Annotated in this window: 54 protein-coding genes, 1 tRNA gene and 1 pseudogene (1 of these 56 only partly in view); 18 read left to right on the forward strand and 38 right to left on the reverse strand. The window is 70.8% G+C overall.

What is annotated here, in order from left to right; all coding sequences use genetic code 11:
* Positions 1-154 precede the first annotated feature (154 nt).
* Together LX16_RS05800 and LX16_RS05805 are read right to left on the reverse strand one after the other, a co-directional pair.
* Positions 155-1,708 carry an MFS transporter gene (locus tag LX16_RS05800; protein WP_147134201.1) on the reverse strand — a complete coding sequence of 518 codons (1,554 nt, stop codon included), beginning with the start codon at positions 1,706-1,708 and terminating at the stop codon, positions 155-157.
* Positions 1,705-2,340, reverse strand: coding sequence for an NADPH-dependent FMN reductase (locus tag LX16_RS05805; RefSeq protein ID WP_147134204.1), 636 nt, complete (start codon positions 2,338-2,340; stop codon positions 1,705-1,707). The genes LX16_RS05800 and LX16_RS05805 overlap by 4 nt, the downstream gene beginning before the upstream one ends.
* A 109-nt stretch (positions 2,341-2,449) precedes the next feature.
* Here LX16_RS05805 and LX16_RS05810 point away from each other — a divergent pair, with 109 nt between their 5' ends.
* Positions 2,450-3,121: a TetR/AcrR family transcriptional regulator gene (locus LX16_RS05810; RefSeq protein WP_147134207.1), complete on the forward strand. Its 672-nt coding sequence runs from the start codon at positions 2,450-2,452 to the stop codon at positions 3,119-3,121.
* 16 nt (positions 3,122-3,137) lie between these two features.
* On the opposite strand, the gene LX16_RS05815 is transcribed toward LX16_RS05810, so the two are convergent.
* The 3 genes from LX16_RS05815 to LX16_RS05825 all read right to left on the reverse strand — a co-directional run bounded on the left by LX16_RS05815 (position 3,138) and on the right by LX16_RS05825 (position 7,061).
* Entirely contained in the window at positions 3,138-3,623 is a 486-nt protein-coding gene (locus LX16_RS05815; protein WP_147134210.1) for a hypothetical protein, read from the reverse strand.
* Between the two features lie 60 nt (positions 3,624-3,683).
* Positions 3,684-6,665, reverse strand: coding sequence for an AfsR/SARP family transcriptional regulator (locus tag LX16_RS05820; protein ID WP_158645497.1), 2,982 nt, complete (start codon positions 6,663-6,665; stop codon positions 3,684-3,686).
* A gap of 186 nt (positions 6,666-6,851) precedes the next feature.
* A complete protein-coding gene (locus tag LX16_RS05825; protein ID WP_147134216.1) occupies positions 6,852-7,061 on the reverse strand; it encodes a hypothetical protein in 210 nt (69 codons plus the stop codon).
* 102 nt (positions 7,062-7,163) lie between these two features.
* Here LX16_RS05825 and LX16_RS05830 point away from each other — a divergent pair, with 102 nt between their 5' ends.
* Positions 7,164-7,754 carry a TetR/AcrR family transcriptional regulator gene (locus LX16_RS05830; protein ID WP_158645498.1) on the forward strand — a complete coding sequence of 197 codons (591 nt, stop codon included), beginning with the start codon at positions 7,164-7,166 and terminating at the stop codon, positions 7,752-7,754.
* 272 nt (positions 7,755-8,026) lie between these two features.
* On the opposite strand, the gene LX16_RS05835 is transcribed toward LX16_RS05830, so the two are convergent.
* The gene (locus LX16_RS05835) at positions 8,027-9,565 is read right to left on the reverse strand and encodes an FAD-dependent monooxygenase (protein ID WP_147134222.1); all 1,539 of its coding nucleotides are present in this window, start codon (positions 9,563-9,565) and stop codon (positions 8,027-8,029) included.
* Between the two features lie 107 nt (positions 9,566-9,672).
* Between LX16_RS05835 and LX16_RS05840 the strand changes: the two genes are divergently transcribed.
* The gene (locus LX16_RS05840; RefSeq protein ID WP_147134225.1) at positions 9,673-10,248 is read left to right on the forward strand and encodes a TetR/AcrR family transcriptional regulator; all 576 of its coding nucleotides are present in this window, start codon (positions 9,673-9,675) and stop codon (positions 10,246-10,248) included.
* A gap of 83 nt (positions 10,249-10,331) precedes the next feature.
* Positions 10,332-13,469, forward strand: a complete 3,138-nt coding sequence (locus LX16_RS05845; RefSeq protein ID WP_147134227.1) for an ATP-binding protein — start codon at positions 10,332-10,334, stop codon at positions 13,467-13,469.
* Here the strand turns inward: LX16_RS05845 and LX16_RS05850 are convergent.
* From LX16_RS05850 to LX16_RS05875, 6 genes are all read right to left on the reverse strand, one after another.
* Complete coding sequence (locus tag LX16_RS05850) at positions 13,453-14,193, reverse strand: ABC transporter permease (RefSeq protein ID WP_147134230.1); 741 nt, start codon at positions 14,191-14,193, stop codon at positions 13,453-13,455. The genes LX16_RS05845 and LX16_RS05850 overlap by 17 nt on opposite strands.
* Positions 14,190-15,125 (reverse strand): ATP-binding cassette domain-containing protein, encoded by a 936-nt coding sequence (locus LX16_RS05855; protein WP_147134232.1) that lies wholly within the window; start codon positions 15,123-15,125, stop codon positions 14,190-14,192. The genes LX16_RS05850 and LX16_RS05855 overlap by 4 nt, the downstream gene beginning before the upstream one ends.
* A 216-nt stretch (positions 15,126-15,341) precedes the next feature.
* Positions 15,342-15,695, reverse strand: a complete 354-nt coding sequence (locus LX16_RS05860) for a hypothetical protein (protein WP_147134235.1) — start codon at positions 15,693-15,695, stop codon at positions 15,342-15,344.
* Between the two features lie 246 nt (positions 15,696-15,941).
* Positions 15,942-16,448 carry a carboxymuconolactone decarboxylase family protein gene (locus tag LX16_RS05865; protein ID WP_147134238.1) on the reverse strand — a complete coding sequence of 169 codons (507 nt, stop codon included), beginning with the start codon at positions 16,446-16,448 and terminating at the stop codon, positions 15,942-15,944.
* A 97-nt stretch (positions 16,449-16,545) separates the two neighbouring features.
* Positions 16,546-17,958 (reverse strand): MFS transporter, encoded by a 1,413-nt coding sequence (locus LX16_RS05870; RefSeq protein WP_211354303.1) that lies wholly within the window; start codon positions 17,956-17,958, stop codon positions 16,546-16,548.
* Positions 17,959-17,967: 9 nt separating this feature from the next.
* Positions 17,968-19,116 (reverse strand): serine hydrolase domain-containing protein, encoded by a 1,149-nt coding sequence (locus LX16_RS05875; RefSeq protein ID WP_147134240.1) that lies wholly within the window; start codon positions 19,114-19,116, stop codon positions 17,968-17,970.
* Positions 19,117-19,252: 136 nt separating this feature from the next.
* Between LX16_RS05875 and LX16_RS05880 the strand changes: the two genes are divergently transcribed.
* Positions 19,253-20,125, forward strand: a complete 873-nt coding sequence (locus LX16_RS05880; RefSeq protein ID WP_147137094.1) for a sigma-70 family RNA polymerase sigma factor — start codon at positions 19,253-19,255, stop codon at positions 20,123-20,125.
* A 295-nt stretch (positions 20,126-20,420) separates the two neighbouring features.
* Here LX16_RS05880 and LX16_RS05885 read toward each other — a convergent pair whose 3' ends face one another.
* On the reverse strand, positions 20,421-21,068 hold the full coding sequence (locus LX16_RS05885) for a hypothetical protein (protein WP_147134243.1): 648 nt from the start codon (positions 21,066-21,068) through the stop codon (positions 20,421-20,423).
* 132 nt (positions 21,069-21,200) lie between these two features.
* Here LX16_RS05885 and LX16_RS05890 point away from each other — a divergent pair, with 132 nt between their 5' ends.
* Positions 21,201-21,857: a maleylpyruvate isomerase N-terminal domain-containing protein gene (locus LX16_RS05890; RefSeq protein ID WP_147134246.1), complete on the forward strand. Its 657-nt coding sequence runs from the start codon at positions 21,201-21,203 to the stop codon at positions 21,855-21,857.
* A gap of 55 nt (positions 21,858-21,912) precedes the next feature.
* Here LX16_RS05890 and LX16_RS05895 read toward each other — a convergent pair whose 3' ends face one another.
* On the reverse strand, positions 21,913-23,184 hold the full coding sequence (locus LX16_RS05895; protein ID WP_147134249.1) for an MFS transporter: 1,272 nt from the start codon (positions 23,182-23,184) through the stop codon (positions 21,913-21,915).
* A gap of 79 nt (positions 23,185-23,263) precedes the next feature.
* Positions 23,264-23,671 (reverse strand): VOC family protein, encoded by a 408-nt coding sequence (locus tag LX16_RS05900; RefSeq protein ID WP_147134252.1) that lies wholly within the window; start codon positions 23,669-23,671, stop codon positions 23,264-23,266.
* A 242-nt stretch (positions 23,672-23,913) separates the two neighbouring features.
* Here LX16_RS05900 and LX16_RS27875 point away from each other — a divergent pair, with 242 nt between their 5' ends.
* The gene (locus LX16_RS27875; RefSeq protein WP_147134255.1) at positions 23,914-24,873 is read left to right on the forward strand and encodes a helix-turn-helix domain-containing protein; all 960 of its coding nucleotides are present in this window, start codon (positions 23,914-23,916) and stop codon (positions 24,871-24,873) included.
* Between the two features lie 132 nt (positions 24,874-25,005).
* Complete coding sequence (locus tag LX16_RS05910) at positions 25,006-28,758, forward strand: S8 family serine peptidase (protein WP_147134258.1); 3,753 nt, start codon at positions 25,006-25,008, stop codon at positions 28,756-28,758.
* A 103-nt stretch (positions 28,759-28,861) separates the two neighbouring features.
* Here the strand turns inward: LX16_RS05910 and LX16_RS05915 are convergent, their stop codons facing one another.
* From LX16_RS05915 to LX16_RS05925, 3 genes are all read right to left on the reverse strand, one after another.
* Positions 28,862-29,704 carry a hypothetical protein gene (locus LX16_RS05915; RefSeq protein WP_147134261.1) on the reverse strand — a complete coding sequence of 281 codons (843 nt, stop codon included), beginning with the start codon at positions 29,702-29,704 and terminating at the stop codon, positions 28,862-28,864.
* Positions 29,705-29,778: 74 nt separating this feature from the next.
* A complete protein-coding gene (locus LX16_RS05920) occupies positions 29,779-30,246 on the reverse strand; it encodes an SRPBCC family protein (RefSeq protein WP_147134263.1) in 468 nt (155 codons plus the stop codon).
* Positions 30,243-30,605, reverse strand: coding sequence for an ArsR/SmtB family transcription factor (locus LX16_RS05925; protein ID WP_170283846.1), 363 nt, complete (start codon positions 30,603-30,605; stop codon positions 30,243-30,245). Before LX16_RS05925 ends, LX16_RS05920 begins: the two co-directional genes overlap by 4 nt.
* 272 nt (positions 30,606-30,877) lie before the next feature.
* Between LX16_RS05925 and LX16_RS05930 the strand changes: the two genes are divergently transcribed.
* A complete protein-coding gene (locus tag LX16_RS05930; protein ID WP_147134266.1) occupies positions 30,878-31,879 on the forward strand; it encodes a TerC/Alx family metal homeostasis membrane protein in 1,002 nt (333 codons plus the stop codon).
* Positions 31,880-31,998: 119 nt separating this feature from the next.
* On the opposite strand, the gene LX16_RS05935 is transcribed toward LX16_RS05930, so the two are convergent.
* From LX16_RS05935 to LX16_RS05945, 3 genes are all read right to left on the reverse strand, one after another.
* On the reverse strand, positions 31,999-32,769 hold the full coding sequence (locus LX16_RS05935) for a carbon-nitrogen family hydrolase (RefSeq protein ID WP_147134269.1): 771 nt from the start codon (positions 32,767-32,769) through the stop codon (positions 31,999-32,001).
* A gap of 248 nt (positions 32,770-33,017) precedes the next feature.
* Positions 33,018-33,440 (reverse strand): hypothetical protein, encoded by a 423-nt coding sequence (locus LX16_RS05940; RefSeq protein ID WP_211354304.1) that lies wholly within the window; start codon positions 33,438-33,440, stop codon positions 33,018-33,020.
* A gap of 210 nt (positions 33,441-33,650) precedes the next feature.
* Complete coding sequence (locus LX16_RS05945; protein WP_147134272.1) at positions 33,651-34,208, reverse strand: YceI family protein; 558 nt, start codon at positions 34,206-34,208, stop codon at positions 33,651-33,653.
* Positions 34,209-34,302: 94 nt separating this feature from the next.
* On the opposite strand from LX16_RS05945, the gene LX16_RS05950 reads away from it, so the two are divergent.
* The 3 genes from LX16_RS05950 to LX16_RS27390 all read left to right on the forward strand — a co-directional run bounded on the left by LX16_RS05950 (position 34,303) and on the right by LX16_RS27390 (position 36,490).
* Positions 34,303-34,773, forward strand: a complete 471-nt coding sequence (locus tag LX16_RS05950; protein ID WP_147134275.1) for a MarR family winged helix-turn-helix transcriptional regulator — start codon at positions 34,303-34,305, stop codon at positions 34,771-34,773.
* 417 nt (positions 34,774-35,190) lie between these two features.
* Positions 35,191-36,150, forward strand: a complete 960-nt coding sequence (locus LX16_RS05955) for an NAD-dependent epimerase/dehydratase family protein (RefSeq protein ID WP_147134278.1) — start codon at positions 35,191-35,193, stop codon at positions 36,148-36,150.
* Between the two features lie 70 nt (positions 36,151-36,220).
* Positions 36,221-36,490 (forward strand): hypothetical protein, encoded by a 270-nt coding sequence (locus tag LX16_RS27390; RefSeq protein WP_244615690.1) that lies wholly within the window; start codon positions 36,221-36,223, stop codon positions 36,488-36,490.
* On the opposite strand, the pseudogene LX16_RS27395 reads toward LX16_RS27390, so the two are convergent.
* From LX16_RS27395 to LX16_RS05990, 7 genes and pseudogenes are all read right to left on the reverse strand, one after another.
* Positions 36,388-36,774, reverse strand: a pseudogene (locus LX16_RS27395) (GNAT family N-acetyltransferase); the annotation flags it as partial. The gene LX16_RS27390 and the pseudogene LX16_RS27395 overlap by 103 nt on opposite strands.
* Before the next feature lie 115 nt (positions 36,775-36,889).
* Positions 36,890-36,963: transfer RNA gene (locus LX16_RS05965), tRNA-Gly, on the reverse strand.
* 65 nt (positions 36,964-37,028) lie between these two features.
* Positions 37,029-37,553, reverse strand: a complete 525-nt coding sequence (pyrE, locus tag LX16_RS05970; protein ID WP_147134281.1) for an orotate phosphoribosyltransferase — start codon at positions 37,551-37,553, stop codon at positions 37,029-37,031.
* A 94-nt stretch (positions 37,554-37,647) separates the two neighbouring features.
* Positions 37,648-38,496, reverse strand: a complete 849-nt coding sequence (locus LX16_RS05975; RefSeq protein ID WP_147134284.1) for a phytanoyl-CoA dioxygenase family protein — start codon at positions 38,494-38,496, stop codon at positions 37,648-37,650.
* A gap of 149 nt (positions 38,497-38,645) precedes the next feature.
* Positions 38,646-40,235, reverse strand: coding sequence for a serine/threonine protein kinase (locus LX16_RS05980; RefSeq protein WP_147134287.1), 1,590 nt, complete (start codon positions 40,233-40,235; stop codon positions 38,646-38,648).
* A gap of 148 nt (positions 40,236-40,383) precedes the next feature.
* Positions 40,384-40,854 carry a ribose-5-phosphate isomerase gene (locus tag LX16_RS05985; protein ID WP_147134290.1) on the reverse strand — a complete coding sequence of 157 codons (471 nt, stop codon included), beginning with the start codon at positions 40,852-40,854 and terminating at the stop codon, positions 40,384-40,386.
* A gap of 8 nt (positions 40,855-40,862) precedes the next feature.
* Positions 40,863-42,059 carry a DUF1015 family protein gene (locus LX16_RS05990; protein WP_147134294.1) on the reverse strand — a complete coding sequence of 399 codons (1,197 nt, stop codon included), beginning with the start codon at positions 42,057-42,059 and terminating at the stop codon, positions 40,863-40,865.
* Between the two features lie 109 nt (positions 42,060-42,168).
* Between LX16_RS05990 and pepN the strand changes: the two genes are divergently transcribed.
* Positions 42,169-44,706: an aminopeptidase N gene (pepN, locus tag LX16_RS05995; RefSeq protein WP_147134296.1), complete on the forward strand. Its 2,538-nt coding sequence runs from the start codon at positions 42,169-42,171 to the stop codon at positions 44,704-44,706.
* 63 nt (positions 44,707-44,769) lie between these two features.
* Here the strand turns inward: pepN and LX16_RS06000 are convergent, their stop codons facing one another.
* Positions 44,770-46,035, reverse strand: coding sequence for an ATP-binding protein (locus tag LX16_RS06000; protein WP_147134299.1), 1,266 nt, complete (start codon positions 46,033-46,035; stop codon positions 44,770-44,772).
* Positions 46,036-46,349: 314 nt separating this feature from the next.
* Here LX16_RS06000 and LX16_RS06005 point away from each other — a divergent pair, with 314 nt between their 5' ends.
* Positions 46,350-46,892 carry a DUF1697 domain-containing protein gene (locus LX16_RS06005; protein WP_147134302.1) on the forward strand — a complete coding sequence of 181 codons (543 nt, stop codon included), beginning with the start codon at positions 46,350-46,352 and terminating at the stop codon, positions 46,890-46,892.
* 83 nt (positions 46,893-46,975) lie between these two features.
* Positions 46,976-47,431 carry an SUKH-4 family immunity protein gene (locus tag LX16_RS06010; RefSeq protein ID WP_147134305.1) on the forward strand — a complete coding sequence of 152 codons (456 nt, stop codon included), beginning with the start codon at positions 46,976-46,978 and terminating at the stop codon, positions 47,429-47,431.
* A 62-nt stretch (positions 47,432-47,493) separates the two neighbouring features.
* Here LX16_RS06010 and LX16_RS06015 read toward each other — a convergent pair whose 3' ends face one another.
* The 3 genes from LX16_RS06015 to hrcA form a co-directional block, all read right to left on the reverse strand.
* Positions 47,494-47,856: a histidine triad nucleotide-binding protein gene (locus LX16_RS06015; RefSeq protein ID WP_345740677.1), complete on the reverse strand. Its 363-nt coding sequence runs from the start codon at positions 47,854-47,856 to the stop codon at positions 47,494-47,496.
* 82 nt (positions 47,857-47,938) lie between these two features.
* Positions 47,939-49,078 (reverse strand): molecular chaperone DnaJ, encoded by a 1,140-nt coding sequence (gene dnaJ, locus LX16_RS06020; RefSeq protein ID WP_345740713.1) that lies wholly within the window; start codon positions 49,076-49,078, stop codon positions 47,939-47,941.
* Positions 49,079-49,123: 45 nt separating this feature from the next.
* The gene (gene hrcA / locus LX16_RS06025; RefSeq protein WP_147137104.1) at positions 49,124-50,146 is read right to left on the reverse strand and encodes a heat-inducible transcriptional repressor HrcA; all 1,023 of its coding nucleotides are present in this window, start codon (positions 50,144-50,146) and stop codon (positions 49,124-49,126) included.
* A 138-nt stretch (positions 50,147-50,284) separates the two neighbouring features.
* Between hrcA and LX16_RS06030 the strand changes: the two genes are divergently transcribed.
* Positions 50,285-50,836 carry a DUF4870 domain-containing protein gene (locus LX16_RS06030; RefSeq protein WP_158645499.1) on the forward strand — a complete coding sequence of 184 codons (552 nt, stop codon included), beginning with the start codon at positions 50,285-50,287 and terminating at the stop codon, positions 50,834-50,836.
* Between the two features lie 67 nt (positions 50,837-50,903).
* Here the strand turns inward: LX16_RS06030 and LX16_RS06035 are convergent, their stop codons facing one another.
* Positions 50,904-52,061, reverse strand: a complete 1,158-nt coding sequence (locus LX16_RS06035; RefSeq protein WP_147134317.1) for a CapA family protein — start codon at positions 52,059-52,061, stop codon at positions 50,904-50,906.
* 43 nt (positions 52,062-52,104) lie between these two features.
* Positions 52,105-53,325, reverse strand: a complete 1,221-nt coding sequence (hemW, locus tag LX16_RS06040) for a radical SAM family heme chaperone HemW (RefSeq protein ID WP_211354305.1) — start codon at positions 53,323-53,325, stop codon at positions 52,105-52,107.
* A 19-nt stretch (positions 53,326-53,344) separates the two neighbouring features.
* On the opposite strand from hemW, the gene LX16_RS06045 reads away from it, so the two are divergent.
* Both LX16_RS06045 and LX16_RS06050 read left to right on the forward strand, forming a co-directional pair.
* Positions 53,345-54,124, forward strand: a complete 780-nt coding sequence (locus LX16_RS06045; RefSeq protein WP_147134323.1) for an enoyl-CoA hydratase-related protein — start codon at positions 53,345-53,347, stop codon at positions 54,122-54,124.
* Between the two features lie 141 nt (positions 54,125-54,265).
* Complete coding sequence (locus tag LX16_RS06050; protein WP_147134326.1) at positions 54,266-55,099, forward strand: hypothetical protein; 834 nt, start codon at positions 54,266-54,268, stop codon at positions 55,097-55,099.
* Here LX16_RS06050 and LX16_RS06055 read toward each other — a convergent pair whose 3' ends face one another.
* From LX16_RS06055 to LX16_RS06065, 4 genes are all read right to left on the reverse strand, one after another.
* Positions 55,100-56,068 carry a phosphotransferase gene (locus LX16_RS06055; RefSeq protein ID WP_147134328.1) on the reverse strand — a complete coding sequence of 323 codons (969 nt, stop codon included), beginning with the start codon at positions 56,066-56,068 and terminating at the stop codon, positions 55,100-55,102.
* 72 nt (positions 56,069-56,140) lie between these two features.
* Positions 56,141-56,593 (reverse strand): DUF6346 domain-containing protein, encoded by a 453-nt coding sequence (locus LX16_RS06060; RefSeq protein ID WP_147134331.1) that lies wholly within the window; start codon positions 56,591-56,593, stop codon positions 56,141-56,143.
* A 25-nt stretch (positions 56,594-56,618) separates the two neighbouring features.
* A complete protein-coding gene (locus LX16_RS26505; protein WP_158645500.1) occupies positions 56,619-56,762 on the reverse strand; it encodes a hypothetical protein in 144 nt (47 codons plus the stop codon).
* Between the two features lie 19 nt (positions 56,763-56,781).
* Positions 56,782-57,001, reverse strand: the 3' portion of a protein-coding gene (locus LX16_RS06065; RefSeq protein ID WP_147134335.1) for a winged helix DNA-binding domain-containing protein. 878 nt of this gene lie beyond the right edge of the window; only the last 220 of its 1,098 coding nucleotides appear in the window; the start codon falls outside the window, past its right edge; the stop codon is at positions 56,782-56,784.

The following is a 57,001-nucleotide window of genomic DNA, read 5'->3' on the forward strand; positions in this document are numbered from 1 at the left end:
ACCGGAACCCCGACGAACCCCCCGAGCGGCCACACCGTGCCGGACCTCCGAACCGGCACCGCGGGGACGTGAGCCCCGGCCGCCGCCGGGGATGGGCGGCCGACGCGGCGGGTTCCACGTCGACCGCCTGAGAGGCCGAGAACGGCACCCGTTCTCACCCGGTCCCTTCGGACCCTCTCACCAGCACCGCCGCCACCGCTCCGGCGGCCAGGACCAGCAGGACCGCACCGATCCCGGCGTAGGTGCCCAGACCGTGCCCGACGGCTCCGTGCACGGCGTCCAGCAGCGCCGGAGCGTCCCGGTCGAGGGCGTCTGCGGCGGTCACTCCCTCATGGACACTGGATCGCGCGGCGGCGGTCACCGGCTCGGGGAGGTCCGCGGGCATGGTGTCCGCCAACGCCTCCCGGTACGCCACGACGCCGACCGCGCCGCCGACGGCGATGCCCGCGGCGGTACCCAGTTCGCCGCCGACCTCCTGGGCGGCGGCGGCCGAACCGGTCTTGTCGGCCGGCGCGTGGGAGATGATGAGGTCACTCATGAGTCCCACCGCGGCGCCCTGCCCCAACCCGATGACCGATATCGCCGCCACCAGTAGCCACAACGCGACTCCGTCACCCGACAACACGGCGAAGCCCGCCGCGCCCACCGCCGCGACCGCCAGGCCGGCGACCATCACGATCGCGGGCCGGATCCGGGCGCTCACCGGCGGGGCGACCATGGCGCCCAGGATGTTGAGGCCGATGTAGGGCAGGGTCCACAGTCCGGCCTCCAGCGGGGACAGGGCCGCCACCCACTGGAGGTACTGGGTGAACAGGTAGAAGATGCCCGCGACACCGATTCCGGTGACCAGTAGTGTCCCCAGCGCCACGGCCATCCGGCGGTCGGTGAGCAGCGCGAGGTCGAACAGCGGATGGCTGAGTCGTCGCTGCCGTCGCGCGAAGAACACCAGGACGACCAGTCCGGCGGCGACGACCGCCACGTACGGCCACACGTCGCCGTCGCCGGCCTCCTGGCCGGCGGTCAGTTCCTGCAGGCCGTACACGACCGCGAGCATCCCGGTCACCGACAGCGCCACGCTGGCGAGGTCGATGCGGGCGGAATCGCCTTCCCGTCGTTCCGGGAGCAGCTTCGGTCCGGCGATGACCAACGCGACCATGGGTGGCACGTTGATGAGGAAGACCGACCCCCACCAGAAGACCTCCAGCAGGGCACCACCGAGGAGCGGCCCGACGGCGCCGCCGACGGAGAAGGTGCTGAAGAGGATCGCGATGGCGAACCGGCGCTGCGTGTCGTCGCGGAACATGCTTCGCAGCAGGGAGAACAGCGAGGGCATCAGGGTGGCCCCCGCGACTCCCAGTGCGGCGCGGGCGATGATGAGCATCGTGGCGCTGGTGGAGAACGCGGCTACGACCGACAGCACCGCGAAGGCGACGGAGCCGATCATCATGAGCCGGCGCGGTCCGAAGCGGTCGCCCAACCGTCCCATGGTGACCAGGAATCCGGCGATCAGGAAGCCGTAGACGTGCACGATCCAGAGGGATTCGCTGGCGGTCGGTTGGAGGTCGAGGCTGAGCCTCGGCATCGCGAAGAAGAGCACCGTCAGGTCGATGGACAGCACGAGCATGGGCAGTACCAGCAGTGCCAGGCCGGCCCATTCGCGTCGCGTCGCCCTGGCGGGTGCCGCCGCGCCGTGGGCTTCGGTGTTCATCCGGCCGTCTCCTTCCGGGCGGCGCGCAGGGCGCGAGCCCACCAGGTCAGCTCGTCGTAGAACTCGGTCGCCGCCGCGTGTGCCCCGGCGTCGCGCGGTGTCCCGGATTCGTCGAAGCACTCCCGGCAGTCGGGGAAGCTCAGCACCGATCGGATGGTCATGGTGCCCAGTTCCACGAAGACGGTGCGCAGTTGCTCGACCGCCTCGATTCCGCCGGTCCGCCCGCCGTAGCAGACGAAGCCCACGGGTGTGGCGTTCCACTCGCCGTGGATCCAGTCGATCGCGTTCTTCAGTGAGGCCGGGTATCCGCGGTTGTAGACGGGCGTGACGATCACGACCGCGTCGGCCCACTCGATGCGTCGTGCCAGTGCGGTCACGGCCTCGGGGAGGGGCGTGTCGGGGTCGTCGCCCGGGAACACGGTCGGCAGCGGGGTGTCGGCGAGGTCGACGACGTCGAGCACGACGTCGTGCCGGTCGCGGGCGCGGGCGGCGGCCCAGCCGGCCGGGACGGTCCCGAACCGGTCGACGCGGGTGCTGCCGATGATCAGTGCCACCTTCACCGGTTCGGTGGGTGGCGTGGATTCGGTGCCCGGGCTCGCCGGGGCGTCGGGTTGTCGCGTGGACGGCGCCATACGGTTCTCCCAATAACGTTTCGATACGACACGTAACGCTAACATGGGCGCGCACCGCCCGTCGAGCCCGTCACACGGCGCCGTGCGACCACCGCGCTAACCTGAGGCGATGTCTGACCGCACCGGCACGCGATCGGGAGGCCGGCCCCGCGACCCGCAGCTCGACACCGCGATACTCGAGGCCACCCTTCACCTGCTGGACGAGGCCGGCTACACCGAGCTGACCCTGGAGGAGGTCGCGCGCCGCGCCGGGACGTCACGTCCGGCCATCTACCGCCGATGGGCCGGCCGCGCACCACTGGTCCTGTCGGCGATCGCGACCCGCCTGGACGTACCGTCCCCACCCGACACCGGGTGCACGTTGTGCGACCTGGCCGAGAGTTTCAACATCTTCCTGGCCGCCTACCGCACCATCCGGCCCGACGCGTTGAACGCGTTGTACTCCGAGTGCGTCCGCTCCCCCGAACTCCAGGAACGGTATCGCCGGACGGTCGTCGAACCGTCCCGCACGGCGGTGCGACGGACCCTCGAACACGCCACCGCCCGCGGCGACCTTCGTGAGGACGCCGACCGCGAACAACTCCTCGACTTCGTGGCCTCACTGGTGCACTACCGCGTCCTGTTCGGACGGCACCTCAGCGACGACGACGCCGAACGGGCGATAGAGACCCTGCTCCGAGGCGCCGCCGTGGATTACGGGGCACTACTCGAACACAGTGAGGCACTGGAGAACGGGCACCTCGACGACGACGGAACCCACCACGTCCACATAGGTGGCTGAAGGGTCGCGCCGGGCGTCACACCAGCAGCCGGATCGTCGGCGCCGCGGCGTCCGTCCCGATCCCCGTCCGGCAACCGCCGCAGGTCACCGGGTGAGGGCGGCGGGTGTTGGTCTGGACCGACCCCTTCACCGTGACACCCGCGTGGTGGCAGTGGCAGCCGTAGTGGAGGCGCACCCAGCCGCTCAGCGGTGACCCGTCCTCACCTCGTCCGGTGTCACGGAACGACGCCCACCACAGGTCGACGACGGCGCGCAGGGCCAGGCGGTCGGCACCGGTCGTCACGTCGAACGCGGAAACGCGCGCCGGGGCGGGGTGTCCGCCGTCCTCGCCGCCGCTGCAGAGTGCCCGGTCGGCTCCCGGCTTCAGCACCGTCGTCCGGCGGACCCGTTCGCAGACGAAACAGTCCACACTCAACTCGATCGTCGGTTCCCAGAACAACCGGTCCCGGTGGGAGTCCTCCAGCCCCGACAACTCCGCACGGATCTCAAGAGCGCGCAACATCGACCGATCGTCGCACACGCGCCGCCGTGCGCGTCACCTCGCGCGCGGCGGCCACGGAGGTCACCGACCGGTGACCCGGTCCGGGACCCGCGTGATCTCCGGCAGCCGCTCCGTCCCGGTCACACCGAGCCTCGCGAAGATCTCGGCGGCCCGGCCCCGGTATCCGGCGGCGACGTCGTACTCCCCCAGCCCCGCATGGGCGGACGCCAGCACCGCGAGGGCGCGGCCACGCCGCAGCGGCCCCGACATGCGCCGGAACGCCCGCTCCGCGGCACGGGCGTGCCGGATCGCCGCCGGGTGCTCGCGGCGGGCGTCGCGGACGATCGCCGACACCAGTTCGGCGTGCGCGTCGTGGAAGACGGACGTGGTCCGGCCCGCGCCGCGCAGGAACTCCGTCGCGTGGTGCAGCGCGAGGTCGAGTTCACCGGTGAGCAGGTGGTAGGCGGCGAGCAGTTCCCGGCGCCCGGACTGCTGCGGGTGCGCGTCGTAGCGTTCGTCGAGGACCGTCTTCAGGTCGGCGTGCGCCGCCTCCGCCCGCCCCATGGCCAGCGACAACCGGACCCGTATCTGTAGCGACATGTAGCGGCGCGGCGCGTCCGGATCCCGTAGCGCCCGGTCCACCCACCGCAGGCCCTCCCGGTACCGGCCCCTGTCCAGGCACAGGACCGCCAACTGGTTCACGACGTCCTCGGTGACCCGGTCGTCGGTCGTCGCCTCCAACGCCCGCGTCAGGTACTCCTCCGCCTCGTCGTAGTCGCCGAGCGCGACGCAGACCGAACCCAGCGGCGCCAGCCGCGCCGCGATGTCGGCCGGGTCGCCGTGACGCTCGCACAGCCGCAGTGCCTCCAGCAGGTACGTCTTGGAGTCGGCCTGGTCGCCGGTCAGCTGGGTGAACACGCCCATCGTCGCCAGTTGCCGGGCCGTCAGGACCGGATCGCCGCTGGACCGGGCGGCCCGCAACGCCAGTTCACCGGCGGCCGTGGCCTCGTCCATCCGCTGCGACACCCAGTACGTACCGGCGACCAGGTTGTGCATCACCGCCTGGCCGTGGAGATCCGACGCGGTCTCCGCCGCGGCCAGGCCGAGGCGCGCGAGTGCCCGGATCCGGCGCGGGTCGCGTCCCTCGTGGACGTTCGCGGCGAGTGGCCGGGCCGCCCGCCACACCCCCGGATGCGCGGCGAACGCGGTGACGGTGGCGGCGCGGTCGTCGTACTCGGTGATGTCCTCGCAGTCGTGCCACCAGTCGAGCAACCTGGTCACCGCGGCCTCCGACTCCCGGCGGGACAGCAGTGTCTCCCCCTCCCGCCGCGCGTAAAGGCGGACCAGGTCGTGGAACCGCAGCCGGCCGTCGCGGGGCCGTTCCAGCAGGTGGGCGGCCGTCAGGAGCCCGATGTGACGCCGGGCGTCGGCCTCCGGCAGGCCGGTCACGGCCACCGCGAGCGAGTCCGGGAAGTCCTCGGTGGGCACCGTCGCGAGCAGGTGGAGGCAGCGGCGGGTCGCGGGTTCCAGGGTCCGTACCGACAGCCGGATGCCGTCGGCGACCGTGGCCCTGGGGTCGCCCGGGATCGCCAGGCGGTCGAGCCGGTCGCCGTCCTCCAGCTCGGCGGCGATCTCGGCGAGTCGGTGCCGGGGCCGGGTGGTGATGGTGGCGCCCACGATCCGGATCGCCAGCGGCAGTCCGCCGCACAGTGCGACGATCCGGTCGGCCGCGGCGGGTTCCCGGTCGACGCGGTCGGCGCCGACGAGTTCCGTCAGGAGTCGCCGGGACTCGCCGGGACTCCACACGTCCACGCCGAGCGGCCTCGCGCCGTCCAACGCGACCAGACCGGTGAGCCGGTCGCGGCTGGTGACCAGCGCGAGACTCCCCGGTCCCGCCGGCAGCAGCGGCCGGACCTGCGCGACCGTGCGCGCGTTGTCCAGTACGACCAGCACCCGCCGGCCGTGCAGGGTCGAGCGGAACAGGGCGCTCGCCTCGTCGAGTTCGGCGGGCACGGCGTCCGCGGGATGGCCGAGGGCGCGCAGGAACCGGTGCAGCACCTCGGACGGGGTCAGCGGTTCGGCGTCGTCGTAGCCGCGCAGGTCCACGAACAACTGCCCGTCGGGGAACCGGTCGGCGCGCCGGTGCGCCCACCGCAGTGCCAGCGCGGTCTTCCCGACACCGCCGGTGCCGGAGATCACGGTGACGACGGTCCCCGTCGCCGTGTCGTCCGCCAGTGCGTCCAGTGTGGCCAGTTCCTCGGCCCGGCCGGTGAAGTCGGCGGTGTTGGGCAACTGGGCCGGGATCGGTACCGACGACGTGGCGGGTGCCCGCGGCCCCGGCGGTGAGGCGTCGTCGCGGAGGATGGCGCGATGCACGTCCCGTATCGCCCTTCCCGGGTCGATGCCCAGGTCGTCGGCGAGCCGGCGTCTGAGGGAACCGTACAGCGCCAGGGCCTCCGAGGTGCGGCCGCTGCGGTGGAGGGCGAGCATCAGTAGGCCGCACAGCCGTTGCCGGTTCGGTTGGGCGTCGAGGAGTTCCCGCGCCTCACCGATCACGCGGCCGGGCTGGCCGAGGGCCAGCTCCGTCTCCATGCGGTTCTCGTGGGCCTCCAGTCGTCGTTCGTCCCAGCGGGCGGCGGCGGAGGCCAGCAGCCTGCCGGGCAGGCCGGCCAGCGCGGGACCGCGCCACAGGTCCAGGGCGCGGCACAGGAGTGCGTGTGCGAGCGCGTGGTCGTCTCGCGACGCGGCCTCGGCGGCCTCGCGCACCCATCGGACGAAGGTCGTCGCGTCGAGCCGGTCGGTAGTGAGCCGGTAACCGTCGCCCACGGTCTCGATGCCGGAGGTGACCACCCGTCGCAGCGACGCCATGGCGTTCTGCACCTGCCGTCGCGCCGTCGCCGGTGGGTGGTCGTCCCAGAGGGTGTCGACGAGCCGGTGCAGCGGCACCACCTTCCCGGCCTCCAGCAGCAGCGCCGCGAGGAGCCTGGGCTGGTGCCGTCCCGGGATCCGGACCGGCCCGGAGTCGTCGCTCACCTCCAGTGGACCCAGAATCCGGAAATCCACGGCGCCCTCCATCCCGGTCCGACCGCATCGTGTGACGAACCTACCGCCTGCGTGGGTCGGGGTCGACGGGTGCGGTGCCGCCGGGCGGGGGCGCCCCGCCCGGCGGTGCGGGCGGCCTACTCGCGTGTCACCGCCCCCGGTAGCGCCGTGTGGCGACGGGACGTCGTGCGGGGCCGGTCGCCCCGCTCACGCGGGGTCGCGGCCGGTTCCGGTGCGGGCCACCAGGACGAGCCCCACCACGAGCAGCACGAGGTGGGCCGCCATGCGCAGCCCGGCCGGCATGTCGACGTGGTTGAGCAGGAACCAGCTCCGCGAGTCGGTGAACAGGTTGTTGATGAGACCACCGGCCCCCTGGACGACCAGTAGGAGCCCGGCCGTTCCGATCATCGTGCGCATGACGCCACCTTTCCGATACGTTCGTATTGATCTGATGTGTGAAGGCTACCCGGAATCCGGGCTAGGATCAAATCGGTACGGATGTATCGACGAAGGAGACCGATGACGCAGCCGCGACCCGCGACCCGGGGACCGGGCGCCACCCACGACCGGCAGCGGCACCACATCCTGGAAGCGGTCTTCGACATCGTCGACGACCGGGGAACCGGCGACGTCACCATCCGCAACGTGGCGAAGGCGGCCGGCATCTCTCCCGGCCGGGTACAGCACTACTTCGGCACCAAGGACGCCCTGCTCTCGGAGGCGTTCGCCGCGATCAACGACGCGGGGGAACGCAACGTAGGTCGGCGCCTGGCCGAGGTGCGACCCGACGACCGCGAGGCGATCGTCACCGCGATCCTGACCGAACTCGTCCCCGACGACGACACCCACCGGCGACTCCTCCGCGTCGCCCAGGCGTTCGAGGTCTACGCACTCACCCGGCCACCACTCGCGCGGCGGCTCACCGAGACATACGGCCGGCTCGTCGACCTCGTGGCCGGACTGCTGCCCGCCGACTCCTCGTCCACCGCACGGGAACTGGTCGCCCTCGCCAACGGGCTGGGATGGTTGACCGTCGTCGGCGCCGACGACGCCGAGACCGCCAGGCGGACCGTCGCCGCCCGCGTGCGCCGGGTGTTCACCGGATCCTAGCGGCCGCGCGCACATCGGCCGCCTGCCCAGATGGTCGACAGTGGAGCGACGCCGTGGTGCCGGATCCTTCCGCGACCACTCGCACCGTTACCGGCCGCCGTCACACGGGGACGCCACTCGCTCCGATCGAGGCGACCGGGGCGGAATCCCCGTCCGCCCGGTGGCCGCTCGCCACACGCCCTAGTCGAACCCAAGCCACTCGCCCGCTCGTCCGCCGGCCCGAATGACCTCCGGTGCCGTGGCGCCGTCGAGGTGGGGCGCGGTGTCAGGGTTCAGACTGCGTCGCCGGGATCGCCGAACCAGGTGGTGAGCGCGCCCCTCAGCGCCGGAACGGCCCGCTCCGCCGGTTCACCGACGGGTGCCGCCCAGGCGACGTAGGAGTCCGGACGGATCAGTACCGCGTCGGCGACACGTTCCCCGGTGCGGGCGGTGACGACGTCGACCCGGTCCCGCCAGGCCGAGGCGGCCTCGCGGAGGTCGCCACGGTCGGCGAGGTCGACCAGTACCGGTCGCGCGGCACGCATCGACGCCGCGACCCGGCTTCGGCCCTCTCCGGTCGGCAGGACGCGGTCGGACACGAAGGTCCCGGCACACTCGTGTCGATCGGCATCCGGGACGGGGTACCGGACGTCGGCGCCGGCGAGCAACGCACCCACCCGCCGCGACGCCGGTTCGTCCTGAAGCAACTCCTGGAACAGTTCCCGCAGTGCGTCCGCCGCCGCGTCGCGTCCGCGTCGCAGCGCCACCTGGGCCCGGGTGTGGAGCAGCGTGCGCGCGTTGGCGAGCCGGCGTTCGTCGTCGTAGGTGTCGAGGAGCCCGGCCGGTGCGTGGCCGTGTATCTCGGCGGCCAACCGCCAGGCGAGGCCGACCGCGTCGAGCATTCCGGCGTTGATCGCGACACCGGTGGCGGGGAACAGGTGCGCCGCGTCGCCGGCCAGCACGACGCGCCCGGCGCGGTAGCGGTCGGCGTGCCGGGCGTGGAAGGTGAACCGCGACAACCGGGTCGCCTCGCCCAGTGGCAGGTCGACGCCGAGCACCCGCCGGACGCTGTCCCGGACCTCGGTCACCGTCATGGCCGTGTCGTCGTCGTACTCGGTGGTCTCGTCCTCGGTGGTGAAGAGGGAGACGATCCGGGAGTCGTCGGCGGGTCCGAGCCCGAACAGGCCGGTCTCGGTCTGTGTGAAACCCGCCCGGATCACGTCGGCGCCGGGCACCTCGATGCCGCCGTCGTCCCTGATGACGACCGTCTCGGGCAGCGCGACCTGCGCGAGGCGGTTCACCTCCTGGTAGGTCACTCCGGGGAAGGCGACGCCCGCCTGTTCGCGGACCCGGGAACGGGCACCGTCGCAGCCGGCGAGGTACCGGGCGACCAGTCGGCGGTCACCGTCGGGACCGCGCACGTCCACCGTCACGGAGGTGTCGTCCTGCCGCACCGCGATCACCTCGTGGCCGCGGCGGACCTCCACGCCGAGTTCGCCGGCGCGTTCCTCCAAGAGGCGTTCGAGCCGCGCCTGGGGCAGCGGCAGGGCGTGCATCGGTGTGTCGTCCCACCGGCTGAGGTCCACGTGGACACCGCCGAACGGGAACCGGGGGGCCGGGATCGGGCCGGTGCAGGCGGCTTCGCACCGGTCGAGGAGTCCCCGGTGGTCGAGCAGTTCGAGGATCCGTCCGCCGAGGCCGCCGGCCTTGGCGACCTCCCGGCGTCGCGGGTACTTCTCCAGCACCAACGGCCGGACTCCGGCCAAGGCCAGTTCCCCCGCCAGCATCAGGCCGACCGGCCCGGCCCCCACGACGATCACGTCCACGTCCATGTCTCTTCCTCCTCATGAAACGGCACGTGCCGTGCCGCTGGAGTAGCGTGCCCCATGCGCCGTGCCGCTGTCAAGTACGGCACGTGCCGTGCCGATAGGATCACTACATGACCAGCACCTCCCGCCGTGGACACGACCGCACCGAGGCCATCATGCGGACCATGTTGGAACTCGGTCGGGAGACCGGCTACGCCAGGCTCAGCATCGAAGCGGTCGCCAGACGCGCGGGCGTCGGCAAACACACCGTCTACCGGCGGTGGACGTCCAAGGGCGCCCTCCTACTCGACTCCCTGTTGTCCCTTCACCGGCACGACCTCGACTACCCCGACACCGGCGACGTCCGCGCCGACCTGCGCGCGCAGATCCACCGGGTCGCCGACCTCATGACCGCACCGCCCTTCGGCCCACTGTTCCGCGCACTCGTCGCCGAGGCGCAACACGACCCCGACGTCGCCACCGCACTCCACGCACAGTTCACCCGGCCGCAGGAGGAGAGGACCGTCGCCCGGTTGAACACGGCCCGCGACCGGGGCGAACTGTCACCCGACTTCGATCTGGACCTGGCGATGGCGATCCTGTCCGGACCGCTCTACTTCCGTTTCCTGATCACGAGGGAACCGTTGACCCACGAGTACGTCGACCAGGTCCTCGACGCACTCTTCGCCGGAATGGGACCACGTTGAGACCTGCGGCACCACGCCACGACCGACCGCGCACCGAATCGGCGGCCGGAGCACACCCCGCCCCGCGTGGCAAAATCGGCCGAGTGCGCATCGGGATACTCGGACCGTTCCAGGTTCGGACTGACGACGGCGGCACCGCCGACATACCGGGTGCCAGGCTGCGCGCACTGCTGACCGCCCTCGCGCTCCGGCCGGGTCACGTCGTGCCCAAGTCGACGCTGGTCGACTGGATCTGGGGCGCCAGCCCACCCTCCGACGCCGCCAACGCCCTGCAACGCCTGGTGTCCCGGCTGCGTAAGGCCCTGCCCGACGGCACCGTCGAGGGGCACCCGGACGGCTACCGCCTGGCGGTGGAACCCGACGACGTCGACGCCGTCCGGTTCGAACACCTCCTCTCCCAGGCCCGCGACGCGGAGAACCCGGTGCGGGCGGACCTGCTGCGGCAGGCCCTCGCGCTGTGGCGCGGCGACGCCCTCCAGGACGTGGGACCGCCCGACGACGCCGCCCGCGACGCGGTCACCACCCGGCTGGAACGACTGCGCCTCACCGCGCTGGAAGACCGGTTCGACGCCGAGATCGGTCTCGGCCGCGGCGCCGACACGGTGACCGAACTGACCGACCTGGTGGCCGCCCACCCGGTGCGGGAACGACTCGCCGCCGCCCTGATGCGCGCCCTCGCCGCGGCCGGCCGCGACAACGAGGCGCTCGCCGTGTACCAACGCACCAGGGAGGCGCTTGCCGACGCGCTCGGCGCCGACCCGTCGCCGGAACTCGCCGCCCTGCACGTCGCCCTGCTGCGAGGTGAGGCGGGTCCCCGGACGGAGCCGTCCAGGACCAACCTCCGCGCCGAGCTGACCAGCTACATCGGCAAGGAGGCGGACGTCGCCGCCGTCGCCGCGCTCGTCACCGCCCATCGGCTCACCACCCTGACCGGGCCGGGCGGCTCGGGGAAGACGAGGCTGGCCGCCGAGACGGCACGCACCCTCACGGACGACAGACCCGGCGGGATCCGGCTGGTGGAACTGGCCGCGATCGGCGCGGACGGCGACGTGACACAGGCGACACTGGCCGCGCTCGGGCTGCGGGACACACTGCTGGGCCAGACCTCCCCGACCGAACCGGTCGACCGGCTCGTCGCCGCGATCCGCGACCGTGAGCTACTCCTGATCCTCGACAACTGCGAGCACGTGATCGAGGCGGCCGCGGCACTCGCCCACCGACTCCTCGGGGACTGCCGGGGCCTGCGAATCCTGGCGACGAGCCGCGAACCGCTGGGTATCACCGGTGAGGCACTGTGGCCGGTCGCGCCCCTGGCCCTGCCCGGACCCGACGCCTCCGCCACCGAGATCGCCGCGGCGCCCGCCATCCGGCTGCTGTGGGACCGGGCGAGCGCGGTACGCCACGGCTTCACCGCCGACCCCGGCACGCTCGCCACCATGGCGCGGATCTGCCAGGCGCTCGACGGGATGCCGCTGGCGATCGAGCTCGCGGCGGCCAGGCTGCGCACCATGTCCGTGGGCCAACTCGCCACCCGACTCGACGACCGGTTCCGGCTGCTCACCGGCGGCAGCCGCACCGCCCTGCCCCGGCACAGGACGCTGCGGGCGATGGTCGACTGGAGCTGGGAACTGCTGTCGGACGCCGAACGGACCGTTCTGCGCCGTCTGTCGGTGTTCGCCGGCGGCGCGAGCCTGGAAGCCGCCGAACAGGTCTGCTCCGGAGACTCCGTCGCCCCCGAGCAGGTGCTGGAACTGCTCACCTCGCTGACCGAGAAGTCGCTGCTCGTGACCACCGGCGACGACGCGCCACGCCACCGGATGCTCGGCACGATCAAGGAGTACGCCGCGCAGCGCCTGGCCGAGGCCGGGGAGACCGAGACGATCCGCCGCGCGCACCTCGACTACTACACCGTGCTCACCGAGACCGCCGACCCGCACCTGCGTGGCGCCGAGCAGTTGACCTGGCTCGCCGTGCTCGCCGCCGAACACGACGACATCTCCGCGGCGATGCGCGGTGCACTGGCGGCGGGCGAGGCGCAACCGGCGATGCGGCTGGCGGCGGGCGCCGGGTGGTACTGGTGGTTCAGCGGCCACAAGACCGAGGGCGTCGAGCTGATCAACGCCGCCGCCGCCATGCCGGGCGAGGTGACCGACGAGACCCGGGCACTGGTGTACGGGCTGGTCGGGATGTTCGCCAGCTCGGGGCGCGCCGACGCGCGCGACGCGGCCGAGTGGATCCACCAGACGTACACGCTGCGGGAGCGCAGCCGGCGGCCGCATCCGTTGTTGGCCCTGGTCGTGCCGTTGGAACGGATCCTGCGGCGGCCCGGCGATTTCGTCACCGCGTGGGAACCGCTGCTGGACAACGAGGACCCGTGGATACGGGCACTCGCCCGGCTCCACATGGGTAAGTCACATGTGGTGCTGGGGGACGCCGGACACGAGGCCGACACGCACCTGCGGGCCGCACTCACCGAGTTCCGCGCGATCGGCGACCGCTTCGGCATCTCCTTCGCACTGACCGAACTCGCCGACCGGATCGCGGTGCGCGGCCGGTTCACGGAGGCCGGTGAGTGCTACGAACAGGCGATCGCGGTGGTGACCGAGGTCGGTTCGGTCGAGGACGTCATCCGGATGCGGGCCAGGCAGGCGCAACTCCACCGGTTGGCGGGCGACCCGGAGGCCGCCGCGGCCGCCATGGCCGAGGCCGAACGACAGGCCGCACAGGTGACCTGGCTCGAATCCCTCGTGGAACTGGCCTTCGCGAAGGCGGACCTGGCGCGCTGGGACGGCGACGCGGAGGAGGCGCGCAGGCAGCTCACCGCGGCGATGACGATGCTCGGCGACCAGGCGCGGCAGCCCGGGATCCAGGTGGTCAACCACCACCTGCTGGGCTGCCTCGCCGACGACCTGGACGAGGCCCGGCGACACCACGCGGCCGCCTACCGGGCCGCCGCCGAGACCGGTTACGCGCCGACGCTCGCGCACGTGGTCGTCGGGATCGCCGACCTCGCCCTACGCCGCGACGACCCGGCACAGGCCGTCAGGTTGCTCACCGCCGCCACCGTCCTGCACGGGCTGCGGGACCGTTCCGACCCCGACGTGGATCGCGTCGAGGCGGCGGCACGACACCGCCTCGACGACACGGAGTTCGCCGAGGCGGTGCGGGAGGGCGGGACGACCCCGCCGGATGAACTGGTGGCCGTCACGCTCGCTTCTTGAACGTCGCGCTCGCCCACAGGTAACCGATCAGTGCGATGCCGACGCACCACGCGACGGCGGCGACCACGTCACCGGTCTGAGGCGCGCCGTTCAACAGGCCGCGCAGGCTCTCGATGATCGGCGTGAACGGCTGGTACCGCGCGAACTCACGGAGCCCGGCACCCATCATCTCCGCCGGGACCAGCGCGCTGCTGAAGAACGGCAGCATGACCATCGGTACGGCGGCCATCCCGGCGTTCTCCGGCGACTTGGCCGCCATCCCCAGCGCGATCGTGATCCAGCTCGCGGCCAGGCCGAGCAGCAGGATCATTCCCGCGACGCCGAGCCAGTCGAGCAGACCGGCCGCCGGGGCGAAGCCCATGGCCAGTGCCACCCCGACGAGGGCGGCGTTGGCGACCAGGTTCGTCGCCACACCGGTGATGACGTGTCCGTTGAGGACGGCGTCCCGGGAGACGTCCATGACCTTGAACCGGTTGATGATCCCCTTGGTCATGTCGGAGTTCACGGCCGTCGCGGTGGCGCCGAGTCCATAACAGACGGCCATGATCATCAGACCCGGTGTCGCGTAGTCGACGTAGTCGACGCCGACACTGAACGCGTCGCCGAACATGTACACGAACATGACCAGCAACAGGATCGGCATGAGGATCGAGTTGAACAGCGACATCGGGTTACGTGCGATGTGGGTGAGGTTGCGGCGCAACATGACTGTCGAGTGGTTCATTTCGCGGGCTCCGTGGTGTGGCCGGTCAGGGCGAGGAAGACGTCGTCGAGGTCGGGGGTGTGGACGGAGAACTCCTCGGCGGCGAGCGAGTTCCCGTCGAGCCTGTCCAGCAGGGCGCGCAGCGACCTCGTCCCGGTGTCGCCCGGGATCCGCAGCGCCAGCGCCTCGTCGTCCCGGGTGGATCCGGGGAACAGGACCGCGGCGGCGGTGAGGTCGGCGGAGGAGGCGAACCGCAGCCGCACGTGCGTTCCGGGGATGCGGCGTTTCAACTCGTCCGGTGTGCCCTGTGCGACGATCCGGCCCTGGTCGAGCACCGCGATCCGGTCCGCGAGCTGGTCGGCCTCCTCCAGGTACTGCGTGGTGAGGAAGATCGTCACGCCGTCGGCCACCAGGTCACGGATGATCGTCCACATGGTACGCCGGCTGCGCGGGTCCAGACCCGTGGTCGGCTCGTCGAGGAAGATGACGCGGGGCTCCCCGACCAGGGTCATCGCCAGGTCGAGCTTCCGCCGCATCCCACCGGAGTAGGTCGAGACGGGCTTGCCCGCCGCCTCCGTGAGGTCGAACCGTTCCAACAGGTCGTCGATGATCCGTCGGCCGCGGCCGGTCTTCGGGCCGAGGTCCACCATGAGTCGCAGGTTCTCCCGGCCGGTCAACAGCTCGTCCACCGCCGCGAACTGCCCGGTGACACCGATCGCCGCCCGTACCGACCTGGCATCGGTCCGGGCGTCGTGCCCGGCCACACGGACGGTGCCGCCGTCCGCCGTCACCAGCGTGCTCAGCACGTTCACCGTCGTCGTCTTGCCGGCGCCGTTGGGGCCCAGGAGGGAGAAGATCGTGCCGGCTCGGACGTCCAGGTCGATGCCGTCGAGCACCACCTTGTCCTTGTACGCCTTGCGCAGTCCGGAGACCGCTATCGCTGAAGTCGTCATGCGGGCAACTGTCGCCCCCGCCGCTGACACCAGGCTGACGCCACCCTGACACGGCGGCTGACACGCCCGGAGCCCGGCGACGGCGGCCCGTTCCGGGTGGCGACTCAGGCGCCGAACCCGCCGGATTCGTCCGGATGCCGCCGCCCGGCGCCGAGACGACGGCGGCCCGGTAGCGGCCCCACCGCCGGGCTTCGTGGTTCCTCGGGGTGTGGGGCTTCAGGGCTTCGTGGTGAGGAGGATGAAGAGTACGCCCAGGAGTCCGATGAACATGGCGACCACACCCGCGATCACCGCGTTCCTCCCCTCCCGGCGCTTGCGCACGGGGACGGTGGGTTCGGGGAGCGGAGGATGGCCGATCCGGATCCAGCCCTTGCGTTCCAGCTCGTAGAACTTGTGCCACAGTTCGGCCCCGTCGTCGATGTCGAGTGTCACGACGGCGGCGTCGTGGCCGGTCTTGTACATCTCCCACCGCCAGTCGCCGTCCGGAAGCCGCGAGATGACGTTCCGGATGCCGGACTCGTGAGTCCACATACCGGTGAGGTCGGGGAATCGGGCGTCGGGGGTCTCCATGACGGCACCGTAACGACCCGGCACCACCCGCCCGCACCCCACCACCCCGCCCCGCCTCTTTCCGCCTCCCCCTTCCGCTTGGTCCCCGCCCCGTCGCGCTTGGTCCCCGCCCCGTCGCGCTTGGTCCCCGCCGTTGCGGATCCGTACGCCTGAAATGCGGCATACGTACCGTTATGTCTGGCAATGGCGGGGACCAAGCGCACAACGGCGGGGACCAAGCGGTTCAAGGGGGAGGGAGGGGAGGGGTCAGGCGCGCCACTGCTCCGCCGGCGGCCGGCCGGGGAGGGGGCGACCGATGAGCGCCAACGGGATGAAGAACGACACCTGCCCGATCGCCATGGCCAGCGTCGCGATCCCCTTGTCGTCGTAGTGCCGGGCCGCCTCCGCGTACAGCGCGTCGGTCACCCGCTCGCCGGGGACGCCCGGGATCAGGACCGCCTCCACGAGCGCCAACGCGACCCGTTCGGCGTCGGTGAAGTACGGGGCGTCCCGCCAGGACGCCACGGCGGTGATGCGTTCCTCGGTCTCGCCGGCCTGCCGCAGGTTCCCGGTGTGCAGGACCGTCAGGTAGGTGTTGCCGACGATCTGTCCGGCCCGCAGTTGCACGAGGCCGATCGTCGTACGCGGGACGGCGCCGTTGCCGACGGCCTTGAACAGTGCGGCACCGACCTCGTTCAGTTCGGGGACGAGCGCGCCCGGGTTCGGCAGGCGGGACTCGGCGTCGTCTCGGCGGATCGTCGCGGTGGTGTTCACGTGTGGTGTTCCCTTCTCGTCGTTCGGTTTCGTTTCTCTGACGACCGGGAGTGGGGCGAGGTGACCGGGACGCCGGTGACCCGCCCCACTCCCGGTCTCACGGATTCGCGTCCCGCCGCGGCAGGAGCACCGCCGCGGCGAGGACCGCGACCAGGTAGAAGCCGCCCGCTCCGAGCATCCCGGCGGCGTAGCCCTCGGTGAGGGCGGTGGCCGGCGCGGTCCCCGGCGGTTGCGCGGCGGTGGTGGACACCGCGATCCCGGCGAGCACGGCCAGGCCGAGCGCGCCTCCGACCTGTTGACTCGTGTTGATCAGTCCTGATGCGACACCCGAGTCCCTGGGTTCCACGCCCCGCACACCGCCGATCGTCGCGGCCACGAAACCGATGCCCAGACCGACACCCGCGACCAGCTGGGCCGGCAACAACACCAGCAGCGGGTTCTGGCCCGGGGTGAGTAGGCTGAACCAGCCCATACAGGCGGCGGCGGTCGCCATCCCGATCACCATGACGTTCCGGGTGGAGGTACGGGACTGCAGCCGCGGTCCGAGCACACCCGAACCGATGCCGATCCCGATCGCGAACGGCAGGTAGGCCAGGCCCGTCACGATGGGGGTGAACCGTTCGACGGACTGCATGTAGAGGGTCAGGAAGTAGAACGTCGCGAGCTGGCCGGCCCCCATGAGCAGCATGAGCAGATTCGCGCCGGATCTGGCCCGGTCCCACAGGACCCGCGCCGGCAGCATCGGACTACGCGACGCGCGCTGGATCGCCCAGAACGCACCGGACAGCACGACGGCCGCCGCACCGAATCCCATTACCGTTCCGTCGCCGAGACCGTGGGAGCCGGCCCGGTTGACGGCGTAGACCAGCGAGCCGAGGGCGAGGGTCACCGTGATCGCACCGGGAAGGTCGATTCCGCCGCGTTCCCGCGTCCCCGGTGAGAGGAAACCGGTACCGGCCAGGATCGCAAGGGCGATGGGGATGTTGACGAACATGATCCACTGCCAGCCGAACCACTCGGTGAGCGCGCCGCCCAGCAGCAGGCCGACCACTGAGCCCAGGCCGCCCATGGCTCCGTAGACGCCCAGCGCCCGGTTCCGCCGCGGCCCGGCGGGGAACGTGTCGGCGAGCAGCGACAGTGCCGCGGGCGCGACGATCGCCGCACCGACACCCTGCAGAACCCTCGCGGCGATGAGGACTCCGCCGTCGGTCGCCAGGCCGCCCAGCAGCGACGCCGCCGAGAACACCACCAGACCGACGCGGAACAGCCTGCGGCGGCCGAACAGGTCGCCCGCCCGGCCACCCGCCAACAGCAGTCCCCCGAACGCGAGCGCGTAGGCGGTGAGGACCCAGCCCAGGTCCGCGTCGGCCATGCCGAGACCGCGTCCGATGACGGGTAGCCCCACGGTGACGATCGTGCCGTCCATCACCATGAGGAGCTGCGCGGCGGCGATGACCGTCAGGGCCACACCGGGCGAACGCACGACGTCCTTCTCCGTCTGTGTATACAAGGGATACTCCTATCGGGACGTGACGGCGTCGTGGACGGCGGCGGCGAGCCGGTCGTGTTCGGGATACGACCAGCCGAATCCGAAACTGCGGCGGGTGTATCCGAAGGCGATGCCGCTGCGGGGGTCGGCGAAGGACTCCGATCCGGCGGAGCCGTCGTGTCCGAACGCCTTCGCGGACAGGAACGGGTAGCGCAGTCCCTTGGCCTGGAACCCGAGGGCGTAGGCGCCGTCCGGCCCGCGCACCAGATCGCCACCCACGCAGTGCAACTGCGAGAACTCGGCGACGGTCTCGGCTGACAGCAACGGCGGCGCACCGTCCACTCCCCACACCGCCGCCGCGTAGAGCCGCGCGAGCCCCCGCGCGCTTCCGACTCCACCGGCCGACGCCTGACCGTGCGCGCGTACCGATCGGGCGTTGGCGAAGGCGACCTGGTCCAGGGGCGGAGTCCCGTCGAGTCCGTAGCCGATCCCGGTGATGCTGTACGGCCCCGGCACGTTCCGCCAGAACGCGGCCTCCTGCTCCGGGGTCGCCGTCCACCGGCGGACGGGAAGGAAACGGGGCTCCTCCGATTCCGGCAACCCGAGGTGGAGGTCGAGGTCGTACGGGATGCGGACCCGTTCCTCATACACCTGTTGAAGGGTCTGCCCGGTGATGCGCCGGACCACTTCGGACAGCATCGCGAAGGTGACGAATCCGCCGTAGCCGTATCCGGTGCCGTGCCGCCAGAACGGGCGCTGTGGTGCCAGCCGCCGCGCGATCCCGGCGTCGTCCACCAGTTCCTCGGCGGTGAAGCCGTCGTCCACACCGATGAGACCGGAACGGTGGGTGAGCACGTCCCGCACCGTGATCGCGGACTTGCCGGCCGCCGCGAACTCCGGCCAGTGTGCGGCCACCGGCACGTCCAGGTCCAGGACGCCCTCCTGCGCCAGCAGCGCCGCCACCACGGTCGCGGCGCCCTTCGTGGACGAGTAGACGGCGGTGAGCGTGGTCCCGGTGGCCTCCGGACCCGCCCACAGGTCCACGACCGGGCGGCCGCGCAGGTACACCGCGAGCTGGGAGTCGACCGGCGCCTCATGCGCGGCGACGACCTCGGCGTACACGTCCCGGACTCCCGCGAAGCCGTCCTCGACGGTGCCGCGTACTTCTCTGTCGTTCATGATCGAGACCTTTCGTGGAGATGGTGACGTCATGACGGCCCGACGACCGGACAGGTGACCCGAAGCGGTGACGGTCACCTTCCGGGGACCCGGTTCGTCAGTGCTGCGGAACAGTCGAGATGAAGGGGACGTGCAGATGACACCGCAGGACTTCCTGGCCGCACGGTTCGAGGACCACCGTGGCCACTTGAGGGCCGTCGCGTACCGGATGCTGGGCTCGCTGACCGAGGCCGACGACGCCGTCCAGGAGGCGTGGCTGCGGCTCGCGCGCAGCGGTGCCGACGGGATCGACAACCTCGGGGGCTGGCTGACCACCGTCGTCGGCCGGGTGTGCCTGGACATGCTCCGCAGCCGGCGGCGACGAGGTGAGGAACCGTGGGACGACCGCCTGCCCGACCCGGTCGTCGCCCGGGAGGACGGCGGCGACCCGGAGCAGCAGGCGCTGCTCGCCGACTCGGTGGGGATGGCGCTGCTCGTGGTGCTGGAGTCGTTGAGTCCCGCCGAACGGCTCGCGTTCGTGCTGCACGACATGTTCGGTCTGCCGTTCGAGCAGATCGCCCCGATCGTCGACAGGTCACCCGCGACCGCGAAGAAGCTCGCCAGCCGGGCGCGCATCCGGGTGCGCGGCGAGGCGCCGACCCCGGATCCGGACCCGGCCGGTCAACGCCGGGTGGTGGACGCGTTCCTCGCGGCGGCACGCGGCGGCGACTTCGACGCGTTGCTGGCGGTGCTCGACCCCGAGGTGGTGTTGCGGGCCGACGGCGGTGTGCTCACCGGCGGTGTCCGGGTGGTTCAGGGCGCGGCGGCGGTCGCCGGGCGGCTGGACACCTTCCACCGGATGGCGACGGCGGCCGACACCCGTCCGGTGCTGGTCAACGGGGTCGCGGGCCTGGTGAACCGGGTCGACGGCGCGGTCTTCTCGGTCATGAGTTTCACCGTCGCGGACGGGAGAATCGCCGCCATCGACATCCTCTCCGACCCGGAAAGGCTCGCCCGGCTGAGCCTGTGACGGAACCGGCACCGGAACCCAGACTGGCGCCGGAATCGGCACCCGGCCCATCTCCCGAAACCGACCACCACCCCTACCCGCCCTCCCCTCTTATTCCGCTTGGTCCCCGCCAGGTCCTGCTTGGTCCCCGCTGCGAGAGACACACACGCGCGAAATGCGTGTTAGATACCTATATGTCTGGCAATGCCGGGGACCAAGCGCCACGGGGCGGGGACCGAGCGCACACCGGCGGGGACCGAGCGGTTCCGGGGGAAGATCGTCGAGAGAAGAGAGAGCGAAGGCCGAAGACCTCGGTTCAGGCCCGGCCGGACGGCGAACGGCGTTCCCGTGGCACGTTGTGTGGCAGCGGCGTGTCCGTGAACCGGTTCGCGGCCTCACGCAGTCGCTCCACGACGACACCGCCGGGGTAGCGACTGAAGAGTGCGTGATCGCCACGGTGGTAACAATCCCAGTAACTGACGGCCCGCGCCGCCACGGACGCGAAGAACTCCCGGTCTTCGGCGAGGAACCGGCCGTACGTCTCGGATCGGTCGCGCCACCATTCTGTTGTGGACACCACCGTCGCGATCATCCGGACGATCTCGATGACGTACTCCCCCACCGGACGGATCACGAACGGCGCCGCCCAGGGATGTTCGCAGTCGAGGATCCGCGCGAGACTGCGCTGCCGTACTCGACCGTCGTGATGCCGGGTGTACCAGCAGTCCAATATCGCGCGTTGGACGGATGAGAGCGACCGATACGCGGCTCGGTCCACTTCGTCGGGATACCAACGGTAGGGGAAACGCAGCTCCTCGCCCACCATCCGGAAGGTGACCACTCCGGCCGACATCCGGTACGGGTGCCACGCCGGCAGCACGGCCGCCACCGACGCGGCATCATCACGCAGTGCCGCGGGGAAGGCGGCCGTGACATCGGTCGTCGTGTTCGGGTAGTCGGTCACGGCAACACATTAGAGCCGCCGGGGACCGAGCGCACACCGGCGGGGACCGAGCGGTTCGGGAGCGGGTGGGAGGGTGCGGGAGCGCAGCGGTGCGCGGGGAGGGGGAAGGCGGTGGGCTGTTAGCGTGCGGCGGTGGAACTCTTCACGCGCTCCTGGGCGGCGTTGCGGGCGGCCGTCGCCGAACTGGACGACGAGGACTTCGCCCGGCCGTCCGGCTGCACCGGCTGGCTGGTGCGTGACCTGGTGTGCCACCTGGTGATCGACGCGCAGGACGTCCTGATAACCCTGGTGACCCCCAGCCAGGCGGCGACGACCCACGACGCGGCGGGGTACTGGAAGATCACCGGGACGCCGCCCACCGGCGACGATCCACTCGACGCACTGACCGTCCGGCTCGCCGCCGCGTACCGGGACCCGGCGCTGCTGAGGTTCCACCTCGACGACGTCGGTTCCGCCGCCGGGCGGGCGGCGGAGCTCGCCGACCCGGGGCTCCGCGTCGCCACCCAGGACATGGTGCTCACCGCGGGCGACTACCTGTCGGCCTACGTTCTGGAGTGGACACTCCATCACCTGGACCTGATCTCGCACCTGCCGGACTCGCAGCCCCCGGCCGCCGACGCGCTCGCCCATTCCCGACGGTTGCTGGAGTCAGCCACGGGCGTGACCTTCCCGGCGTCGTTGTCCGACTCGGACGTGTTGACGGTGGGTACCGGCCGGCGCGTACCGACCGGTGCGGAACGGGCCGCGCTCGGCGACCTCGCCGGCCGGCTGCCGTTCGTGGTCGGCTGACCGCCGGCGCCGCCCTCCGGCACACCGCATCCTCCGTCCATAGACGACGGAGCGCTCAGCCGTGCTCGCGCAACGGCGCGGGCAACCTCCCCGGTTCCGCGCGCGTCGTCCTGCGCCACAACAGGAGCAGGCACGCGATCACACCGAGTGCCACCGTCGCCAGCCCGGAGGCCCCGAGCGTCGCCCGGGGACCCCACGCCGCCGTCAGCGGTCCACCGAGCGCGGTACCGATGGGCGAGGCGGTGAGCAGGGCGGCGCTGCGGGCGGCCAGCATCGCCGCCAGGTGTCGCGGCGGCGACTTCTCCTGCATGAGGGTCACCGACAACGCGATGAACGGCCCGTACACGAGACCGCCCAGCGTGAACGCGGCGACGGTGACGAGCGTGGACGCGCCGAGCCCGAACGGCCACAGTGCCAGGCCCCAGAGGATGACGATGGCGACCGTCACCGGCCACAACGGCAGCCTCCGCAACGCGCCGACGGCCAGGCCGCCCAGTACCGCGCCGATCCCGAACAGCATCCAGTACGCGCCCAGCAGGGTCCCGGGCGCGTGGAGGTCCTCGGTCACGTGCAGCGGCAACGCGACCTCGACCGGCCCGTACAACAGGTTGAAGAACCACGTGAGCGCCAACAGGCCGAGCAGTTCGGGATGCGACCGCAGCAACGCGAAGCCACCGCGGGCGCCGGATCCGTCGACGGGCGCGGCGGCGCTCGGCGCCTCCGGCAGACGCAGCCGGACCACGACCACGGCCAGGAAGACGTAGGTCAGGGCGTCCAGGCCCAACACCAGCGCCGGGTCGATCCAGGTCACGAGCACCCCGGCGAGGGCGGGACCGGCGATCGTCGCAGCGAAGTTCAGGGTGGTGACGAGTGTGTTGGCGGCCAACCGGTCCTGCTCCGGAAGCAGCTCGGCCAGGAGGGTGTACTTTCCGGCGCTGCCCCAGGCGTGCAGCAGCGACGAGACCGCCAACAACGCCACGTACAACGGCAGGCTGAGCAGGCCGGTCAGCCAGGCGATCGGGACGAGGCCGAGAACCACGCCGCGCAGGACGTTGTCGGCCAACAGCAGCCGCCGGGCGGGCAGCCGTCGCAGTCGCCTACCGAACACCAGGGCACCCACCACGCCGGGAAGGGTGTAGGCGGCGACCGCGCCGCCTACCCAGAGCCCGGCCGTGTCCTCGGGCGCGAGGGAGATCGCGAGCCATGCGACGGCGACGAAGCTGATCCCGTCGCCGAGGTAGGAGACGCCGAAGCCGGTCAGCAGCCGCCGGAACACCCGGTTCCGCAGTACGGGACGGTATGCGGCGGGGACGAGACGTCGGAACATCGGGCTCCTCGTTCACGGGACGGGCACCGCCCGGGGCCGCACGGTGGGCGGTGCCCCCCGTGCGGCCCCGGGCCGGGGTTCAGGGACGGTTGATGCGGATCTGGTTGCCGGCCGGGTCGCGGAAGGCGCAGTCGCGCACCCCGTAAGGCTGGTCGGTGGGTTCCTGCACCACCTCGGCGCCCGCCGCCGCGACCCGTTCGAAGACGGAGTCGAGGTCCTGAGCCGACAGCACGAGGGTCGCGAAGGTCCCCTTGGCCATCATCTCCCGGATGACGCCGCGTTCGGCCTCGGTGACGCCCGGGTCGGCCTGCGGCGGATAGAGGACGACGGAGGTCTCCGGCTGGCCGGGCGGCCCGACGGTCAACCACCTCATGTCGCCGAAGGCGACGTCGTTGCGCACCTCGAAGCCGAGGACGTCACGGTAGAACGCCAGGGCGGCCTCTCCGTCGTCGTGTGGAAGGAACGAGTGGTGGATCTTCATCTCCATGCCCCCCACCGTATTGACGGGGACGGGGCGGGGGCTTCTCGATTCCTGACCGGTTCGTGCGGGGAGGGCCGGTGACCGTGACGGCGCGGGTACGGACGTCCGGGTGTCCTGTGGACAATACGGCGCGGCCGTCGTGACCAGCGGCGACGTGGGCGTCACCGCCGCCTCGGGTTGCAATGTGCCCGGTCACGATCGGTCCGGCGACGGGCGGGCGGCGACCCGTGTGACGCCATACTGGCGCGATGGCGCTGGAGGCTCTGGGACTGGACACGGCGCAGACCGCCGTGTACCGGGTCGTGGTGGAGCGCCGGGCGATGGCGGCGGCGGAGGCACTGGCGACGACCGGTCTGCCGGAGTCCCGGTTCACCGCGGCGGTCGACGGGCTGGTGGCGATCGGACTGCTGCACACCGACCCGTCGCGGCCGGGTCTGTTGATCGCGTCCCCACCGGACCTGACCGGTGTGACCCTGCTGTTGGAACGGAGCCGGGAACTGCATCGCGCCCGGGTCGCGTTGACCGAGTTGGCGGCGCGGTACCGGGACGCGCCGAACTACGCCGATCCGCTGGTGGAGGTGCTTCCGGGGCTGGAGGTGAGTCGTCGGCTGTCGGAGATCCAGAGTCAGGCGGAGCAGGAGGTCCTGATCGTGGACGCCCCGCCGTATCTGACGGTGGACGACTCGAACCCGGTCCAGATCGTCCAGATGCGGGCCGGGGTGACGTACCGGACGATCTACGACCGGTTGGCGTTGGCGGCGACGGGCGGGCTGGAACGCATCGCGAGGTTCGTCGACGCCGGGGAGCAGGCGAGGGTCATGGACCACACGCCCGCCAAGATGATGATCGTCGACCGCCGTTGGGCGATGCTGCCGCAGCAACGGCACATCGTGCTCAGTGAGTGCGGCAGCGTGCTGGTTCATCGTTCGCCGCTGCTGGACTCGCTGCTGGCACTGTTCGACGTGTTGTGGATGTCGGCGCTTCCCATGGCGGAGACCGGATCGGATCACATCCTTTCGGCGGAGGACAACCGCCTACTCGTCCTGCTGTTGACCGGTTTCACCGACGAGGCGATCTGCCGGCAGCTCGGCGTCGCCAAGCGCACGGTGGCGCGCCGGGTGAAGCAGCTCATGGCGCGGGCGGGAGCCGAGACCCGCATGCAGTTGGGCTTCCAGGCGGCCCGCCTGGGGTGGATCACCGCGCCGTGATCGCGGCGGCACCGCCGGCGTTCACCGTGGTGACATCTTCATGCCACTGGCAACGAGTTGCCAGTCGAATGTATTGAAGATCCTTCACGTCTCCTGAACGATCGAGCGGCAACCACCCCTCTAGGAGTCATGATGTCCCCTGTCCGACTACGGCGGAGGTTCGGCCTGTGCGCCGTCGCCGCCGTGATCACCGTGGCGGTGCTGCCCGTGCCCGCCACCGCCGATCCCGGGCCAGACCCGTCCGCCACCGACCCGGGCGACGTCGCCTGGCCGGCGAGCCTGCCCGACACCGCCGACGTCACCCTGGTGACCGGAGACCGGGTCGAGGTCCGCACCAACGCCGACGGCCGCACCGCCGTCACCGTCACCCCCGTGAACGGCTCCGGTGTCTTCCACACCAGGACCGACCCGGACGGCGAACTCTACGTCTACCCCGCCGACGTCGGCCGCCACGTCGCCGACGGCCTGCTCGACCCCGAACTGTTCAACGTGACCGGGCTGGTCCGGGACGGATACGACGACGCCGGGACCGACTCGGTGCCGGTCATCGTGGACTACCGGGGTGAACCGTCCGTGAAGACGCTGACGGCCCGCACCGCCGAACTGCCGGGTACCGAACCGGCGGCACCGCTGACGAGCCTCGGCGCGTCGGCGACCCGGGTGGAGAAGGACGACGCCGCCGACTTCTACGAGACGCTGACCGACGACTCCCGCGTCGAACGGGTCTGGCTGGACCGGAAGATCCGGATTCGACTCGACGACAGCGTGCCGCTGATCGGGGCGCCCGTCGCCTGGGAGAGCGGCCTGGACGGCACCGGCGTCACCGTCGCCGTCCTGGACACCGGTTACGACGTGAACCATCCCGACCTCGCCGACGCCGTCGTGGGAGCGAAGAGCTTCATCGAGGGTGAGACCGTTCAGGACGGCAACGGCCACGGCACCCACGTCGCCGGGACGGTCGCCGGATCCGGCGCCGCCTCGGACGGAACCCACACCGGCGTCGCCCCCGGGGCGGACCTGCTCATCGGGAAGGTCCTCGACGACACCGGCAGCGGCCTGCTCTCCGGTGCCGTCGTCGGTGCCGAGTGGGCGATCGCCCAGGGTGCCGACGTCATCAGCATGAGCCTGGGCGCCAAGACGGCGCACGCGTCCGACCCGATCAGCGAGGCCGTGGACGCCCTCTCCGAGGAGACCGGCGTGCTGTTCGTCATCGCGGCCGGCAACGAGGGCCAGAACATCCTCGGCAGTCCGGGCGTCGCCTCCCGCGCGCTCACCGTCGGAGCCACCGACGACCACGACGTCGTGGCGGACTTCTCCAGCCGCGGCCCACGCGCCGACGGCGTCCTCAAACCGGAGATCTCCGCACCGGGCGTCGGAATCGTCGCGCCGCGCGCCGCCGGAACGGCCATGGGCACCCCGGTGGACGAGTACTACACCAGCGCGAACGGTACGTCGATGGCCACGCCGCACGTGGCGGGCGCGGCGGCGATCCTGGCGCAGCAGCACCCCGAGTGGCGTGCCGGGGAACTCAAGGACGCCCTGGTGTCCACGTCCCGCACCCTGTGGGACCAGAGCCTCCACGACGTCGGATCGGGCCGGCTGGACGTCGCGGCGGCGGTGACCGCACAGGTCCACGCCACCGGTGTCGCCGAGTTCGGCACCGTCACCGTCGACGACGGCACGCGGGAGGAGACCGTCACCTACACCAACTCCGGTGACACGGACGTGACGCTCGACCTGTCGCTCGACATGGGCCGGGACCTCGAAGTGCTGCCGGGCGCCGTCTCGGTGTCGGCGGAGTCCGTCACGGTCCCCGCCGGTGGCACCGCCGAGGTGGTCGTCGGTCTCGACGCCACGTTGGACGAGTACGGCGTCTACGGCGGCAACCTCGTCGCGACCGGTGGCGACTCGGTGATCTCCACGGCGATCCACTACGTGAAGGAGGTGCCGCGTCAGGCCGTCACGGTCGAGGTCCTCAACCGGCGGGGTGAGGCCCCCACGGAGGCCGAGATCATCCTGTTCGAACTGACCGGCAAGGCCCGGGTGGCCGCGCAGGCGCAGCTGTTCGACGGCTCGGCGCACACGTTCCAGGTACCGGCGGGCGACTACGCGGTCGCCGTGAGGATCGTCCAGAAGGACCAGATCTTCGGGTTCGGCCAGGACACCGACTACTACTTCGAACCGGAGGTGCCCGTCACCGGGGACCTCACCCTCACCGCGGACGCCCGCGAGGCGGTCGACATCTCGGCGCGTGTCGAGGGTGAACGCCGGCGACTCCAGGGCGAGAGCATCGTGGTGCTCGGGCACCGTGAACGCGAGGACGGCGTCGGCGTGACCTTCGGGCACATCGCCTCCACCGCCGGCAGCGACGCGGTGTACGGCGCCATCCCGTCCCGGACGACGGCGGTGCACGGCACCTTCTCGTTCAGCGCCGACATCGGCCTGGCCACCCCCACCTACACCGGGGAACTACGGGTGGGCCGGGAACGCAGCACCCTCCCGCTGGTCACCGACCAACTGATGGACCGGTTCGACGGGAAGCGGCAGTACATCGCGATGCCGGTGGGCGCCGGTGAGGACGCCGACTACGAGGGCACGGACGTGACGGGTGCCCTGGTGGTGATCACGGCCGGTTTCGACATGGCCAAGGTGGACCGGGCGGCGGCCAACGGCGCGTCGGCGGTGATGTTCGCCCGTGACGACGACGCGGCGCCCCTGGACCTGCTGTACCTGGGCGCGGCGAAGATCCCGGTGCTGGGCGCCCCCTACGGCACCTCGGCCGCGCTGCGTGAGGCCGCCGCCACGGGGAGACCCTTCGGTGTCACCGTGGAGGGCCACCTCGACGAGTCGGTCGGCTACCTCGTCCCGTTGGACGTCTCCGGTGCCGTCCCCTCGGACCTGACCGTGGAGGTGGACAGGCGGGACTTCGCCGAACTGGAGAACGACGTCCGCGCGTCCGGCGACTCGCAGGTCACCGTCGAGGCCCTGCACACCTGGCGGGACGGACAGACCGACTCGTACCAGGTGACGACCTTCGGGTACGCCCCCTCGGAACGCTCCGAACACCTCTACGCCGCCGGGATGACCTACCAGCAGTACCTCGGGACGACGCTCTCGGCGGGGCCGAGCCTCTACGACGTGCCACGCGGATACCGTGCCGGGCACGAGTACGAGTCGGACTGGTTCCACGGGCCGCTGGTGCCGGGCGGTGATCCCGCGTCGGCGTGCGCGTTCTGCCGCACCGACGACACGATCGGCTTCGACGTCGTCCCGGTTACCGACGGCGACACCGGCCACTTCGGATCCGCGCCCACCTCGGTCACGTATCACCGGGACGGCGTGCAGGTGCCCGGAGTGGAGTCGCTCGCCGTCCCGGGAACCGCCGAGTACCGGGTGGACGCCGTGACGGTGCCCTACACCTCACCGGCGGCGCCGTTGTGGACGCGGATCGACACCTCCTGGACCTTCGTCTCCGGCGCCCCCGGGACCGGCACGATCGACGGTTGCGGAGAGGTGTTCGAAGACCCGGCGGGTTGCGCGGCCCTGCCGGTGATCCTCACCGGTTTCGACATGGACCTCGACGCGCACAACTCGGCACGGGCCGACAAGCGGTTCCGGTTCGACCTGCTGACCGACCGCGCGGCCGGTTTCACCGGTGACCCCGACGTCGCCGGCGTCTCCGTCGAGGTGTCCTATGACGACGGTGAGACCTGGGTCGGAGCCGACAAGGTGAAGCACGACCGCCGGGGCGGCGAGCACGCCGTCACGGTGGCCCACCCGGACGTCTCCGCCACGAACGGATTCGTGTCGCTGCGGATCGCCGTCTGGGACGACGCGGGCAACCGCACCGAACAGACCGTCATCCGGGCGTACGCGCTGCGCTGACGTTCCATCGCTCCACCGTTCCACCGCGCCGACCGGGATACCGTCCCGGTCGGCGCGGTCGTGCCGGGCGACGCGGGGAGGCCGAAGTCATGCCCCGGCGCGCTCAGGGCCGGGAGGTCCGCGCGCCGGTGATCAGGTGCCGGCTCAGCCGGAATCCGGGATGACGCCCGGCCGTGATCGTCTCCCGGACCGTCCACACCAGTCTCGGGCTGCTCCAGGACTGCGACGGCTTGTTCAACGCGAACCCGCCTCCGAGTGTCACGGCCGCGTGCGCCGCCAGGCCGGTGGCGTCTCGCCACACCAGCACCACCCCGGGCTCGGCGTCCCGGCCGGGACCGGCGACCGGAACGGTCCGCGCGGCGATCCACCGCTCGAACGGGTCCTGGAACATCCACACCGACTCCGCGCCGGGGACGCCGGCGGCCGCCATCACGGTGCCGAAGCAGTTCGGGCCGGATCCGGCCGCGAAGGTCCCGGCGAGCCGGGCCGCCTCCGGCAGCACGGGTGCGGCGGGCACCCACACGGCGGGCGGCACCTCGCGGTGGCGGCTAGCCGCGACCCCGGACTCCACGTACGCCCGGACCGGTCCGTTCCCCACCCGGCCCAGCAGTGACGGCCACCAGGGGAACCGCGCGCCGGAGGCGGGAATCCCGTCGGGCAGGTCGCGTCGCCGCCCGAAGGAGGCGCGGTCGTCCAGCAACACCCGCCGGGCACGGGGGTCGACGCGGTAGTACGACGGCTCGTCGAGCCAGATCCATTCACCGCCGTACATATGGAACGTGTCGCGCACCTCCGCCGATGCCACCGACCGGTGCCCGGGCGGCAACGCCGAGGCGAGTTCCTCCGACAGACCACCGACCCGGAACGGCTGCACCGGGGGCGCGAACCATCGGGACCAGGCGGCGAGAAGGTCGTCGGAGACGGCGATACCCAGCACGTGCGGCATCCGGTGACGGTAACCGACTGCCCGATTCCGCGCCGGTGACCGGGGTGGCGCCGGAGGCCGGCGCCACGGTCCGGTCAGCCTGCCACGCGGGTGAAGGCCGTCATCGTGCCGGCCCAGCCGCCGGCGGAGTCGAAGACCTCGTACATGGCGTCCGCCCGGTCGCCGAAGCGTTCGAGGTGGCGGTGGGCAAGTGTCACCAGGCAGCCGCCGTCCGGTTCGGGGGTGAAGTGCAACTCGACGAGGGTCTCGAAGTCGGGGTCGTACCGCCATTCGGCGGTGATCTGCCAGGTCAGGACGAGCCGGTGCGGCGGCGCCCACTCGACCACCCGGCCCCAGCGGCACTCCACGCCGTCCTCGCCGCGTTCGTACCAGCGCCCGCCGACGTGGGGTTCCACGACGACGGCGGCCTGGGGGCTGTCGCCGATCGAGTGGTCCCGGGGCCAGAAGTCCGCCATCCGTTCGGTGAAGAGCGCGAAGGCCTTCGCCGGTTCGCACGGCACACGGACGCTACGGCGCACGGTCATCTCGGTGGTCTCGGTCATGAGGGGTTCCCTTCTGTCGGGTGCGGGCCGGGTTCGTCCCGGCCGGCTGATGCGGCGTGGGTCTCCTCGGCGAGGTCCGCGAAGCGGTGCAACACGATTCCCCAGAAGCCGTCGAGGTAGTCGCGCAGTGCCCGCAGCCCGGCCGGATCGACGCGGTAGATGCGGCGGGTCCCGGCGACGTGCTCGCTGACGAGCCGGGCGTCCTTGAGGACGCGGAGGTGCTGGGACACCGCGGGGCGCGATATCGGCATCCGGGCGGCGAGCACCCCGACCGGCGACTCCTGCTCCGCGAGGTGTTCGAGGATGAGACGCCTGCTCGCGTCGCCCAGGGCGTCCAGTACCACGTCGGCCGTCACCATAACGGTAAGTCTACACGAACGGTAAGTCTGGACGAACCATCGGGGCGGGCCCGAGATTCCTCGAAACCCTCCCGACCTGCGGTTTCGCCCACTCGAACGGGGGCCGCAGCCGCCACGGCGGTTGTGATCGGGCGCCCATCCGCCTACACTGGCGGGCGAGGGGAGTACTTTCTCGGGCCTACTCGGTCAGTACGGCACCCATGTGTGACCCCGGGAGGCCGCCCGAGATCTCTCGGGTGAAGGAGACCTCGAACCGAGTTCGAGGAGTCTTCATGTCTTATTCCACCGCCCAGGCGGCGGAGACCACGTCCATCGCGTCACCGCTGCTGTGGGGCGTCAGCATCGCGGCCCTGCTCGCGCTGATCGCTCTCGACTTCGTGGTGACCCACAAGCCGCACCGGGTGTCCACCCGCGAGGCGATCGGGTGGAGCGTCTTCTACCTGGCGTTGCCGATGTTGTTCACGCTGTGGCTGTGGACGGCGTACGGCGGCGGCGTGGGCCTCGACTTCCTGACCGGTTTCGTGGTCGAGAAGTCCCTGTCGGTCGACAACCTGTTCGTCTTCATGCTGCTGCTCAGCGGGTTCGCCGTACCACTGGAACTGCGTCAGCGGGTCCTGCTGTTCGGCATCGTCGGCGCCATAGCCCTGCGCGGCGTCTTCATCGCCGCGGGCGCGGCCGTCCTGGAGGCCGGCACCTGGGCCTTCCTCCTCTTCGGGGTGATCCTGCTGGTCTCGGCGGCCAAGATGCTGCACGGCGCGATCACCGGCGGCGATCAGCAGAAGGACGTGCATCAGTTCCGTTCGGTGCGGATGTTGCGCCGCCTGACCCCGGTCACCGACGACTACCGGGGGTCCCGGCTCACGGTCCTGGAGAACGGGCGGCGGGCGTTGACGCCGCTGGCGGTGGTGGTGGTGGCCGTGTTCGCCGCCGACATCGTCTTCGCGGTGGACTCCGTACCGGCCGTCTACGGCATCACCGCCGACCCGTACCTGGTCCTGATGACCAACGCGTTCGCCCTGCTGGGCCTGCGCGCCCTGTACTTCGTCCTGGAGACCACGCTGGCGAAGCTGCGCCACCTCAACCACGGTCTGTCGATCATCCTGGCGTTCATCGGCGTGAAGCTGGTGCTGCACTGGGCGCACGGTTTCTGGCCGCAGGTCCCGGAGATCCCGACGCCCGTCTCGCTCGGCGTGATCGTGGCCGTGTTGGGCGTGGTCACCGCGACGAGCCTGACCTCCCGGCGCCGGGAGACGACACGAGTGGGGAGCCGATGATGATCATCGCGATTCTGGAAGTGGTGGCATGGGTGATCGTGGTGGTGTCACTCGCGATCTCCTGCCTGGTACTGATGAACTGCCGACCGCCACGGGGACGCCCCAGGTGAGGTGGCCGGTCAGGACCCCCGCCGGTCGCGCAGTGCCGGGAAGTCGTCCCGGTACCGCGCGACCGTGGCGGGGTCCACCTCCTCCGTCAGGACGGTCTCGGTCTCGGCGGCCTTGACGAGGACTCGGCCCGCCGGGTCGACGATCTGGCTGTCGCCGGCGTAGTCGAGGCCGGAGGGTTCGGCGCCGACCCGGTTGACGCCGACCACGTACGCCTGGTTCTCGATGGCCCTCGCGGCGAGCAGGGTGTTCCAGTGGTTCCGGCGCGCCCTCGGCCAGTTGGCGATGACGACGTAGCAGTCGGTGTGGTCGGCCAGCCGCCAGAACCAGTCGGCGAACCGCAGGTCGTAGCAGATGAAGAGGCTGACCGAGAGACCGTCGACGTCGACGGTGAGGGTCTCCGCGCCCGGCGAGTAGTGCCGGTCCTCCCCCGCGTGACTGAACGGGTGGAGCTTCTCGTAGCGGTGGACGCCGCCGTCGGGGGCGACGACCAGGCCGGTGTTGGTGGGAAGGGCCGCGCCCGGCGCGCGTTGCGGCACGGAGGCGATCAGCCACACGTCCAGCCGCCGCGCCAGGTCCACGAGGAAGCGTTCGCTGTCGCCGCCGGGCGGCTCGGCGATCCGGTCGGCGGTGGCTATCGCGAAGCCGGTGGAGTACATCTCCGCCAGCACGACGACTCGGGCGCCGGAGGCCGCGGCCTCGGCGATCACGGGTTCCAGCCGCCGCCGGTTCTCCTCCGGTCGCTCCCAGAGGATGTCGTGCTGCACTGCGGCGATCTTCACGTGGCGACCCTTCGTTGCGTCGGTGGCCGTGGCCGGCGTGACGAGGATATCCGCGTCGCACCGGCCGATGCCGAAGACGGCCTCAGAGGCCGTCTTCGGTCCTCGGTCGTCGCGAACGGTGTTCCTGTCGAGTGCATTCGCAAGGCGGAGGAGTCCCCGCGTACCGGTGTTGTACGCGGAGACTCCGACAACGCCGCGAGGTGCCGACCGGGCGAAGCGCAGCAGAACAGCAGGATCGAAGACGGCCTCTAGTGCCGCCCGCGCAGCATGACGACGAGCATCAACGGCAGCATGGCCAGGTGGCCGAGCAGGTCCAGGGTGCCCGCGGAGATGAGACCGAGCCACAGCGCCGGGAACAGCGGTACGGCGGGCGCGAACATGGCGGCGGACATCTCCAGGCCGGCGCGCCACGAGTGGCCCCGCAGTCGCATCCACAGGACCATGCCCACGGACATGTCGAGGGCCGCTTTGAGGAAGGCCACCTCGGTGAGGTCGAGGAAGGCGGGCCTGCCGCCGGCGAGGGCGGCCAGCGCGTCGGTGGCGGCGCCCAGCAGGAACATCCCGGCGACCATGGCCAGGATCATCTCCAGGTAGTGGCCGAGGAAGCGGAGGTCGCGGTACCACGGCCGGGCGGCGTGGGACTCGGTGGTGGAGGGTTCGGTGCCGGTCATCGTGGACTCCTCGCTGCGCTCCCACACCGACGCGCGGGTCGCGTCGTACGGGGTGGGGGTATCTGATGGAGTCCACTCTGCCGACGGCCGGCCGGAATCGTCAGTGCCGTCACAGCCCCCACTTCCGTGAGGACGTCATCGTTCGGCATGACGTCCGTCATGCGGGCGCGGCCGCCGTGTCACCACGGCGGCCGCCGCACCGATGCCGGATCAGGCGCTCTTGATCGCGGAGACGTCGAATTCCAGGGTGATCTTCTCGGAGACCAGCACCCCGCCGGTCTCCAGCGCGGCGTTGAAGTTCACGCCGAAGTCACTGCGGTTGAGGGACGCCTTGCCCTCGAAGCCGACGCGCTGGTTGCCGTACGGGTCCTGGGAGGCACCGATGTACTCGAAGGCGATGGTGATCGGCTTGGTGACGCCCTTGATCGTCAGGTCACCCGTCATCTTGTAGTCGGTCTCGTCGATCTGCTCGACGCCGGTGGACTTGAAGGTGATGGTCGGGTAGGTGGGGGCGTCGAAGAAGTCGTTGTTGCGCAGGTGCGCGTCACGCTGTTCGTTGCGCGTGTCGACGCTGGCCACCTGGATCGTCACCTCGGCGGTGGAGTTGGCGGGGTTGTCGAAGTCGAGGCGGCCGGTCCCCTCGAACTCGGTGAATCCACCGCGGACCTTGGTCACCATGGCGTGGCGGGCGGTGAAGCCGAGCCGGCTGTGGGACGGGTCGAGCGTGTAGACGCCGGTCAGAGCGGGGTCGAGGATGGTCGAGGTCATGTGAGGTCACTCCCGTGGGATCGCGATACTTGCTGATGCGTCAGCAAATATAGCAAATAATGCTGACGTGTCAACAACCCGGTAGGATCGACACATGACCGAACCCCGCTGGCTCGACGACCGGGAGCAGTGCGCGTGGCGCGCCTATCAACACATGCAACGGGACCTGGCCGCGGCCCTCGAACGACAACTGACCCGGGACTCCGCCCTCTCCGGGGCCGACTACGAGCTGCTGGTCGTGCTGTCGGAGACCGAGGGGCACCGACTGCGCGCCAGGGAACTCCGCAACGCCGTCCGCTGGGACCGCAGCCGCCTCGCGCACCAGGTCCGCCGGATGGAGAACCGTGGACTGCTCCGCCGGACCGAATGCGAGACCGACGCGCGCGGCACCATGGTCGAGTTGACCGACGCCGGGCGGGCCGCCATCGAGGCCGCCGCCCCCGGACACGTCGAGACCGTCCGCCGGTACTTCGTCGACCTGCTCGACGCCGAGGAGACGGCGACGCTGCGCGCGGTGGCCGAGCGGGTCGTACGACGCATCCACGCCGATGACGAGGAATGCTGACCCCTCCCCCGTTCGGCGCGATCACACCGGCCCCCGCAGTCACTCCGCCTCACGTGTTCGGTCGGTAGGTCAACCCAAGGGCCACGCCCGGCTGGCCGAAGAGAGTGCGCGATTCGCCCTTCCGGCGACTGTTCACTTCCGCCACGGAGGCTTACAGTGGACTACAACCCGGTACCTCCCCCGGGACGACCAGCCGCAACCGGTCGGAGGCGATCACCCGCGACGCCTCGACAGCCGTAACACATAGACTTCATCACCAGGTTCGTCCGTGAGCCGGGCATCTCCCGGACGGACCGCCCTCACCGGCACGGTCCTCCAACAGCGGGCCGGTGGGACATGGCCTGGGATGGAAGGGCTCGAGACCTTTCGTCCCAGGCCCTTTACGTGCCCGGGTGGCGGGCCGTACAGTCACCCCTCATGCGCATCCTGATCCTCGGCGGCACCTCCTTCGTCGGCCGCGCCATCGGTGAGGCCGCCCTCCGCCACGGCGCCCACCTCACCCTCTTCACCCGGGGCCGCACCGGAACCGACCTGTTCCCCGAGGCGACCCGCCTGACCGGCGACCGCGACACCGACGACTACCGGTCGCTGCGCGAGGGCGAGTGGGACGCTGTCGTGGACGTGAGCGGCTACGTGCCGCGCCACGTCGCGGGCGCCGTCGAGGCACTGGGCGACCGGGTCGGACGCCACGTCTTCATCTCCAGCCACGCCGTCTACCGCCGGGAGGGCGTCGAGGGTGAGTCCGACGAGTCCACGCCGCTGCGCCCCGAACGCCGCGACACCGAGGAACTGACCGAGGACACCTACGGCCCGCTCAAGGTCGCGTGCGAGTCCGACCTGCGGGCCGCCTACGGCGACCGGTCGAGCGTCGTCCGTTGCGGCCGGGTCGCGGGCCCGCACGACAACCAGGACGCGTTCACGTACTGGGTGCGCCGCGCCTCGCTGGGCGGCCGGGTCGCACTGCCGGGTGTCCCGGAGCAACCGGTCCAGGTAGTCGACTCCCGAGACGTCGCCGAACTGGTGCTGCGGCTGATAGAGACCGGCCGGGGAGGCGCGTTCAACGCCAGCGGACCGGCCGAACCGACCACCCTCGGTGGCCTGATCCACACCTGCGCCGAGGCGGCCGGCACCGAGGTGGAGGTCGTACCGGTGCCCGTCGAGGCGGCGCCGTTCCTGTTCCCGCTGGTGCGCCGGGAGTCGATGTGGTCGACGCAACGCCGCAGCAGCGCCAGGGCCCGCGCCGCCGGGATGCCCGCGACACCGCTGGCGGTGACGGCGGCCGACGTCCTGGCGTGGGACCGCGAACGCGGCCTTCCACCGCTGGCACACGGTTTCACCGCCGAACAGGAGGCCGCGCTGCTGGCCGCCCACGCCTGACGCGCCGACCGGGCCGGGTCCGTCCGAGGGACGCGTTAACCGCCTGGTCGGCGCCTCCGTCCTCCGGGATGTGCCCGGACGCGCCCGCCACTGGGCGCGGGTGATCTCGTACCAGACCTCACCGTGTTCGGTGCCGGGCAGCGGGTCGTCGAACTCCTCGTGGAAGGTGCGGACGTACCGCAGCCCGCACTTCTCCATCACCCGCCGGGACGCCCGGTTGACCGACATGGTCTGCGCGGTGACCCGGTCGGCCGCCAGGTCCGTGAACGCCAGATCCACCAGCGCCGTCCCGCCCTCGGTCGCCAACCCACCGCCCCAGGCGTCGCGGCGCAACCGGTAACCCAGGCTCGGTGACGCGAGGTCGTCCCCGTCGGGACGCAGCCCGAACCAGCCGACGAACCGGCCGGTGTGGTCCTCGACCACGAGACGGCCGTGCCCCGGCCGGCGACGGTGCTCCGCGATCAGCTCCTCGATCTCGGCGGCGACCGCCTCCCGGGACGGCGGACGCCGATCCAGGTACCGCATGACTCCGGGATCGGCGTTCAAGGCGACGCACCGGTCCACGTCGTCGCGGGTGATGGGCCGAAGCGTCAGCCGGGCGGTACACAGTCGGAGATCGTCCACGCCGGGAGGCTATCGGCGCCCCGACCGGGCCGCCACCGCGTTTCACCACGGCGCGGCGTCGGCACGACCGTCGCAAAGGGAAACCCCAGGCCGGTTCCGGCCTGGGGTTCCGTCGTGGAGCGGATGACGGGAATCGAACCCGCGTAATCAGTTTGGAAGACTGAGGCTCTACCATTGAGCTACATCCGCCTTGCCGTCGCGAGACGGCGGTATACAGATTAACCGGCCCGTCACGGCCGCCGCCACCGGGTATGTCACTCCGCCGCACTCTTGAGCTCCGTCATGGTGAACAGCGCGGTCAGGTCCACCCCCTCGGCGGCCAACGCGGCCTGGCCACCGGCCTGTCGGTCGATGACGCACAATGCCCGCGCCACCGTCGCGCCCTCGTCTCGCAACTGTCCCGCCGAGGCCGCCACCTGGCCTCCCGACGTCACGACGTCCTCGACTATCAGCAGCCGCCGCCCCGCGACGTCACCGCCCTCGGCCAGTCGCCGGGTGCCGTAGGTCTTGGCGGTCTTGCGGACGAACACCGCCGGGATCCCCGTCACCCGCGACAGCGCGACCGCGATCGGCACACCGCCCAGTTCCAGTCCGGCGAGAGCGTCGACCCCGTCGCCCACCAGCGGCGCCAGCGCCTCGGCGATGTCGTGGAGGAGCACCGGGTCGGACTCGAACCGGTACTTGTCGAAGTACTCGGCGGCCACCGCGCCCGAGCGCAGTGTGAACTCACCGGTCAGGTGTGCGGTGCGGAAGATACGGGCGGCCAGCGATGCGGACATGACCGTTGAGGTTAGCCGGTCGGGGGCCGGATACGCCGCCGGGCGACCCGCCGTCGTGGCGGGTCGCCCGGGGATGGTGCGCGTCGGGACCGGGTCACGCCTTCAGCGGCGGGTTGTCCGGGTTGAAGAGGTCGCGCTCGGCCAGCCAGTTGTACAGCGGCACGTCCTTGGGGTAGTGGCCCCACTGGTGGTCGCCGTCGCCGTTCCCGAACGCGCCCAGCAGCTGCTTCTGGACGTCGTCGAGGTCGTTCCACCACGGCTGGTTCGGCAGGTCGGCGACCTCGTCGCGGATGTGGATCCAGCGCGGCAGGTAGCCGAGGAAGACCACCTTGCGCGTGAAGTCGGAGTAGTTGTTCGACCGGGCGTGCCAGATGCGGCGGTCGAAGAAGATCGCGTCACCGGGTTCGGCGGTGACCTCGATGGCGCCCTCGGGGTCGGGCCACTCCATGTTGCGGTTCGGCGGCCCCTGGATCCAGTTGGTCAGGTGGCTGCCCGGGACGACCTTGAGGTTGCCGCGGCCGGGTTCGGACACGTCCGACAGCCAGTAGGCCACCTTCACCGAGACGCGGGGGCGCGGGTCGGTCTCCAGTTCGCGGTTCTGGCGTCCGCCGTCCTGGTGCCATTCGAAGCGCGGCGGCTTCTGGACCCGGATCGGGGGGTGGACGTCGAAATGCGAGTGGTAAATGTGGATGTTCCATCCGATCATTTCCCAGACGAACGGAAACGTCTTCGGGTGGTTGATCAGACCCGCCAATTCGTGGCAGTTGGTGACAGCGCTGAGCTTGTGCAGCGAGCCGTCGATTCCGAGGTTTCCGGCCGCCTTCTCACGGTCGTACGCCCGGTCGATCGCGGCGCTGTAGTGCGCCACCTCATCGGGGTTCAGAACGCCTTTGAGCATGATGTACCCGTCGCGCTCGAAAGCCTCGCGCTGTTCGGGAGTCATCCTCACATCTTGTGTCAGCGTACTCACGCTTTGTGCCTTCCGGGAGGGGATGTCCGGTGAATAGACCGCGGAAATGCGATTCTACGTTGCCTCGTGAAGCCACCGGTTCTCGGTGATTCATACCACGTCACGGCGTGTCGCCGAAACGGTCACAACAGGTTCTTCAACCAATTGATCGCATTGGCGATGAATGCGACATTGCTGAGGAAACCGATACCGGTGACGACCAGGAATACACCGGCCGCCAAATGCGACAGACGGGCCGTTCTACGGTTTCGTTTGAACAATCGCACCAACACGAGAGTGCCGACGAGACGCGCCATCGCGAACACCGCCCCCGCCACGACGAGCACGAGGACGAAGTACAGCACCAGCGGCAACATGTTGTCCCGTTGGTTGGCGAACGCCCACACACCCCAGCAGATGAACGCGAACACCGCGCCGACGATGGAGAACTCACCGCCGCCGGACAGGGCCGCCAGCTTGCCGTCGGGGCCGCGCCACGGCCTGCGCGGCTCGGCGGGCCGCTGTGGGGCCGGCTCGTGCACGGTGGTGGCCGGTTCGGCGCGCGGCCGGGTCGGCACCGCCACGCCACGCCCGTACCGGTTCCCGGGTGGGGCGGCGGGCGAGACCGAGGCGGTCGCCATGATCGTCGCGGTGCGGGGGGTGGCGTCGGCCGAGGCGGCGCCGCCCAGTCGCATCGTCTGCGGAAGTCGACCGGTCGCCGCGAGCAGATCCGGTGCGGTGGCGGGTTCGCGGTGGTCGGGGGCCGGCGGCCGCCGGGTCGCCGCGCTGGGTGCGCCGCCCCAGTCCACGCCGATGTCGGGGGTGTCGGCGGCACGCATCAGCGTCGCCAGCTCTCCGATCCAGTGGTCCAGGTGCGAGGTCGGCGGCCGGTCCCGCGGGTCGTCGGACAACGGGGCGAGCAGGTGGTCGCGCAGCCGGGGGTTGGCCTCCACGACCGGATGCCGCCGCAACGCGGACACGCTCGGGGAGTCGCCGGTGGCGGACTCGATGCGCGGCTGCGTCCCGGTCACCAGGTAGAACGCGACGGCGCCGAAGCCGTGGACGTCGTAGGACGGCCCCACCCGTCCGGCGCGGGCCTCCGGCCCGGCCGCCTCGGGTGTGTAGGAGATGGTCGTCATGTGCGTCGGCTGCGAGTAACGGGCACCGGTGAAGTCGATGACCCGGGCCTCACCCGACGGCATGACGATCACATTGGACGGTTTGATGTCCATGTGGAGGGCCGGGTGGATGTCGGGCGAGTTCGGGCGGTGCATGGCGTCCAGCACCCCCGCGATCGTCCGCAGCACCGAGATCGCCTGCACCCGCGGGTGCGAGGGGTTCCGCAGCAGTTGCTTGAGGTCGCTGCCCGGCAGGTACTCCAACACCTGGTACGGGACCAGGTTGGTGGCGGCGGGGGCGTCCGGCCGGTGCGGCGGCGGCCCGTAGAACGCGTCGATGCGGCGGCAGATCCCCGTGACGCCCCGGCTGTCCAGGTCCATGTGGACGGCGTCGCCCTTGTCCCACGAACGGTACTGGGCCTCCAGCGGCCGCTGCCGGTCCGGCCGGAACACCTTCAGGCTGACCGGCGCCGAGGAGATGCCCCCCGACTGCCGGACCGCCTTGTACACGTCCGCCTGACCGCCCGAACCCAGCCGCGACAGCAGCCGGAAACTCTTGCTCGACTCCGGGAGCGGATCGGCCGGACCGCACACGAGGTCCAGGGTTTCCGCCATGCTGCCTCCCACTGCGCCGATCGTCCGGACATCAAGACTAGCCCCGGCGGGCCAACACGAACCGGGACGAACCGGCGCGGACCGTCCGACCCGCCCATACCTCCCGGACGCCCGGGACCGGCACGGCGGGTGACCGGCGCACCGGTGGTCAGTCGTTCAGCGGCGGCAACTCCCCGGTCCGCTCGTATTCGGTGAGTTGCCCGATGCGCCGCGCGTGACGCTTCTCGCCCGAGAACGGCACGGCGAGAAACTCCGTCACGATCGCTACGGCCTCCGCCTCGGAGTGCATCCGCGCGCCGACACCGATCAGGTTGGCGTCGTTGTGCTCCCGCGCCAGCCGGGCGGTCTCGGGGCTCCACGCCAACGCCGCCCGGGCGCCGGGCACCTTGTTGGCGGCGATCTGCTCGCCGTTGCCGGAGCCGCCCATCACGACGCCGAGACTGCCGGGATCGGCGACCACCGCGGCGGCGGTCGCCAGGCAGTACGGCGGGTAGTCGTCTTGGGCGTCGAACGCGTGCGGACCGATGTCTACGACGTCGTGCCCCTGCGACGCCAGGTGGCGCGCCAACGCTCCCTTGAGCTCGTATCCGGCGTGATCACTGCCGAGGTAGACCCGCATGCCGGACATCATCGCAGGTCCGCGAGGACCAGGCCCGCCCGGGCTTTGGGTGTGAACCAGGTGCTCTTGCGGGGCAGCTTGAGCCGTTCGAGGTTCACAAAGATGAAGTCCTCCACCGACACCGGTGCGATGAGGACGGCCGCGACCGCCCCACCGGAGTCGACCTGTTCCGCCAGCCAGCCCGGCGGATAGTCGCCTCCGACGTAGGTGATGCGGGGGTCGCCGGCGTCCATCGCCAGCACCTCCCGGAACACCACGGCCTCGACACGGGCGTGATCGAGCCGGTCCACGACGGTGCCGGTCCCCTCGGGAAGCCGCACCGCGTAGGTGGTGCCCTCGGTGTACAGGTGGACGACTCCCGGCTCGGCGGGGGTGTCCAGCGGCCCGGACACGGTGGTCACCGTGGCACCGCGGCGGGTCAACGCGTCGGCCAGCTCGCCACCGGTGATCGGCATCCGGTTCAGCAACCGGTGGTACGGCTGGATAGTCACGGACTCGGGGGTGGTCACGACCGCCAGGAAACGCGGCAGCCCGCCGACCTGCGCCGCCAGCGAACGGTGGTTGCCGTCGGCGACGATCAGCTCGCCACCGCCCGCCAACTCGCACAACCGGTCCTGCTGCGGCCCGGCCGGGACCGGCCAGATCTCGTGGCGGCGGCCCTGCGGGTCGACGTCGGTCACGGCGGGCGGTCCCGCGCACGCCTCGGTCAGCGCCGCCTGCAGTTCCTCCACCTTGGCGTTCTGCACCAGCAGCACCGGCGACAACAGGTGGCCGAGCCGTTCGTTGAGGGCGGCGCGCTGCCGCACCTTCTCGATGAACACGTCCTCGTTGCGGATGACGCGCCCGGGCTCCTCCGCGGAGGTGGAGATCTCGTCGGTGTCGACCATGCAGAACAGCCCGTACGCGGTGTGTCCGTCGTCACCGCTGATGCGGTACGCGACCACCACCTGTGACGCGGGGGCGAACCGGCCCGTCTCCTGGAGCGCGGAGAGCCGCTCGACGGCGGCGGGCAGCGCCGCGGTGAAGTCGAGGCCGGCGGCGCGGGCCTCCGGTGTGCGGTCGGGCATCTCCACGGCCAGCATGGACGTGGGATTGGCCTCGATGATGCGCGTGATCTTCGACTCGTCGGCGAACTCGTCGTAGTTCTGCGCGCCGGTGCCTCCGGTGGACAACCAGGCCTGTTCTATCGGGTGTGCTGCGGTCACCGCTAGAGAGTAACCAAGTCCGATACCCGGCCGGGCAACCCCGCGTCTGACCACCCGACATGCCACACTCGGCAGACAGCCAAACACGATTACCCAAGGGAGCTGCACCGTGGCGGACACCCATATCCTCACCCAGACCGACGCGGCAGAACGTGCCCGCCTGCTTCACGTCGACTCCTACGACGTCGCGTTGGATCTCACCGCCGGTGACAAGACCTTCATCTCCCGCTCGCTGGTCAGGTTCAACTGCACCGAACCGGGTGCCGACAGCTTCATCGAGATCGCCGCCGAGAACATCCGGTCGGCCACACTCAACGGCGTCGCCCTGGACACCGGCACCTACACCCGACAGACCGGGATCGCCCTGCCCGGCCTGGCCGCCGAGAACGAACTGGAGGTGGTGGCCGAGTGCCGCTACTCGTCCAGCGGCCAGGGCCTGCACCGGATGACCGACCGGGCCGACGGGGAGAGCTACCTGTACAGCCAGTTCGAGGTCTCCGACGCCCAGCAGATGTACGCGTGCTTCGACCAGCCCGACCTGAAGGCGCACTTCACGCTCACCGTCACGATGCCCGAGCACTGGCGCGCCATCTCGAACATGCCCGCCGACTCCGAGTCCGTGGAGGACGGCGCGAAGACCGTGGTGTTCCAGAAGGCACCGCGCATGAGCACCTACATCACGGCCCTGTGCGCCGGCCCGTACCACGAGGTCACCACCGAGCACGACGGCATCACGCTGGGGCTCTACTGTCGTCAGTCGATGAAGCAGTACCTGGAACCGGATCCGGTGTTCGAGATCACCCGCCAGGGTTTCGACCACTTCCACGAGGCATTCGGTGTGCGGTACCCGCTTCCCAAGTACGACCAGGTGTTCGCGCCCGAGTACAACATGGGCGCGATGGAGAACTTCGGCTGCGTCACGATCGCGGAGTCGTCGTACCTGTTCCGTTCCCAGGTCACCGACTTCGAACGCGAACAGCTCGCCAACGTGATCCTGCACGAGATGGCCCACATGTGGTTCGGTGACCTGGTGACCATGCGGTGGTGGGACGACCTGTGGCTCAACGAGTCCTTCGCCGAGTGGGCGTCGCACTGGGCCAATGTGGAGGCCACCCGTTACTCCGGCGCGTGGACGACGTTCCTGTCGCTGCGCAAGAACTGGGGTTACCGGCAGGACCAGTTGCCGACCACGCACCCGGTCTACACCGCGATGCCCGACGTCGAAGCGGTGGCCACGAACTTCGACGGCATCACCTACGCCAAGGGCGCCAGCATCCTCAAGCAGTTGGTGGCCTATGTGGGCATCGAACCGTTCAAGCAGGGCCTGTCGGACTACTTCCAGAAGCACCAGTGGGGCAACGCGACCTTCGACGACCTGTTGGGCGCGCTGGAGGCCGCCTCGGGCCGCGAACTGCGCGAGTTCGCCGACACCTGGCTGGCGACCGCCGGCGTCAGCACGCTCCGGCCGGAACTGACAGTGGACGACGACGGCGTGTACACCGGCTTCGCGGTACTGCAGGAGGTCTCGCCGGACTACCCGACGCTGCGCACCCACCGCATCGGAGTCGGCCTGTACAACCTGGTCGACGGACGACTGGTCCGCACCGACCGGGTGGAGATCGACGTCACCGGGGAACGCACCGAGGTGCCCGAACTGGTCGGCAGGACCCGTCCCGACGTGCTGCTGCTCAACGACGACGACCTCACGTACTGCAAACTGCGGCTCGACCCGGAGTCGATGGCGAACGTCGTCACCCACATCACCGCGTTCACCGACTCGCTGCCCCGGGCGCTGTGCTGGACCGCCGCGTGGGACATGCTGCGCGACGGTGAACTCGCCGCCCGCGACTACCTGCGGATGGCCTTCGCCGGCCTGCCCGGCGAGACCGACATCAACCTGGTCGCCACCGCGCAACGCCAGTTGCCGACCGCGCTGAGCTACGCCGACCCGGCGGTGACCGCCGAACTGCGGGAGGAACTGGCCCGGACCGCCAGGCGGATCATGTCGGACGCCACCCCCGGCGGCGACCTGCAGCGCTCGTGGGCGCGCACCTTCGCCGGTGCGGCCCGGTCGGACGAGGACCTCGCGACACTGCGCGGCTGGCTGGAGGGCACCGGCGTCCCCGAGGGCCTCGCGATCGACACCGACATGCGGTGGGGCCTGGTCGTCGGGCTGGTCGCGTTGGGAGCGCTGCCGGAGTCGGCCGTAGACGCCGAACTGGCGCGGGACGACACCGCCGACGGTGAGCGCCTGTCGCTGATCGCCCGTGCCGCCGTGCCGACCGCGCAGGCGAAGGCGGAGGCGTGGCAGCGCATCACCGAGGAGGACGACCTCCCCAACTACGCGCGGCGGTCGCTCCTGACCGGCTTCTACCACCCCGACCAGCTGGAACTGTTGCGGCCCTATGTCGGCCGGTTCCTGGAGGCGGTCCCCCGGGTGTGGGAACGGCTGGCGACCGAGCAGGCCATCGAGTTCATCAGCCTGGGATACCCGCGTGTCGTGATCGACTCGTCCACTCTGGAGGCGACCGACGCCTGGCTCGGCGATCCGGCTCACACCGGTGCGATGCGGCGAGGCGTCCTGGAGGGCCGCGACGACATCGCGCGCGCCCTGCGCGCCCGTGCCCGGGACGCCCAGGCGGGCTGACCGGCCGGAACACGGCGGCGGGGCCGGGCGACACGCCCGGCCCCGCCGTTCCGTTCACCCCGGTCACGGCCGGGCCGGCAACCGCCGGTGCCCCCACAGCGCCGACAGCGGAAGCGCCAGGATGCCGTCTCCGAACGACACGCTCTGTGAACCCAGGTGCAACAGGATTCCCGCCCGGAACCGCTCCCCCAGGCGGTCCCGCAACCAGCGCAGACCAGCGGCACCGGCGGCGGTCGGCGACGCGGTCGCCTTCACCTCGATGCCGACCACCCCTCCGTCGGGCGCCTCCAGGATGAAGTCGATCTCTCTGCCGTCGGCGGCACGAAGGTGCGACAAGGTGATCCGCGCCCGGGTGTTGGCGATCGCCTTGACGAGTTCGGTGGCCACGAAGGTCTCCAGCAGCGGGCCGAGCAGCGGGTCACCCGGGGTCGCGATCCGGTCGCGTTCGGCACCCATCAGGTGCGCGGCCAGGCCCGAATCCGAGGGGTACAACTTGGGACTCTTCGTCAGCCTGACACTCAGCCGGTTCGACCACGCCGGGACCCGCAGCGTCAGATACACCATGTCCAGATAAGACAGATAGTTCCGGGTGGTCTCCCGGCTGGTGTCGATGCCACGGGCGAGGTTGGCCGTCATACTGATCCCACCCGAGTGCGCGGCTATCAACGCGAGCAGACGCGGCAGCGCCTCGGCGTGCGCCACCGATGCGAAGTCCCGGATGTCGCGGTTGATGACCGTGGTCAGGTAACCGTCGTACCAGGCGCCGCGCGCGACATCCGACCTCAGCGAGAGCGGCTCGGGGAAACCGCCGGCCAGGACGACGTCCAGGTATTCGTCGCGCCGCCAATCCGATTCCCGGGCGAACGCCGCGGCGTCGGAGAACATCGCCGCCGGGAATCCGCCGGCGTCACCGGTCCGCTCGGCCATACTGAACGGCCACAGGTCCACGAAGACCGCTCGCCCGGCCAGCGACTCGGACAGGTGGGGAACGGTGAGGAAGCGGCTGGAGCCCGACAGGATGAAGCGGCCCGGCCGGGTGTCTTCATCGACGACGATCTTTATGGCCCGCACCAAGGCGTCTCCACCACGCTGCACCTCGTCGATCAACCGCGGCGAAGCGCCGTAACGCGCGAATGTCAACGGGTCGTCCCTGGCGGCCTGCCGGTTGGTCTCGTCATCGAGGCTTCGATAAGCGGTACCGTCGCGGCCTTGGAACTGCCGCAACAAGGTGGTCTTGCCGGACTGCCGGGGACCTCCGATGATCACGACCCGCAGTTCGGTGGTCAATTCCGTGACCAGCGGCTGCACCGCGCGCGTTATCAAGCTCATCGAGGTCCTCATGTGCCGTCGTTCCGTCAGCGACGGGTCCATGCTAGCCGCTGAGCCTGAAATGTGGCAGGTGACTTTCCGGAAATCCGACAGGTCGGTTGCCGGAAATCCGGCAGGTGACTTGCCGGATTTCCGAAAGGTGAGGTGTCGGAATCCGCATGGCCACGTCACATTCCGGCGCGAACCGCCGTCGAGGCGCGTGACGGAGACGGTGCGGCGTACCGGCGCGGCACGCACCGGCCCCGTCGGGCGGCGCAGTGGAGCAGTAGGTTCGGGGACGGCCCGTAGGGGTGTCGCGCGACGGAGGAGGGTGAATGCGGTATCTGGCGTTGCTCAGAGGCGTCAACGTGGGTGGGCACAACAAGCTGCCGATGGCGGAACTGCGTGCGCTGTGCGGTGAGCTGGGCTGGCGGAACGTCGGCACCTATATCCAGTCCGGCAACGTGGTGTTCGACGCGGACGGGTCCACCGCACGGGTCCGGGACGACCTGGCGTCCGGAATCGCCGAACGCTTCGGGTTCCGGCCCGCCGTCGTACTGCGCGACGTCGCGGGACTCGACGCCGCGATGGCCGCCAACCCGTTCACCGACCGGGATCTCGATCCGGCGAAGCTCACGGTCACCTTCCTGGCGGAGCCGGTGCCCGAGTCGGTGCGGGCCGCCGTGACCGTACCCCCGGGGCTTCCGGAGCAGGCCGCCGCGACCCGCACCGAACTGTACGTCTACTACCCCGACGGCATGGGCCGGTCGAAACTCGACCGCTCGCCGTTCTGGAAACCGCTGGCGGGAACGGTGACCACCACCCGCAACTGGCGCACCGTCCTGAAACTGCGCGACATGCTGGCGGCGGTGGACTGAACCGCCACCGGGCTCGCGGAGCCGGCCTTGGCGGCATCCGACGCGGTGCGGAGACGGCAACGCGGCGCCGCTAGGCTGCCGCCATGCCGTTGAGCGACACCGACATCAGCACCGCGCTCACCGACGACGCCCATCTGGGGGCGCCGTACCCGGGCCGCTGGAACGTCCCGCCGTATCCCGACGTGGACCTCGCGGGCGGCACCGGTGCGGTGGTCGCCGACGATCCCGGTATCAGCGTGCTGGCAGTCGACCGGGCCGACGGCCGCCTCCTGCTCGTCACCGACGACGGCGTCCACCCCGTCAACGGCTCACTGTCCGCGTTCGTCGCCTGCGCCCGCGAGTACCTGGAGGCCCGGGACGCCGTCACCGAGATCGAGGACGAGGGCGACGCGGAGTGGGACGAGGACGGTGAGGAGGACGCCGTCGCACAGATCGGCCTGGATCTCCACCGCAGATTCGAGGCCATCGACCCGGTGGCGGTCGCGGACGAGAACGACTTCTGGGCGGTGGCCGCCGAGGAGCTCGGCTACGGCATGTGACCGCCGCGCGGACGTCTTACGCCCAGGCCGCCAGGACCTCGTCCGGCCCCCACACCAGATCGCTACTCCTGCGGCTCGGTGAGCATCGGGCCGAGCGGCCGGCCGGCCAGGATGTGGAGGTGTGCGTGCATGACCTCCTGGCCCGAGTCGGGGCCGGTGTTGAACAGCAGCCGGTAACCGGCGTCGGCGAACTCCTGGGCGACGGCGATCTCGCCCGCCTCCCGAAGCAGTTCACCGGCCAGCCGCGGGTCGTCCCGCGCCATGTCGAAGGCGGTGTCGTAGTGCCGCTTGGGGATGACCAGGATGTGCTGCGGAGCCTTGGGATCGATGTCCCTGAACGCCAGGACCTCCTCGGCGTCGGCCACGACGGTGGCCGGAACGTCTCCGGCGACGATCTTGCAGAACAGACAGTCGGTCATCCCCACATGTTACGTACCCGCCACGAGACGTCCCGGAAACGCCCGCCGCCCCGGAACGCGCCGGATCCGAGGCGGTGTGGGCGCCGGGTCAGCCGTGTCCGTTGAACGCGTCCCGCATCCGGGAGAAGAAGCCGTTGCCCTTGGAGGTCTCCACGATGTCCTCGCCGCGCATCTCGGCCAGCTCGTGCAACAGCCGCTCCTGTTCCGCGTCGAGTTTGGTGGGTGTGCGGATGTCCAGGTGCACGTAGAGGTCGCCCCGCACGTCGCCACCGCGCAACACCGGCACCCCGGCGCCCCGGATCCGCAGCGTGGAGCCCGGTTGCGTACCGGCGTGCACGTCGATCTGCTCTTCGCCGTCCAACGTCGTGACCGTGAGCCGGGTGCCCAGCGCGGCCGCCGTCATCGGCAGCTTCAGCTTGCAGTGCAGGTCGTCGCCCTCCCGCGTGAAGACGTCGTGCGGTTTCTCCCGGATCTCCACGTATAGGTCGCCGGGCGGCCCGGCACCGGGGCCCACCTCGCCCTGACCGGCCAAGCGGATGCGCATCCCGTTCTCGACGCCCGGCGGGATCTTCACCGTCATCTTGCGCCGGGTGGGGACCCTGCCCTCGCCGCCACACTTGGCGCACGGGCGAGTGATCACGGTACCGAAACCGCTGCACGTCGGGCAGGGACGCGCCGTGACCACCTGACCGAGGATCGTCCGCTGCACGCTCTGCACCTCACCGGCGCCCGCGCAGGTGTCACAGGTGACCGGCTGCGAACCGTCGGCGGTGCCCACGCCCTCGCAGCTGCTGCACACCACGGCCGTGTCGACCGTGATCGGGGTCTCCATCCCGAACGCGGCCTCCTTGAGTTCCAGGTCCAGTCGCAGCACCGCGTCGGATCCGGGCCGCTTCCGCGAACGCGGCCCCCTGGCCGCTCCGCCCATGCCGCCGCCGAAGAAGGCGTCCATGATGTCCTGGAACCCCATGAACGGCCCGGCGGCACCCGCCCCGCCACCGCCGCCACCGGCGGCCAACGGGTCACCGCCGAGGTCGACGATCTGCCGCTTCTGCGGGTCCGACAACACCTCGAACGCGGCGTTGATCTCCTTGAACTTCTCCTGCGCCTCCGGGGCCGGATTGACGTCGGGGTGGAACTCCCGCGCCAGTTTGCGGTACGCCCGTTTGAGGTCGTCCGGCGTGGCGTCGCGCGCGACGCCGAGAATCGCGTAATAGTCCTTGGCCACGTGTGCTCTCGATGTCATTCGAAGGATTGGGAAGTTCCACGGCGGTCAGTTCTGCGCCAGGATCTCGCTGACGTACCTCGCCACCGTACGCACCGCCGCGATGGTACCGGGGTAGTCCATTCTGGTCGGGCCGACGACGCCGAGACCGCCGACGACGGATCCAGCCGGACCATACCCGGTGCTGACCACCGAGGTACCGTCCAAGCCGACGATGTCGTTCTCCTCACCGATGGTGATGCGCAGTGTGGCTCCGGAGTCGATCTCGCCGAGCAGTTTCAGCAGTACGACCTCCTCCTCCAGCGCCTCCAGGATGGGACGCAGCGAACCGGAGAAGTCGAGGGCGTGCCGGGTCAGGTTGGCGGTACCCGCGAGCGCGATGCGTTCCTCACCGCGTTCCACCAACGTCTCCAACAGCACCGTGGACAGCGTAGTCATCGCGGGCCGCAACTGCGGCGACGACTCGTCCACCAGCGCCTGGATCTCCATCGGCGTCTCGGTGAGCCGCACCCCCACGAGCTTGTCGTTGACCAGCGACCGAAGTGTCAGCACGTCCTCGTCGGAGACGTCGGCCGGGAAGTCCACGATCCGCTGTTCGACCCGGCCGGTGTCGGTGATCATCACCAGCATCAACCGGCCCGGCGCGAGCCTGACCAGTTCGAGGTGCCTGACGCTGGAACGCGACAGGCTCGGGTACTGGACCACGGCGACCTGCCTGGTCAGTTGCGCCAACAGCCGCACCGTGCGGTGGACGACGTCGTTGAGGTCCACGGCCTCGTCGAGGAAGCGGTGGACGGCGCGCCGTTCGGCGGCCGTCAACGGCTTGATCTTGCTGAGCCGGTCCACGAACAACCGGTACCCCTTGTTGGTGGGTACCCGGCCCGCGCTGGTGTGCGGCTGCCGGATGTACCCCTCCTCCTCGAGGAAGGCCATGTCGTTGCGGATGGTCGCCGAGGACACGCCGAGGGCGTGCCGGCTCACGAGCGACTTCGATCCGACCGGCTCCTGGGTGAGGACGTAGTCCTCGACAATGGCACGCAGCACGTCGAGCCGACGATCACCCATCGACATCGCGTAGACCACCTCCAGGGGCTCGGCGGGTTCTGGCACTCAAAGCTGTCGAGTGCCAAGCCTACCCGGTCAGCGCGCGGCGACTCCGGGGCGCGGTGCCACCTGTGAGGGATGCGCACGGGAAGTAGCGTGAAGGATGTGACCTATCCGCACCACCACTACGACTCCTCGCCGCCCGACCCGGGGTCGTACGGTCAGTACCAGGGATACCCCGACGGCGGCTACATCCCGCCCGGGTACCCGCCGCCGGGCCACCCGCCGTACGGTGCCTACCAGCAACCCGGCTACGGCGGTATCACGCCGCAGGAGCTCAGCGACGCCGCCACCGCGAACTACCTCGGCCTGGCCTGCCTGCTCAGCCCCGCCTTCGGCTGGATCGGCGCACTCGTCTACCGCAACAACGCCGGCGAGCGCTCGCAGTTCGTGCGTTCCAGCGCCACCAACGCGTTGAACTTCCACCTGTCGATCCTGGTCTACCTCGTCGCCGGCTTCATCGGAATGTGCGCGGTCTCGGTGATCCTCGGCGTGCTGACCCCCGACGGGGTCGGTTTCCTGGTGTGGTTCCTGGTGGTCCCGCTGGTGCTGGGACTGCTGATATGGCAGATCGTCGCGAGCTGCGTCGGCGCGGCACACGCCAACCGCGGCGAGGTGTTCCGGTATCCGGGTGCAATCCGGATGGTGAAGAACTGACGGGGTCCATCCGGATGGTCAAGAACTGACGGGTGCGATCCGGATGGTGAAGAACCGGCCGGTCGGCTCAGTCCTGTGGCACGAGCAGGCCGCCGGAGGGGTCGACGGTGACGCCCGCCGGGCCGAAGTCGGCGGCCAACTCGTTGAAGTCGGCGAAGGCGCCGCCGGAGGGGTCGGACACCGGGTAGCCTCCGTCGACCATGTGGGTCGCCGTAACCGATCCGGTGACGAACTCGCCGTCGGCGGTCGTCGTGACCTTCAATACGGCGCCCCGCCCGAGGGCGCCCTCCGAGGCGAGGACACCGTAACCGGCGAAGTTGCCCAGGCTGTGCGCGATGATCCTGCCCTTGTAGAACTCGATGCCGCGCAGCACGTGGGGACCGTGCCCGATCACCAGGTCCGCACCCGCGTCCACGGCGGTGTGCCCCACCTGGAGGGAGTCGCCGCGCGACTCCCCGTAGAACTCCTCGGGCGCGCCCGTGACGTGTCGCGCGTCGGTGCCCTCCGCGCCGATGTGCATGCTGAGGACCACGACGTCGGCGCGGGCGTCGGCCGCCGACACCAAGGCCGACACCGCCTGGAGGTCCAGCAGGTTCGTGTAGAAGTCGTACGCGGCGACTCCCACGACCGCGACGGTGACGCCGTCGTCGGTCTCCAACTCGGTGATCTCGCCCTTCATGCCCGAGAGCGGGATCCCGACCGCCGCCAACGCGTCCCTGGTGTCGGTCACCCCCGCGGGGCCGGCATCGTAGCCGTGGTTGTTGGCGATGTTGAGGACGTCGAATCCGGCGTCGGCGAGGATCGGCGCGTACTCCGGCGGCATCCGGATGTACTCGCACGCGGTGTCGTCGACGCACTTGGAGAAGTCGCTGCGGGTCGACAGCGGGCCCTCCAGGTTGCCGAACACGACGTCGCCGGTGAGTTCGTCCGCGACGCCGTCGAAGAAGCCCTCGCCGCCACCGGGCGGCAGCGCGTGGGGGTGGTCGCCCATGATCGTGTCACCGACCGCCGCGAGGTCCACGGTCGTCGCGACCGGGTCGTCCGGGTCGGTGTCGGCGACCGGTGAGGGGCCGGCCCCCGGAGACAGCGTCGCCGTGGCGGGGCCGGGCGCGACCAGCGCCATGGCCGAGACGATCACGGCGAGCGTCGCGACGACGACGCCGGCGATCATGACGGCCGGGTGGCGGAGGACGTCGGGCAGAGAGGAGTAGAGGGGACGGTTCATGCGGGCCTCACGCGGGGGGGTGTCGCAGGGGCGGGGGCCGCGGTCAGTCCAGGAGGTCCCGCACCACCGCGTCGGCCAGCAACCGACCGCGCAGAGTCAGCCGGAGTAGGCCGCTGGACAGGGCGCCGGTGTCCAGAAGGCCGTCGGCGGCCAACCGCGTGGCGGCGGCCGGGCCACGGCCCTGTAGCGACGTTACCGGCATTCCGTCGGCCAGTCGCGACCTCAACAGCAGATCTTCCACATATCGTTGGTCCGCCGTGAGGATCTCGCGACCTTGCGCCGGGGACAGCCCCTGTGCCAGTCGCTCACCGTAACGCGACGGATGCTTGACGTTCCACCAGCGCACGCCTGCGATGTGACTATGCGCACCCGGGCCGAAACCCCACCAGTCGCCGCCGGTCCAGTACAGCAGGTTGTGGCGGCACCGTGCCGCGTCGTCGCGCGCCCAGTTCGACACCTCGTACCAGGTCAGGCCCGCCGCCGACAGGACCTCCTCCGCCATCAGGTAGCGGTCGGCGGCGACGTCGTCGCTGGGCCGGGGCAGGTCACCGCGCCGGACCTTCGCCGCGAGGGCCGTGCCGTCCTCCACGATGAGGGAGTACGCCGACACGTGATCCACGCCGGTGCCGACGGCGGCGTGGAGGCTCGCGGCGAAGTCCTCGGGCCGTTCGCCGGGGGTCCCGTAGATGAGGTCGAGGTTGACGTGGTCGAATCCGGCGTCCCGTGCCTCGGCCACCGCTTCCAACGCCCTACCCGGGGTGTGGCGGCGGTCGAGGGTCGCCAGGACGCCCGGCGCCGTGGACTGCATCCCCAGTGACACCCGGTTGAACCCGCCGGCGCGCAGCCGGCGCAGATAGTCCGGATCGACCGACTCGGGGTTGGCCTCGGTGGTGATCTCGGCGTCGGGGGCGAGTCCGAACGCGGCGTCGATCTCGGCGACGACGCCCGACAACGCCTCCGGCGTCAACAGGGTGGGCGTACCTCCGCCGAAGAACACCGTCGACACCTTCGGGACGGCGCCGCCCACGACACGCCGGGCCAGGGCGATCTCCCGGCCGACCAGGGCCGCGTAGTCGTCGCGGGTGACACCGCCGCCCAGCTCGGCGGCCGTGTAGGTGTTGAAGTCGCAGTACCCGCAGCGGGACGCGCAGAACGGAACGTGCACATAGACACCGAAACCGCGCTCTCCGGCCCCGGCCAGTGCCGACTCGGGCAACCGGCCGTCGTCGGGAGCGGGTTCACCGTCTGGCAAAGCGGAAGGCACGGGTATTACGGTACGTCCCATGCAAGAGGACAACCCAGACGAGTTGGTCACATACACCGTGGACCGGGGTGTGGCCACCGTGACGCTGAACAGCGACGCCAACCGCAACGCCCTGTCCACACCGTTGATGCGGCAGCTCCTGGACCGGTTCTCCGCCGCCGCGGAGGACCCGCTGGTGAGGGTCGTGGTGTTGAGCCACGCGGGGCGGGTGTTCTGCTCCGGCGCCGACCTGAAGGAGACCGCCGCCGCCCGGGAGGCCGGTGAGGTCCCGGCGGCGCTGCTGACCGACGTGCTCGCCGCGATGTGGGAGTTCGACAAACCGGTCGTGGCGCGGGTCGCGGGACCGGCCCGGGCGGGCGGCCTGGGGCTGATCGCGGCCGCCGACATCGCGGTGTGCGCGGCGGAGGCCACGTTCGCGTTCACCGAGGTGCGCATCGGGGTCGTCCCGGCCGTGATCTCGGCGACGGTGCTTCCGAGGTTGCGTCCGCGTGACGCCGCGGAGTTCTACCTGACCGGGGCGGTGTTCGACGGCCGCCGGGCCGAGTCGATCGGCCTGGTGACCCGCGCGGTCCCCGCCGTGGACGTCGACATCGCCGTCGCCGGTTACGCCGAGGACCTGGTCCGGGGTGCTCCCGGTGCGCTCGCGGGCGCGAAACGCCTACTGCGCGCCGGACGGGACGACATCCGCACGGAACTGTCGGGGCTGGCGAAGCTGTCCGCGGAGTACTTCCTGTCCGAGGAGGGCCGGGAGGGTGTCGCGGCGTATGCCGAGAAGCGGGATCCCGCCTGGCTGCCGTGACGTGACCTGTCGCGTCCGCCGGGCCGCCGAACTGCGACGACGCCGAGGCGTCCACAGTCGGTGACCCTGCGTGCCCGAGGGGTTCGCCGCCGGTGCGTACTATCGAAGTCGGTCTGCGGCAACCAATCGAGAGGACGGCGTATGCGGGTTCGCCACGTACTTGTCACCGCCGGGGTGCTCGCCACTACGGCGGCCCTGACGGCCGGCTGTGGTGACTTCTCGGATTTCGGCTCGTACCAGAGGGACTGCACGATCACCGTCGGTGAACAGTCGGTCAACCTCGACGAGGAACAGGCCGCGAACGCGGCGACGGTCACCGCGGTCGGTCTGCGCCGGGGCATCTCCGACCGGGGCCTGGTCGTGGCGTTGGCGACGGCCTGGCAGGAGTCCAAACTGCACAACATCGACTACGGCGACCGGGATTCGCTGGGGCTGTTCCAGCAGCGGCCGAGTCAGGGGTGGGGTACCGAGGAGCAGATCATGGATCCCCGGTACGCGGCCGAGGTGTTCTACGACCACCTGGAACGGGTGCCCGGCTGGGAGGACATGCGGGTGACCGACGCGGCGCAGGCGGTGCAGCGCAGCGCCTACCCGGAGGAGTACGAGCAGTGGGCCGACGACTCGCAGATCATGGTGTCGGCCTACACCGGCAGCGCCGACGGGGCGTTGAGCTGCCGGGCCGTCGAGGACGGTGAGACCCGGTCGGCGACCGTGGCGGCGTTGTCGCAGTCGCTTCGCCACGACTGGGGTGAGGACACCATCTACACCGAGGACGGCGCGAAGCTGTCGGTGCCGGTCAACACCCCGCAGGACGGCTGGCGGTACGCGGCCTGGCTGGTCGCGCACTCCCACGGCCACGGCGTGACCACCGTGGAGTACGACGGCACGACGTGGCGGGCGGAGGCCGGGAAGTGGGCGGCGTCCGAATCGGAGTCGAAGGATCCGCACCGGGTGATCGCCACGGTGACCGGCTGATCAGTCCCTGGGGAACAACCGCTCCCAACGGGACAGTGCCGCCGTGAACTCCGGCAGGCGGTGCAGCCGTTCGGCGGCGGTCTCGCCCACGGCGGGATCGTGGCCGGGGGCGGGGTCGGTGTCGGCGGTCAACCGATCCGTGAGACGGCCCAGCATGAGGCCCATCCGGCGGGCGAGGAGACCCGGTCCGGGTGGCAGGGCCGGTCCGCCGGCGGCACGGTACGCCCTCACCGTGCGGACGATCCGTTCCGGGTCGGGCCTTCCGCCGGCCATCGCGAAGTTCAACGCCCCGTGCGCCAGGACGAGCGGCGCGCTGTCGGGGCCGGACTGGTCCCAGTCCACCAGGAGCGGCCCCTCGGCGGTGACGACGACGTTCCACGGTTCCACGTCGGGGTGGCTGACCGCGTAGGGGCCGAACCGGGCGAACGCGGCCTCCACGTCGTCCATGACCCCCCACAGCAACGGAAGCCGCTCGGCCAGCGGACCCGCCCACGGCCGCCCGGCACGACGGCCCCGCTCCAGCCACACGGTCCACCTGTCGCGGTCGGCCGTGCCGTACCACAGCGGTGCCGGTGTGGCGGTCTCCACCGGCCGGATCCGGTGCACGGCGGCCAGAACACCACCCAACCATCCACTCAGGTCGGGTGCCGGACCGGTCGCCGCCTCCACCCACTCGTGAACGGTGACCGGTCCGAGGTCACCGACCGGCGCGGCCGTCACCATCGCGGTGTCGAACGGGAGTACCGGTGCGGGCATGGGGATCCCGGCGCGGTGGGCCGCCAACTCGAACCGCATGCCGTCGGCGGTCCGGTCGTCCCGGTGGCCCAGCCGTTTGACGAAGTACGTGCCCTCGTCGGTGGTGAGCCGCCACGTCGGAAAACCCGGCCTGCCGCCGGTGGCCCGGACCTCGATCACCGACCGCCCGACCGGGAACCGTTCCACGATCTCCGCCAGCGCCACCACCGTCATTCCGGCAGCCTACCGGCGACCCGACTCACGGTGCGGCGGCGAGGATCCGGGCGAAGGACGCGCCGGGCCGGGTCAGCGGCCGCTGCGCAGCAGGCCCCGGAACCCGAACACCAGCAGGATCGCGCCACCGACCAGTCCCACGCCGGTCGCCAGTGTGGCCCAACCGTTCTCGGGGACGTCGGCGCGCGTCCAACTGTCGGAGAACCGTCCGGCGTTGACCATCGGGAAGCTGCCGCCCACGTCGTCCGGGGTGAAGTGGGAACCGCCCATCACCTGGTCGTAGCGGTCACCGGACTCGGTCTCGATGGTGACGTCGCACCGCCACCAGTAGCCCACGCCGGACAGTCCGAGCGGGCCGACCTCCTCGCAGTGTTCGACCATGGCGGTGGCGTGCGCGCGGTCCGACAGGTCCGCGCCCTGCATGCCGCCACGGAAGTTCATCGCCGTCCATCCGCCGACCGCCAGCACCACCCCGGCCAGGATGGGTAGCAGAACCGGTGTCTTGTCCGCGCCACCTGCCGCCATGGCAGCCGATGGTAGCCAATCCGGGTCACCGGCGGTCGCCGGGCGGGCTCGGCGGTTCGCCGGTCGGCAGGCCCATGCCCACGATGGACACCGCGTCGGTGCCCGTCAGCCGCAGGATCGGCATGGCCTTGTCGACCGACTCCCCTGCGCCCCGGCCGGGGCGTCGCACCGAGGTGACCGCGGAGGGCTCAGTGGAACTCGATGCGGGTCTCCGACTCGGGCGCGGCGAACCGGGCCAGCTCCTCGAGGCGGGCCACGAGTTCGTCGGTGCCGCCACTCGTCAACTCCGCGAACGGTTCGACCCACAGCCGGGTGAGGTCACGGCTCCGGTCGGCCCGCCACGCCCCGGCCACCCGGCCGTCCACGAGGTACGTGCCGCGGATGACCGCGTTGGGACCGAACGCCCGT

Source organism: Stackebrandtia albiflava (genome assembly GCF_007994225.1).
GTDB lineage: Bacteria > Actinomycetota > Actinomycetes > Mycobacteriales > Micromonosporaceae > Stackebrandtia > Stackebrandtia albiflava.

Coding starts and splice junctions, on each gene's coding strand:
- LX16_RS05800 (WP_147134201.1), bottom strand. CDS start 1,708: ATGAACACCGAAGCCCACGGCGCGGCGGCACCCGCCAGGGCGACGCGA.
- LX16_RS05805 (WP_147134204.1), bottom strand. CDS start 2,340: ATGGCGCCGTCCACGCGACAACCCGACGCCCCGGCGAGCCCGGGCACC.
- LX16_RS05810 (WP_147134207.1), top strand. CDS start 2,450: ATGTCTGACCGCACCGGCACGCGATCGGGAGGCCGGCCCCGCGACCCG.
- LX16_RS05815 (WP_147134210.1), bottom strand. CDS start 3,623: ATGTTGCGCGCTCTTGAGATCCGTGCGGAGTTGTCGGGGCTGGAGGAC.
- LX16_RS05825 (WP_147134216.1), bottom strand. CDS start 7,061: ATGCGCACGATGATCGGAACGGCCGGGCTCCTACTGGTCGTCCAGGGG.
- LX16_RS05830 (WP_158645498.1), top strand. CDS start 7,164: ATGACGCAGCCGCGACCCGCGACCCGGGGACCGGGCGCCACCCACGAC.
- LX16_RS05835 (WP_147134222.1), bottom strand. CDS start 9,565: ATGGACGTGGACGTGATCGTCGTGGGGGCCGGGCCGGTCGGCCTGATG.
- LX16_RS05840 (WP_147134225.1), top strand. CDS start 9,673: ATGACCAGCACCTCCCGCCGTGGACACGACCGCACCGAGGCCATCATG.
- LX16_RS05850 (WP_147134230.1), bottom strand. CDS start 14,193: ATGAACCACTCGACAGTCATGTTGCGCCGCAACCTCACCCACATCGCA.
- LX16_RS05855 (WP_147134232.1), bottom strand. CDS start 15,125: ATGACGACTTCAGCGATAGCGGTCTCCGGACTGCGCAAGGCGTACAAG.
- LX16_RS05860 (WP_147134235.1), bottom strand. CDS start 15,695: ATGGAGACCCCCGACGCCCGATTCCCCGACCTCACCGGTATGTGGACT.
- LX16_RS05875 (WP_147134240.1), bottom strand. CDS start 19,116: ATGAACGACAGAGAAGTACGCGGCACCGTCGAGGACGGCTTCGCGGGA.
- LX16_RS05880 (WP_147137094.1), top strand. CDS start 19,253: ATGACACCGCAGGACTTCCTGGCCGCACGGTTCGAGGACCACCGTGGC.
- LX16_RS05895 (WP_147134249.1), bottom strand. CDS start 23,184: ATGTTCCGACGTCTCGTCCCCGCCGCATACCGTCCCGTACTGCGGAAC.
- LX16_RS05900 (WP_147134252.1), bottom strand. CDS start 23,671: ATGGAGATGAAGATCCACCACTCGTTCCTTCCACACGACGACGGAGAG.
- LX16_RS27875 (WP_147134255.1), top strand. CDS start 23,914: ATGGCGCTGGAGGCTCTGGGACTGGACACGGCGCAGACCGCCGTGTAC.
- LX16_RS05910 (WP_147134258.1), top strand. CDS start 25,006: ATGTCCCCTGTCCGACTACGGCGGAGGTTCGGCCTGTGCGCCGTCGCC.
- LX16_RS05915 (WP_147134261.1), bottom strand. CDS start 29,704: ATGCCGCACGTGCTGGGTATCGCCGTCTCCGACGACCTTCTCGCCGCC.
- LX16_RS05920 (WP_147134263.1), bottom strand. CDS start 30,246: ATGACCGAGACCACCGAGATGACCGTGCGCCGTAGCGTCCGTGTGCCG.
- LX16_RS05925 (WP_170283846.1), bottom strand. CDS start 30,605: ATGGTGACGGCCGACGTGGTACTGGACGCCCTGGGCGACGCGAGCAGG.
- LX16_RS05930 (WP_147134266.1), top strand. CDS start 30,878: ATGTCTTATTCCACCGCCCAGGCGGCGGAGACCACGTCCATCGCGTCA.
- LX16_RS05940 (WP_211354304.1), bottom strand. CDS start 33,440: ATGACCGGCACCGAACCCTCCACCACCGAGTCCCACGCCGCCCGGCCG.
- LX16_RS05945 (WP_147134272.1), bottom strand. CDS start 34,208: ATGACCTCGACCATCCTCGACCCCGCTCTGACCGGCGTCTACACGCTC.
- LX16_RS05950 (WP_147134275.1), top strand. CDS start 34,303: ATGACCGAACCCCGCTGGCTCGACGACCGGGAGCAGTGCGCGTGGCGC.
- LX16_RS05955 (WP_147134278.1), top strand. CDS start 35,191: ATGCGCATCCTGATCCTCGGCGGCACCTCCTTCGTCGGCCGCGCCATC.
- pyrE (WP_147134281.1), bottom strand. CDS start 37,553: ATGTCCGCATCGCTGGCCGCCCGTATCTTCCGCACCGCACACCTGACC.
- LX16_RS05975 (WP_147134284.1), bottom strand. CDS start 38,496: ATGACTCCCGAACAGCGCGAGGCTTTCGAGCGCGACGGGTACATCATG.
- LX16_RS05980 (WP_147134287.1), bottom strand. CDS start 40,235: ATGGCGGAAACCCTGGACCTCGTGTGCGGTCCGGCCGATCCGCTCCCG.
- LX16_RS05985 (WP_147134290.1), bottom strand. CDS start 40,854: ATGCGGGTCTACCTCGGCAGTGATCACGCCGGATACGAGCTCAAGGGA.
- LX16_RS06000 (WP_147134299.1), bottom strand. CDS start 46,035: ATGAGCTTGATAACGCGCGCGGTGCAGCCGCTGGTCACGGAATTGACC.
- LX16_RS06005 (WP_147134302.1), top strand. CDS start 46,350: ATGCGGTATCTGGCGTTGCTCAGAGGCGTCAACGTGGGTGGGCACAAC.
- LX16_RS06010 (WP_147134305.1), top strand. CDS start 46,976: ATGCCGTTGAGCGACACCGACATCAGCACCGCGCTCACCGACGACGCC.
- hrcA (WP_147137104.1), bottom strand. CDS start 50,146: ATGTCGATGGGTGATCGTCGGCTCGACGTGCTGCGTGCCATTGTCGAG.
- LX16_RS06035 (WP_147134317.1), bottom strand. CDS start 52,061: ATGAACCGTCCCCTCTACTCCTCTCTGCCCGACGTCCTCCGCCACCCG.
- LX16_RS06045 (WP_147134323.1), top strand. CDS start 53,345: ATGCAAGAGGACAACCCAGACGAGTTGGTCACATACACCGTGGACCGG.
- LX16_RS06050 (WP_147134326.1), top strand. CDS start 54,266: ATGCGGGTTCGCCACGTACTTGTCACCGCCGGGGTGCTCGCCACTACG.
- LX16_RS06055 (WP_147134328.1), bottom strand. CDS start 56,068: ATGACGGTGGTGGCGCTGGCGGAGATCGTGGAACGGTTCCCGGTCGGG.
- LX16_RS06060 (WP_147134331.1), bottom strand. CDS start 56,593: ATGGCGGCAGGTGGCGCGGACAAGACACCGGTTCTGCTACCCATCCTG.